Source organism: Streptococcus sp. FSL R7-0212, from assembly GCF_038007985.1.
Lineage (GTDB): Bacteria > Bacillota > Bacilli > Lactobacillales > Streptococcaceae > Streptococcus > Streptococcus parauberis.
Window position 1 is genome coordinate 263,015 of record NZ_JBBOYF010000001.1, and the last position, 57,671, is coordinate 320,685.

51 protein-coding genes, 3 tRNA genes, 3 rRNA genes and 2 pseudogenes (2 of these 59 running past the window's edge) are annotated in these 57,671 nt (G+C 37.4%); 45 read left to right on the top strand and 14 right to left on the bottom strand.

Features of this window, described 5'->3' with window-relative positions; genetic code table 11:
• Positions 1 to 1,902, bottom strand: the 5' portion of a protein-coding gene (ppk1, locus tag MKY69_RS01475; protein ID WP_340790842.1) for a polyphosphate kinase 1. 225 nt of this gene lie to the left of the window's left edge; the window shows 1,902 of its 2,127 coding nt (coding positions 1-1,902); it begins with the start codon at positions 1,900 to 1,902; the stop codon falls past the left edge of the window.
• A gap of 3 nt (positions 1,903 to 1,905) precedes the next feature.
• On the bottom strand, positions 1,906 to 2,826 hold the full coding sequence (locus MKY69_RS01480; protein ID WP_003104223.1) for a Ppx/GppA phosphatase family protein: 921 nt from the start codon (positions 2,824 to 2,826) through the stop codon (positions 1,906 to 1,908).
• Positions 2,827 to 3,107: 281 nt separating this feature from the next.
• Between MKY69_RS01480 and MKY69_RS01485 the strand changes: the two genes are divergently transcribed.
• From MKY69_RS01485 to MKY69_RS01560, 16 genes and pseudogenes are all read left to right on the top strand, one after another.
• Positions 3,108 to 4,271, top strand: coding sequence for an MFS transporter (locus MKY69_RS01485; protein ID WP_004235256.1), 1,164 nt, complete (start codon positions 3,108 to 3,110; stop codon positions 4,269 to 4,271).
• A gap of 141 nt (positions 4,272 to 4,412) precedes the next feature.
• Positions 4,413 to 4,682 (top strand): 30S ribosomal protein S15, encoded by a 270-nt coding sequence (gene rpsO, locus MKY69_RS01490; protein WP_003105611.1) that lies wholly within the window; start codon positions 4,413 to 4,415, stop codon positions 4,680 to 4,682.
• 781 nt (positions 4,683 to 5,463) lie between these two features.
• The gene (gene pnp / locus MKY69_RS01495; protein WP_445684229.1) at positions 5,464 to 7,710 is read left to right on the top strand and encodes a polyribonucleotide nucleotidyltransferase; all 2,247 of its coding nucleotides are present in this window, start codon (positions 5,464 to 5,466) and stop codon (positions 7,708 to 7,710) included.
• The gene (locus tag MKY69_RS01500) at positions 7,703 to 8,458 is read left to right on the top strand and encodes an SseB family protein (protein ID WP_004346978.1); all 756 of its coding nucleotides are present in this window, start codon (positions 7,703 to 7,705) and stop codon (positions 8,456 to 8,458) included. Before pnp ends, MKY69_RS01500 begins: the two co-directional genes overlap by 8 nt.
• A 12-nt stretch (positions 8,459 to 8,470) precedes the next feature.
• Positions 8,471 to 9,055 carry a serine O-acetyltransferase gene (gene cysE / locus MKY69_RS01505; protein ID WP_003104753.1) on the top strand — a complete coding sequence of 195 codons (585 nt, stop codon included), beginning with the start codon at positions 8,471 to 8,473 and terminating at the stop codon, positions 9,053 to 9,055.
• 21 nt (positions 9,056 to 9,076) lie between these two features.
• Entirely contained in the window at positions 9,077 to 10,420 is a 1,344-nt protein-coding gene (gene cysS / locus MKY69_RS01510; RefSeq protein ID WP_004346976.1) for a cysteine--tRNA ligase, read from the top strand.
• Positions 10,413 to 10,808: a Mini-ribonuclease 3 gene (locus tag MKY69_RS01515; protein ID WP_003103081.1), complete on the top strand. Its 396-nt coding sequence runs from the start codon at positions 10,413 to 10,415 to the stop codon at positions 10,806 to 10,808. The genes cysS and MKY69_RS01515 overlap by 8 nt, the downstream gene beginning before the upstream one ends.
• Positions 10,809 to 10,928: 120 nt before the next feature.
• On the top strand, positions 10,929 to 11,360 hold the full coding sequence (locus tag MKY69_RS01520) for a hypothetical protein (protein ID WP_004346971.1): 432 nt from the start codon (positions 10,929 to 10,931) through the stop codon (positions 11,358 to 11,360).
• Positions 11,361 to 11,463: 103 nt separating this feature from the next.
• Positions 11,464 to 12,213, top strand: a complete 750-nt coding sequence (gene rlmB / locus MKY69_RS01525) for a 23S rRNA (guanosine(2251)-2'-O)-methyltransferase RlmB (RefSeq protein ID WP_003104840.1) — start codon at positions 11,464 to 11,466, stop codon at positions 12,211 to 12,213.
• A gap of 9 nt (positions 12,214 to 12,222) precedes the next feature.
• Positions 12,223 to 12,735, top strand: a complete 513-nt coding sequence (locus MKY69_RS01530) for an NYN domain-containing protein (RefSeq protein WP_004235237.1) — start codon at positions 12,223 to 12,225, stop codon at positions 12,733 to 12,735.
• 361 nt (positions 12,736 to 13,096) lie between these two features.
• Entirely contained in the window at positions 13,097 to 13,393 is a 297-nt protein-coding gene (locus tag MKY69_RS01535) for a hypothetical protein (protein ID WP_311981432.1), read from the top strand.
• 141 nt (positions 13,394 to 13,534) lie between these two features.
• Positions 13,535 to 14,395, top strand: coding sequence for a DegV family protein (locus MKY69_RS01540; RefSeq protein WP_004235216.1), 861 nt, complete (start codon positions 13,535 to 13,537; stop codon positions 14,393 to 14,395).
• Between the two features lie 203 nt (positions 14,396 to 14,598).
• A complete protein-coding gene (rplM, locus tag MKY69_RS01545; RefSeq protein WP_003104162.1) occupies positions 14,599 to 15,045 on the top strand; it encodes a 50S ribosomal protein L13 in 447 nt (148 codons plus the stop codon).
• 20 nt (positions 15,046 to 15,065) lie between these two features.
• The gene (gene rpsI / locus MKY69_RS01550) at positions 15,066 to 15,458 is read left to right on the top strand and encodes a 30S ribosomal protein S9 (RefSeq protein WP_003104965.1); all 393 of its coding nucleotides are present in this window, start codon (positions 15,066 to 15,068) and stop codon (positions 15,456 to 15,458) included.
• Between the two features lie 610 nt (positions 15,459 to 16,068).
• Positions 16,069 to 19,237, top strand: a pseudogene (locus MKY69_RS01555) (Eco57I restriction-modification methylase domain-containing protein); the annotation flags it as partial.
• 547 nt (positions 19,238 to 19,784) lie between these two features.
• Positions 19,785 to 20,123, top strand: coding sequence for a hypothetical protein (locus MKY69_RS01560; protein ID WP_340790844.1), 339 nt, complete (start codon positions 19,785 to 19,787; stop codon positions 20,121 to 20,123).
• A gap of 109 nt (positions 20,124 to 20,232) precedes the next feature.
• On the opposite strand, the gene MKY69_RS01565 is transcribed toward MKY69_RS01560, so the two are convergent.
• Entirely contained in the window at positions 20,233 to 21,231 is a 999-nt protein-coding gene (locus MKY69_RS01565) for an IS5 family transposase (RefSeq protein ID WP_340790845.1), read from the bottom strand.
• Positions 21,232 to 21,291: 60 nt separating this feature from the next.
• On the opposite strand from MKY69_RS01565, the gene MKY69_RS01570 reads away from it, so the two are divergent.
• From MKY69_RS01570 to MKY69_RS01580, 3 genes are all read left to right on the top strand, one after another.
• Positions 21,292 to 21,537, top strand: coding sequence for a hypothetical protein (locus MKY69_RS01570; protein WP_340790846.1), 246 nt, complete (start codon positions 21,292 to 21,294; stop codon positions 21,535 to 21,537).
• A gap of 44 nt (positions 21,538 to 21,581) precedes the next feature.
• Positions 21,582 to 22,301, top strand: a complete 720-nt coding sequence (locus MKY69_RS01575; protein ID WP_062806729.1) for a hypothetical protein — start codon at positions 21,582 to 21,584, stop codon at positions 22,299 to 22,301.
• A gap of 189 nt (positions 22,302 to 22,490) precedes the next feature.
• Positions 22,491 to 22,739 (top strand): hypothetical protein, encoded by a 249-nt coding sequence (locus tag MKY69_RS01580; protein ID WP_231070391.1) that lies wholly within the window; start codon positions 22,491 to 22,493, stop codon positions 22,737 to 22,739.
• Positions 22,740 to 22,927: 188 nt separating this feature from the next.
• Here the strand turns inward: MKY69_RS01580 and MKY69_RS01585 are convergent, their stop codons facing one another.
• Positions 22,928 to 23,887 carry an IS30-like element IS1062 family transposase gene (locus tag MKY69_RS01585; protein WP_002360751.1) on the bottom strand — a complete coding sequence of 320 codons (960 nt, stop codon included), beginning with the start codon at positions 23,885 to 23,887 and terminating at the stop codon, positions 22,928 to 22,930.
• Between the two features lie 463 nt (positions 23,888 to 24,350).
• Here MKY69_RS01585 and MKY69_RS01590 point away from each other — a divergent pair, with 463 nt between their 5' ends.
• The 8 genes and pseudogenes from MKY69_RS01590 to MKY69_RS01625 all read left to right on the top strand — a co-directional run bounded on the left by MKY69_RS01590 (position 24,351) and on the right by MKY69_RS01625 (position 30,161).
• Positions 24,351 to 26,198: a heavy metal translocating P-type ATPase gene (locus MKY69_RS01590; protein WP_062806727.1), complete on the top strand. Its 1,848-nt coding sequence runs from the start codon at positions 24,351 to 24,353 to the stop codon at positions 26,196 to 26,198.
• Between the two features lie 79 nt (positions 26,199 to 26,277).
• Positions 26,278 to 26,505: a heavy-metal-associated domain-containing protein gene (locus MKY69_RS01595; RefSeq protein WP_004235191.1), complete on the top strand. Its 228-nt coding sequence runs from the start codon at positions 26,278 to 26,280 to the stop codon at positions 26,503 to 26,505.
• A 14-nt stretch (positions 26,506 to 26,519) separates the two neighbouring features.
• Positions 26,520 to 26,798, top strand: coding sequence for a hypothetical protein (locus MKY69_RS01600; RefSeq protein ID WP_004235189.1), 279 nt, complete (start codon positions 26,520 to 26,522; stop codon positions 26,796 to 26,798).
• A 27-nt stretch (positions 26,799 to 26,825) separates the two neighbouring features.
• Complete coding sequence (locus tag MKY69_RS01605) at positions 26,826 to 27,479, top strand: Crp/Fnr family transcriptional regulator (protein ID WP_004235187.1); 654 nt, start codon at positions 26,826 to 26,828, stop codon at positions 27,477 to 27,479.
• A gap of 200 nt (positions 27,480 to 27,679) precedes the next feature.
• On the top strand, positions 27,680 to 27,925 hold the full coding sequence (locus MKY69_RS01610) for a VOC family protein (protein ID WP_004235185.1): 246 nt from the start codon (positions 27,680 to 27,682) through the stop codon (positions 27,923 to 27,925).
• A 290-nt stretch (positions 27,926 to 28,215) separates the two neighbouring features.
• Positions 28,216 to 28,728: a heme-binding protein gene (locus MKY69_RS01615; RefSeq protein WP_062806725.1), complete on the top strand. Its 513-nt coding sequence runs from the start codon at positions 28,216 to 28,218 to the stop codon at positions 28,726 to 28,728.
• Between the two features lie 37 nt (positions 28,729 to 28,765).
• Positions 28,766 to 28,861, top strand: a pseudogene (locus MKY69_RS01620) (2-oxo acid dehydrogenase subunit E2); the annotation flags it as partial.
• A gap of 745 nt (positions 28,862 to 29,606) precedes the next feature.
• Complete coding sequence (locus tag MKY69_RS01625; protein ID WP_004235180.1) at positions 29,607 to 30,161, top strand: GNAT family N-acetyltransferase; 555 nt, start codon at positions 29,607 to 29,609, stop codon at positions 30,159 to 30,161.
• Positions 30,162 to 30,323: 162 nt separating this feature from the next.
• On the opposite strand, the gene MKY69_RS01630 is transcribed toward MKY69_RS01625, so the two are convergent.
• Positions 30,324 to 30,959 carry an elongation factor G-binding protein gene (locus MKY69_RS01630; protein ID WP_076751776.1) on the bottom strand — a complete coding sequence of 212 codons (636 nt, stop codon included), beginning with the start codon at positions 30,957 to 30,959 and terminating at the stop codon, positions 30,324 to 30,326.
• Positions 30,960 to 31,107: 148 nt separating this feature from the next.
• On the opposite strand from MKY69_RS01630, the gene MKY69_RS01635 reads away from it, so the two are divergent.
• The 3 genes from MKY69_RS01635 to MKY69_RS01645 all read left to right on the top strand — a co-directional run bounded on the left by MKY69_RS01635 (position 31,108) and on the right by MKY69_RS01645 (position 35,154).
• Positions 31,108 to 31,458 (top strand): hypothetical protein, encoded by a 351-nt coding sequence (locus MKY69_RS01635; protein ID WP_003105326.1) that lies wholly within the window; start codon positions 31,108 to 31,110, stop codon positions 31,456 to 31,458.
• A gap of 128 nt (positions 31,459 to 31,586) precedes the next feature.
• Positions 31,587 to 34,310 (top strand): GBS Bsp-like repeat-containing protein, encoded by a 2,724-nt coding sequence (locus MKY69_RS01640; protein WP_340790848.1) that lies wholly within the window; start codon positions 31,587 to 31,589, stop codon positions 34,308 to 34,310.
• Positions 34,311 to 34,449: 139 nt separating this feature from the next.
• A complete protein-coding gene (locus MKY69_RS01645) occupies positions 34,450 to 35,154 on the top strand; it encodes a gamma-glutamyl-gamma-aminobutyrate hydrolase family protein (RefSeq protein ID WP_003103023.1) in 705 nt (234 codons plus the stop codon).
• Between the two features lie 60 nt (positions 35,155 to 35,214).
• On the opposite strand, the gene MKY69_RS01650 is transcribed toward MKY69_RS01645, so the two are convergent.
• Positions 35,215 to 36,341, bottom strand: a protein-coding gene (locus MKY69_RS01650) for an IS3 family transposase (protein WP_233847614.1) whose coding sequence is annotated in 2 segments (ribosomal slippage) — positions 35,215 to 36,071 and positions 36,071 to 36,341 — 1,128 coding nt in all. Because the reading frame shifts where the segments join, the coding sequence is not laid out codon by codon here.
• Positions 36,342 to 36,570: 229 nt separating this feature from the next.
• On the opposite strand from MKY69_RS01650, the gene MKY69_RS01655 reads away from it, so the two are divergent.
• Positions 36,571 to 37,518, top strand: coding sequence for a hypothetical protein (locus tag MKY69_RS01655; protein ID WP_004234206.1), 948 nt, complete (start codon positions 36,571 to 36,573; stop codon positions 37,516 to 37,518).
• A 323-nt stretch (positions 37,519 to 37,841) separates the two neighbouring features.
• On the top strand, positions 37,842 to 38,705 hold the full coding sequence (locus tag MKY69_RS01660; protein WP_004235170.1) for an LPXTG cell wall anchor domain-containing protein: 864 nt from the start codon (positions 37,842 to 37,844) through the stop codon (positions 38,703 to 38,705).
• A gap of 36 nt (positions 38,706 to 38,741) precedes the next feature.
• On the opposite strand, the gene MKY69_RS01665 is transcribed toward MKY69_RS01660, so the two are convergent.
• Positions 38,742 to 41,243 carry a YhgE/Pip domain-containing protein gene (locus MKY69_RS01665; protein ID WP_004235167.1) on the bottom strand — a complete coding sequence of 834 codons (2,502 nt, stop codon included), beginning with the start codon at positions 41,241 to 41,243 and terminating at the stop codon, positions 38,742 to 38,744.
• A 142-nt stretch (positions 41,244 to 41,385) separates the two neighbouring features.
• Positions 41,386 to 41,790 carry a MurR/RpiR family transcriptional regulator gene (locus MKY69_RS01670; RefSeq protein WP_080619619.1) on the bottom strand — a complete coding sequence of 135 codons (405 nt, stop codon included), beginning with the start codon at positions 41,788 to 41,790 and terminating at the stop codon, positions 41,386 to 41,388.
• Between the two features lie 64 nt (positions 41,791 to 41,854).
• Here MKY69_RS01670 and MKY69_RS01675 point away from each other — a divergent pair, with 64 nt between their 5' ends.
• Together MKY69_RS01675 and MKY69_RS01680 are read left to right on the top strand one after the other, a co-directional pair.
• Positions 41,855 to 42,199 (top strand): Lin0368 family putative glycerol transporter subunit, encoded by a 345-nt coding sequence (locus MKY69_RS01675; protein WP_003107447.1) that lies wholly within the window; start codon positions 41,855 to 41,857, stop codon positions 42,197 to 42,199.
• A gap of 71 nt (positions 42,200 to 42,270) precedes the next feature.
• Positions 42,271 to 42,444, top strand: a complete 174-nt coding sequence (locus tag MKY69_RS01680) for a Lin0368 family putative glycerol transporter subunit (protein WP_003107445.1) — start codon at positions 42,271 to 42,273, stop codon at positions 42,442 to 42,444.
• Between the two features lie 118 nt (positions 42,445 to 42,562).
• On the opposite strand, the gene MKY69_RS01685 is transcribed toward MKY69_RS01680, so the two are convergent.
• The 4 genes from MKY69_RS01685 to MKY69_RS01700 are packed head-to-tail and all read right to left on the bottom strand — an operon-like array spanning position 42,563 to position 46,491.
• Complete coding sequence (locus MKY69_RS01685) at positions 42,563 to 43,402, bottom strand: energy-coupling factor transporter transmembrane component T family protein (protein ID WP_340790853.1); 840 nt, start codon at positions 43,400 to 43,402, stop codon at positions 42,563 to 42,565.
• Positions 43,365 to 45,071: an ABC transporter ATP-binding protein gene (locus MKY69_RS01690; protein ID WP_062806721.1), complete on the bottom strand. Its 1,707-nt coding sequence runs from the start codon at positions 45,069 to 45,071 to the stop codon at positions 43,365 to 43,367. The genes MKY69_RS01685 and MKY69_RS01690 overlap by 38 nt, the downstream gene beginning before the upstream one ends.
• Positions 45,072 to 45,086: 15 nt before the next feature.
• Positions 45,087 to 45,632 carry an ECF-type riboflavin transporter substrate-binding protein gene (locus MKY69_RS01695; protein WP_340790854.1) on the bottom strand — a complete coding sequence of 182 codons (546 nt, stop codon included), beginning with the start codon at positions 45,630 to 45,632 and terminating at the stop codon, positions 45,087 to 45,089.
• Positions 45,633 to 45,648: 16 nt separating this feature from the next.
• Positions 45,649 to 46,491 carry an SAM hydrolase/SAM-dependent halogenase family protein gene (locus MKY69_RS01700; protein WP_003103226.1) on the bottom strand — a complete coding sequence of 281 codons (843 nt, stop codon included), beginning with the start codon at positions 46,489 to 46,491 and terminating at the stop codon, positions 45,649 to 45,651.
• A 487-nt stretch (positions 46,492 to 46,978) separates the two neighbouring features.
• Here MKY69_RS01700 and MKY69_RS01705 point away from each other — a divergent pair.
• The 6 genes from MKY69_RS01705 (at position 46,979) to MKY69_RS01730 (ending at position 52,290) form a co-directional block, all read left to right on the top strand.
• A 16S ribosomal RNA gene (locus MKY69_RS01705) occupies positions 46,979 to 48,527 on the top strand.
• 108 nt (positions 48,528 to 48,635) lie between these two features.
• Positions 48,636 to 48,708, top strand: a tRNA-Ala gene (locus MKY69_RS01710).
• A 237-nt stretch (positions 48,709 to 48,945) separates the two neighbouring features.
• A 23S ribosomal RNA gene (locus tag MKY69_RS01715) occupies positions 48,946 to 51,849 on the top strand.
• Between the two features lie 83 nt (positions 51,850 to 51,932).
• Positions 51,933 to 52,048 (top strand): 5S ribosomal RNA (rrf, locus tag MKY69_RS01720).
• The 16S, 23S and 5S rRNA genes sit together here with 3 tRNA genes alongside, the layout of an rRNA operon.
• Positions 52,049 to 52,053: 5 nt before the next feature.
• A tRNA-Asn gene (locus MKY69_RS01725) sits at positions 52,054 to 52,127 on the top strand.
• A gap of 89 nt (positions 52,128 to 52,216) precedes the next feature.
• Positions 52,217 to 52,290, top strand: a tRNA-Arg gene (locus tag MKY69_RS01730).
• Between the two features lie 96 nt (positions 52,291 to 52,386).
• On the opposite strand, the gene MKY69_RS01735 is transcribed toward MKY69_RS01730, so the two are convergent.
• Positions 52,387 to 53,736 carry an aspartate kinase gene (locus MKY69_RS01735; protein WP_003108603.1) on the bottom strand — a complete coding sequence of 450 codons (1,350 nt, stop codon included), beginning with the start codon at positions 53,734 to 53,736 and terminating at the stop codon, positions 52,387 to 52,389.
• Positions 53,737 to 53,889: 153 nt separating this feature from the next.
• Here MKY69_RS01735 and truA point away from each other — a divergent pair, with 153 nt between their 5' ends.
• The 4 genes from truA to MKY69_RS01755 are packed head-to-tail and all read left to right on the top strand — an operon-like array spanning position 53,890 to position 56,428.
• Positions 53,890 to 54,639 (top strand): tRNA pseudouridine(38-40) synthase TruA, encoded by a 750-nt coding sequence (truA, locus tag MKY69_RS01740; protein WP_003108601.1) that lies wholly within the window; start codon positions 53,890 to 53,892, stop codon positions 54,637 to 54,639.
• Entirely contained in the window at positions 54,629 to 55,381 is a 753-nt protein-coding gene (locus MKY69_RS01745) for a bifunctional hydroxymethylpyrimidine kinase/phosphomethylpyrimidine kinase (protein WP_340790856.1), read from the top strand. Before truA ends, MKY69_RS01745 begins: the two co-directional genes overlap by 11 nt.
• Complete coding sequence (locus tag MKY69_RS01750; RefSeq protein ID WP_340790857.1) at positions 55,378 to 55,845, top strand: ECF transporter S component; 468 nt, start codon at positions 55,378 to 55,380, stop codon at positions 55,843 to 55,845. The genes MKY69_RS01745 and MKY69_RS01750 overlap by 4 nt, the downstream gene beginning before the upstream one ends.
• A gap of 19 nt (positions 55,846 to 55,864) precedes the next feature.
• On the top strand, positions 55,865 to 56,428 hold the full coding sequence (locus tag MKY69_RS01755) for a TIGR01440 family protein (RefSeq protein ID WP_004234202.1): 564 nt from the start codon (positions 55,865 to 55,867) through the stop codon (positions 56,426 to 56,428).
• 31 nt (positions 56,429 to 56,459) lie between these two features.
• Here the strand turns inward: MKY69_RS01755 and MKY69_RS01760 are convergent, their stop codons facing one another.
• A complete protein-coding gene (locus tag MKY69_RS01760; RefSeq protein WP_003105726.1) occupies positions 56,460 to 57,302 on the bottom strand; it encodes a mechanosensitive ion channel family protein in 843 nt (280 codons plus the stop codon).
• Positions 57,303 to 57,478: 176 nt separating this feature from the next.
• Between MKY69_RS01760 and tig the strand changes: the two genes are divergently transcribed.
• Positions 57,479 to 57,671: the beginning of a trigger factor gene (gene tig, locus MKY69_RS01765; protein ID WP_003104766.1), read on the top strand. Its footprint extends 1,091 nt past the window's final position; 193 of the gene's 1,284 nt are visible here — the first part of the coding sequence; it begins with the start codon at positions 57,479 to 57,481; the stop codon falls past the right edge of the window.

Here is a 57,671-nt window from a genome sequence, read left to right on the forward strand (position 1 = left end):
TAAATACTTCATGATTTGATCTTTCAAAGATTCATCGAGGATGGGAGCAGCAATTTCCACCCGCTCTTCCATATTTCGAGTCATCAAGTCAGCTGAAGAAATATAAATAGCTCTGCTTTCATCTTTACCAAAAACATAAATTCGTGGATGCTCTAAGTAACGTCCCACAATACTGTGAATTTCGATTCGTTCAGTTAGTTCCTCAACACCAGGTAGTAGACATGTAATCCCTCTAATAATTAACTTAACAGTTACGCCAGCTTGAGAGGCTTGAACTAATTTGTCAATAAAATCTTTGTCAGTCAGAGAGTTAAATTTAAAGAAGAGATACCCAGCTTTACCTTTAAGAATTTCTTCGTCAATCAATTCCAAAAAACGTTGTTTTAGACTTGAAGGTGCTTGCAGAAAATGTTTGTATTTACCATTGAGATTGCCCAGTGATAAATGATAGAAGAAGTCATTAGCATCCCAACCAAAATTTTTATTAGCTGTTAAGAGTGACAAGTCTGTATAAATCCGAGAAGTTTTCTCGTTGTAATTACCTGTTCCTATCTGCGTAATAAAGTTCAAAGTCTCATCGGGATTCTTAAAGATTGCAAGAAATACTTTTGAATGCGTTTTGTAATCCTCATAGCCATAGATAACATGACACCCCGCAGATTCAAGAATACTTGAATAGGAAATATTGCTTTCCTCATCAAATCGGGCTTTCAGTTCCATTAAGACAGTCACTTCAATGACATTTTCAGCTGCTTTAATCAATTGCTCCACTATTTGCGAATTGGAAGCTAGTCGGTAAATAGTTATCTTAATCGCCTGACAAGTTGGATCTTCGGCAATCTCTTTTAAAAGAGCAATGAAGGCATCAATGTCATCATAGGGGTAAGATAATAAATAATCTTTTTCTCTGACAGCGTTGATAATTGACGGAGTATATTTAAATGGATTATAAGCGTGAATTGGTGGGTAGAGCAAGTCATTTTTGATGGCCGTTGGTACATTATCAATCATTGGAAAAACAAACTGCATAGTCAAAGGTGTTTGGCTTACCATATAGTGATCTTGATCAAAGCCTAGTTTCTTAAAGAGGTATTCTTTTCCGAGTTCTGGTAAATTGCCTTGCGATTCTAACCGGACAGTACTCAAGCGTTTCCGTTTCTTGACAATAGATTTCATGAATTCAGCGTAGTTACTAAACATATCCTGATTTTCATAATCTGTACTCAAGTCAGTGTTCCTTGTCACACAAATGATGTTTTTATGTTTAACGGTATAACCAGCAAACAAATCATCGATATGACTCATAATGATTTCTTCAAGTAAGATAAAATCAACTTGGTGACCTGGCAAAGATACAATCGGAGAAAAGTCATCGCGGATTGGCAATAATCCAAAAGTAGGCACACCATCTTGTTCTAATTCGGTAAAAACGTAATTTCGATTATTTTCTAAAAAAGGAAGCGGATGACTTAAATCAATAATTTGTGGTGATAATAAATGATGAAGTCTCTTTTTGAAATAACGATCCGTATATTTCCTTTGTTCCTCATTTAATTCAGTATATTGTAATTGTCTAATATTATAGTTTTTTAAATCTTTCAAGATGGACTGATAAATACGATCCCGTTTTTGATATAAATCAGGCATCATTTTTAGAATCGCATCAATTTGTTGGGCTGGTGTCATGTCTGACTTGGTGTCAATTTTGTTTTTCTTCATTAACATCAAGTCATGAAGTGTACCTACACGAACCATAAAGAATTCATCTAAATTACTGGTAAAAATGGCAATGAATTTTAATTTTTCTAGTAAAGGTACTTCTTTAGCCTCAGCTTCCAATAAGACACGTTCATTAAAATGTAACCATGCAATTTCTCTGTTTTGCATGTATTTTAGTCCCATAACTTACTCCTTTGTTGAAAGTTGAAGATCTGATTTTTGCAGATAATCAACTAGGTAACCTTCTCTAAGGCCTTTATTTGAAATTAGAATTTTTTTAACTTTAAACCATTTGCAAACTTCTAAAAGGACAATGACCCCAGGGGTAATTGTATGAATCCGATCTGGGGAAACTTTAAAGATTGCAATCAGAGTGTTTTTGTCATGATTGAGCAATTTCTTACTAACACTCTTTAATTGGTCGACGGTAAACTCAGTAGCACTATCAGTGTTTTCAACTTTCTGAATAACTTTCCCAACTGCCCGGATACTACCACCTATACCAATCAAAGTATCGAGCTTATCAACCTTTTCATCTTCTTTTTTCTTTAACAGTTTTTTGACTTTTTCAGTTATCCGATTATACTCATCTAAAGTGGGTAAAATTTCATCAACATAACGTTTATATAAAGATAAACTACCTTCAGAAAAGTTGAAGTTAGCAATAACCTTTTCATCTTCAAAAATAGAGATTTCAGTTGACCCCCCACCGATGTCGATTGACAAACCATCAGTTTTACCGTATACTTCCTCAATCCCTATATGGCCAAGACGAGCCTCTTCTTCTTGGGGTAATAGGTTAATGGCAATGCCCATTTCCTTTTTCACTTGAGCAATAATCTCATCTTGATTGCTGATATTTCGTAATGAAGCTGTCGCAAAATAATGAATTGACTCTAAAGTTACAAAAGAAGTAGCGTTTTGAATTGATTTCAAAGTCTTTTTCAAGGTTTTGATCCCCTCTTCACTTAATTGCCCATCCTCAAAATAAGAGGCAAGACTAGCCGTATATTTTTTGGTAAACAGAATAGAATATTCGTTTTTTTCTACATGGTAAATATTAAGACGGATGGTGTTGGATCCGATATCGACAATTGCTATGTTCATAAGAGTCTCCTTTATATCTATTATAAATCAAACTAAAAGCGAATAAAACTCTTTGACAAAAATTTACAAAACTTTTACATTAGAGAAAGGAAAATGGCAATTGTTTCAGAAAAACTTAACATTATTTTGAAAACAAAGGAAAAATTAAGAAAAATGTTAATTGATAAAAACAGAGAAGCAGGATTATGACAAGTAAATTAAGAAATAATCTTGAATGCTATATTATTAACCAATAATCTATTATAATAATAGAGCACAGATAGAAGAAATGAGGATTTTAAATGAAACAATTGACAGAGAAAATCAGTTTGTTAGGTTTATCCCTAATGATGATCACGCCATTTTCTGTTTCCCCAGCAATCTCGATGATGTTGGATTACTACCAAGAACAAGGCTATGCCAGTAATGATGTCAATATCCTCTTTTCACTACCCTCTTTTGCGATTTTGGCAATCTTGTTAATCAATCCCTTTGTTAGCAAATTATTATCGGCAAAAAAAATAGTTATTTTAGCTCTCTTATTAATTGCATTTGGTGGAGCAACACCTGTCTTTACACAACTTTATAGACTGGTTTTTTTATCACGACTATTACTAGGGGCAGGAATTGGTTTGATTAATGCCAAGGCAATTAACATAATCAGTGAACGCTTCACTGGTAAAGAACGGATTCAAATGCTAGGACTCAGATCATCATCTGAAGTTGTCGGGGCAGCTGTCATGACTACCTTAGCGGGATTACTGATTAGCTTTGGCTGGCAGTATGCTTTCTTGATTTACCTATTCGCCATCATTATCTTAGCCATGTACCTCTTATTTGTTCCAGAAATTAAGATTGAACAGGTTGAAGAAAATCAAGAAATTCCCTTAACATCAAAACAAATGATTAGCCTGATCGCCATGGCCATTTATGCAGGATTTGTAATTTTAGTGAACACCTCAAATACACTACGTATTCCTCTTGCTATTGATCAACTCCATTTGGGAAGCCCAGCCCAAGCCAGCCTCATCCTAAGTTTAATGATGTTAATGGGCATCTTATCTGGGATCTGCTTTAGTAGTTTATTATCCTGGTTTCACTCCTATTTGATGGCAGTTGTAGCTACCTCACTAGGACTAGGCATGTTTGTTCTTTACTATGCCGATAACCTCTTCATGATCGGACTTGGTGCCCTCCTAACAGGTTTTATTTATAGTGTTGGTGTCACAGTTATTTTCCATACAGTCTCAGAAACAATCCCTGCAAATCAACTGACAGCAGCAACCACCCTTGTCCTTCTTGGTTGTAACATAGGGGGTGGTGGTGCAGCTCTGGTTCTCCAGTGGTTAACTAGCCTTACCAATTCAGTCATAGCACCTTATTTTATTTATGCCGTTCTCAGTTTAATTTTAGGTCTTGGTTTATTGATAGCAGAGCTAATCAGAAGGAAAACTGTCAGAAACTAAGTTGCTTCCAATTGCTAAATAAGTTGACCTTGCTCAGCGATTCTGCTAAAATAGAATGGTCGTAAAGACACACCAACTTTTTCTTGGTTTTAGGAGTGCCAATCCTAAGACTCGGATTAAGCAATAAAAGGAGAAAATACTATGGCAATCTCAAAAGAGAAAAAAAATGAAATCATCGCTCAATATGCACGTCATGAAGGCGATACTGGATCAGTTGAAGTTCAAGTAGCAGTACTTACTTGGGAAATCAACCACTTGAATGGTCATATCAAAGAACATAAAAAAGACCACGCAACTTACCGTGGTTTGATGAAAAAAATTGGTCACCGTCGTAACCTATTAGCTTACCTACGTCGTACTGATGTACCTCGTTACCGTGAACTTATCCAATCTCTTGGATTACGTCGTTAATTTTTTTGATAAAACTTCTTCAGGCTTCGTTAGCTTGCTTCGGCTAACTCTAGTTATGCCTTCAGCGCGCTGCCTTGCCTGAGAAAAATTCTATCTAAAAAAATAAAAAAAGTCTCCAGAAATGGAGGCTTTTTTTATTGCTTTCAATAGATTTGAGTGTTATCGTCGCTCCTCTTCTTTGCTATCAAGAAATTTTACTTAGAAAAATAATATAATTCTTCTAAAAAGAAGAATTCAATATAATGACAAAATTATTTAACTTCATTTTTGATACTTTTCTTGGTGGTCCGGCAACAAGCGATTTCCTCCGGAATTCCATTGTTAAAAAGACTGTTTATAATAAAATCACACCATGGTTCTAAATGTTTATTATCGAAATACATATTAATAAATTCGAACATCGCTATATTGAATATTTGAAATAAAAGAGATTAATAGATTGTTACATTTTTCAGACTTTGACTAAAAAATTAGGTATGGAATTTCTTGGGAAGTCGCTGCCGTCCCACACCAAAGTAAAAAGTTTCTAAATACTATTTTATTCCACAATTTTAATATAGGTCGTTCTGTCAAAAAATCTTATTCTAGTGGCGCCAAAGGCCATGAAATTTTTCACAAATTGTGGTAAAATGAACCAGATACGTCGTTTGATACAAAGAGGAGTAGATAAGCTATTATCTGTTGCTTTTTGTAGCAGAACAACGTAGACAAAAACAAGATATTTTTGAAAGGAATGGAACAGGATTATGTTGTCATAAATCTGTTTCAGGTAACGTATTTTATGTCAAAACAAACATTTACAACAACATTTGCTGGTAAACCACTTGTTGTTGAAGTTGGTCAAGTGGCAAAACAAGCTAATGGCGCAACTGTTGTCCGTTATGGTGAATCAACTGTTTTAACAGCTGCCGTTATGTCTAAGAAAATGGCGACAGGTGATTTCTTCCCACTCCAAGTCAATTATGAAGAAAAAATGTATGCGGCAGGAAAATTCCCAGGTGGATTTATGAAACGTGAAGGCCGTCCTTCAACGGATGCTACCTTAACGGCTCGCCTCATTGACCGCCCGATCCGTCCAATGTTTGCGGATGGCTTCAGAAATGAAATCCAAGTTATTAACACTGTCCTTTCTTTTGATGAAAATGCTAGCGCCCCTATGGCAGCTATGTTTGGTTCGTCATTAGCTCTTTCAATTTCAGATATCCCATTCAATGGCCCAATTGCTGGAGTACAAGTTGGTTACATCGATGGAGAGTATATCATCAACCCAAATAAAGCACAGCTTGAAGCTTCGCTATTAGAATTAACGGTTGCTGGTAGTAAAGAAGCCATCAACATGGTTGAGTCTGGTGCTAAAGAATTATCAGAAGATATCATGCTTGAAGCCTTACTTCGTGGTCACAAAGCAATTCAAGAATTGATTGCCTTCCAAGAAGAAATTGTAGCAGCTGTTGGTAAAGAAAAAGCAAAAGTTGAATTATTACAAGTCAATGCTGATTTACAAGCTGAAATTGTTGAAAAATACAATGCAGATCTTAAAAAAGCTGTTCAAGTTGAAGAGAAAAAAGCCCGTGAAGCAGCAACTGAAGCTGTTAAAGAAACAGTGAAAGCAGATTATGAAGCTAAATTTGCTGATGACGAATCTCTTTCAACAGTCATGCGTGACGTGGCTGAAATCCTTGAACAAATGGAACATGCTGAAGTTCGTCGTTTAATCACTGAAGATAAAGTTCGTCCTGATGGTCGTAAGATTGACGAAATCCGTCCTTTAGACGCCCAAATTGACTTCTTACCAAAAGTACATGGTTCAGGTTTATTTACGCGAGGACAAACTCAAGCATTGTCAGTTTTGACTCTTGCTCCAATGGGTGAAACTCAAATAATCGATGGTTTAGATGATGAATACAAAAAACGTTTCTTACACCATTATAATTTCCCACAATACTCAGTTGGTGAAACAGGGCGTTATGGAGCAGCTGGACGTCGTGAAATTGGTCATGGTGCTTTAGGTGAACGTGCCCTTGAACAAGTTCTTCCAAGTTTAGAAGACTTCCCATATGCTATCCGTTTGGTTGCTGAAGTATTAGAATCAAATGGTTCATCTTCACAAGCATCAATCTGTGCTGGAACACTTGCCCTGATGGCTGGTGGTGTGCCAATTAAAGCACCGGTTGCTGGTATTGCCATGGGTCTAATCTCTGATGGTACAAACTATACTGTCTTAACAGACATCCAAGGTTTAGAAGATCACTTTGGCGATATGGACTTTAAGGTTGCTGGTACACGTGAAGGGATTACTGCTTTACAAATGGATATCAAGATTGAAGGTATTACACCACAAATTCTTGAAGAAGCATTAGCTCAAGCTAAAAAAGCACGTTTTGAAATCTTAGACTTGATCCAAGCAACAATTGCTGAACCACGTCCAGAATTAGCACCAACAGCACCAAAAATTGACACTATTAAAATTGATGTTGATAAAATCAAGATTGTCATTGGTAAAGGTGGTGAAACAATTGATAAGATTATTGCTGAAACAGGCGTTAAGATTGATATTGATGATGAAGGTACAGTTCAAATTTTCTCAAGTGACCAAGTAGCCATTAACCGTACTAAAGAAATTATTGCTGGTTTAGTCCGCGAAGCTAAAGTTGGTGAAGTCTACCATGCTAAAGTAGTCCGTATTGAAAAATTTGGTGCCTTTGTTAACTTATTTGATAAAACAGATGCACTTGTTCATATTTCAGAAATTGCATGGACACGTACAGCTAATGTTTCAGATGTTTTAGAGTTAGGCGAAGAAGTTGACGTTAAAGTTATTAAAGTTGATGAAAAAGGCCGTGTAGATGCTTCAATGAAAGCATTATTACCAAGACCTCCAAAACCTGAAATATCTGAAAATGCTCAAGAAGGTTCGGCAGATATACCTAAAGAAAGACACCACGGTTTTAAACAACATGGTAGTAAACCACACCATGTTGATAAAGCTGAAAATGTCGAAACAAATAAAGAAGAAAAACATGACTAATAATACAAGTAATGAATTAGATAATCGTCTAAGAGCTTTTATCAATGCACCAGACAATTTTTTAGATGGTGTTGGACTGGTCAATGCTTTGCACCATTTCCCAGTTTGGGCAACAAAAGAACCTTATGCTATTGAAGTAGATGACCAGATTGTAACGCCAGTCTTTACAGATGAAGAAGATATGGCACTCTTTAAAGCAGATCAAGAAAGTGCTCAAAGTCATTATTGGCTTGAACGCTCTGCTATTGCTGTTCTTGAGGAGGTGATTAAATCAGGCGTTTCTGGTTTAGTCTTCAACCTTAAGAAAAGTGGTGATTCTAGCAATTCAACTATTTTTAAAAGTAGTGATTTAATCCGTTTTATGAATGATTACACTGCTATCTTAAATGCTATTATGGGGGACCAAAATCAAGCAGCTGATACAATGGATAAATTCTATTTAGTCCCAGCTTTTGTCTTACCACGTGAAGATAATCTTTATGATCGTCTATTCCCAACAATGGCTACTCCTGACGGGAAATCATATATTCCAGCTTTTTCAAATTTAGAGAGTTTTGCTAAATGGTATAATCACGAAAAATTTGGCGGAGCCTTTCGTGAGAGTCATGGTGTTATATTAACTTGGAAAATTGAGGATATCTATCAACCGCGTAATGGGGAAAATGAAATTGACCAAACTGTAGGTGTCGCTATCAATCCATTTGATGACCAACAGATTTTGCTCAATTGGACAGATATTGAAAAGTAAGAAGGAGTTTGCATGGGTTGGTGGAAAAAAAGTATTGATATTATTAAAGAAAAAGACCCTGCAGCACGTAGTTCACTTGAAATTATATTAACCTATCCTGGGCTCAAAGCATTGGCAGCCCACCAATTATCACATTGGATGTGGCAGAAAAATTTAAAACTATTGGCAAGAATGCACAGTCAAAGCTGGCGTTTTTGGACTGGAATTGAAATCCATCCAGGTGCTTGCATTGCGCCCGGTGTCTTTATTGACCATGGGGCAGGTTTAGTAATTGGAGAGACAGCTATTGTAGAAGAAGGCGTTATGCTCTACCATGGAGTTACCCTTGGCGGAACTGGTAAGGATAAAGGTAAACGCCATCCAACTATCCGTCGTGGCGCCCTTATTTCTGCACATTCCCAAGTTATTGGCCCAATTGAGGTCGGTGAGAATGCTAAGGTTGGAGCTGCAGCTGTTGTCTTATCAGATGTACCGGGTGATGTGACCGTTGTAGGAGTACCTGCTAAAGTGGTCCGTGTACACGGGGAAAAAGACGAAATAAAAATAAAAACAATAGAACACAAACGTGAAGAATCTTATTATTCTTCTAAACTATAAGTGAGACAAAGGAAAAAAGCGATGATAAAAATATATGATAGTATGACACGCAGTTTACGTGACTTTTACCCTATAAAAGAAAATCAGGTAAATATGTATGTCTGTGGACCAACCGTCTACAATTATATTCATATTGGTAATGCACGGTCGGCTGTAGCATTTGATACCATTCGTCGCTATTTTGAGTACAGGGGCTATCAAGTTAACTATATCTCCAATTTTACGGATGTTGATGATAAAATCATTAATGCCGCAGCGCAAGCTAAGATGACACCAAAAGAACTGGCAGATAAGTTCATTGCAGCCTTTATGGAAGATACTGCACAGCTTGGTATTAAACCAGCAAGCCAAAACCCACGGGTAATGGACTACATGGATCAAATTATTGATTTTGTAGCTGCCTTAATTGAAAAAGGCTTTGCTTATCAATCAGAAGGAGATGTCTACTTCCGTGTTGACAAGTCTAGTAATTATGGCAAATTAGCTAATAAAACACTTGAAGATTTAGAAATTGGGGCTTCTGGTCGAACGGATACAGAAACTGATTTGAAGGAAAATCCGTTGGACTTTGCCCTTTGGAAGTCAGCTAAAGCTGGTGAAATTTCATGGGAAAGCCCTTGGGGAGCCGGTCGCCCAGGTTGGCACATTGAATGTTCTGTCATGGCGACGGAAATTCTCGGTGATACCATTGATATTCATGGTGGCGGTGCGGACCTTGAGTTCCCTCACCATACTAATGAAATTGCCCAGTCGGAAGCTAAAACGGGTCAAACCTTTGCCAATTACTGGATGCACAATGGTTTTGTTAATGTCGACAATGAAAAGATGTCTAAATCATTGGGCAACTTTGTGACAGTTCACGACATGCTTCAGACTGTTGATGGCCAAGTCTTGCGTTTCTTCCTAGCGACGCAACAGTACCGTAAGCCGATTAATTTCACAGAAAAGGCCATTCATGATGCCGAAGTTAACCTCAAGTATTTAAAAAACACCCAAAGTCAACCATTGACAGGGGATGCTTCTGCAGAAGAATTGCAAAGCTACGTCACAGCCTTTACAGATGCCATGGATGATGACTTCAATGCAGCCAATGGGATTACTGTAGTCTTCGACTTTGCCAAATGGATAAACTCAGGTCACTACACAGAAGCTGTTAAGGCAGCCTTTGAAAGTATGTTAGATGTCTTTGGAATTATTTTCCAAGAGGACGTGCTGAATGCTGATATTGAAGCTTTGATTGCCGATAGACAAGCTGCGCGTGCTAGCCGTGATTTTGCTAAAGCCGATGCCATTCGTGACCAATTAGCGGCTCAGGGTATTAAATTGCTGGATACAAAAGATGGTGTGAGGTGGACACGTGACTAAAGTCGATGTCAACTTGATCAACGGGATTGCACTGGCCTTTGAAGGGGATGCTGTATATTCTTATTATATCCGTCGTCACTTGATTTTTTCAGGTCAAACTAAACCTAGTCAGTTGCACCATAAATCAACTCGCTATGTCTCTGCTAATGCTCAAGCTATGCTGATTACAGCTCTCTTAGAGGCGCAGCTATTGACCGAAAAAGAAGAAGATATTTTTAGACGGGGTCGCAATACTAATAGTCATACCAAGGCTAAAAATGCCGACATCATCACCTATCGGATGTCGACCGGCTTTGAGGCTTTGATGGGCTACTTGGATATGACTGAGCAAAAGGAACGCCTTGAGGAGTTGATTGCTTGGTGTATCAATTATGTTGAAAATCACTAACAAGAGTAAGGAAACTTTCTCTTGTTTTTTTGTTATCTATAGGGAAGACAGTAAAATATTGAATAATTAAAAATAACCTTTATAATAAAAGATAATCATTAAGAAAATGGAGGATTTCCTATGATCAAAATGAGAAAATTACTAATTTCTGGAGCAGCATTAACAACTAGTCTTGGTTTGATGCTAATTTCCGACACACAAACGGTTGTCGCGGAAGGGCAAACGCCAGCTGTCGCTGCACCTGGACCAGTCACAGGGCGCCAAGTTATTGTGACTAGCAACTACAGAAAAGATACAACGATTATGGATATTGGTATCCAGCTTGGGGCAGACTTACAAGGTGGTAGTCAAGCTAAAATCAATTTGCTAGATGCTAACAAACAGGTGATTAACACCATTGATTATACCCTTGCCTCTGGCCAGGGGAAAATGACTGCTTGGTTTGATATGAAAGGTTATCCAGCCGGTCAATATAGTATACAGGTCACGATTTCCGACAAGAAAGGGAATGAAACAGTTGAAGCAGATCCCTTCACATACCCACTCAACTAATAAAGCCTTAAGTAATCAAGACTAGTCAAATGACTGGTCTTTTTATTGCAGAAAACGAGAAGTCTAGAAGCCAAGTGACAGCTTTCATGCTATAATAAGAATTATGAAAGATAACCAATTAATAGAAGAAAACAACGATATGGTCTATGGCGTCCATGCCGTAGTTGAAAGTTTAACAGCTAACACAGGGAACAAACTCTACATCCAAGATGATTTGCGCGGCAAAAATGTTGATAAGATTAAGGCCTTAGCAACTGAGAAAAAAGTGTCAATCTCTTGGACACCAAAGAAAAGCTTGTCTGAAATGACCGACGGCGCTGTTCATCAGGGCTTTGTTTTGCGTGTTGCGGAATATGCTTACGCAGAATTAGACGAAATTATCAGCAAAGCTGACGCAGAGGATAATCCACTGATTCTGATTTTGGATGGGATTACAGACCCTCACAATTTTGGTTCGATTTTGCGGACTGCTGATGCTACAAAAGTTGCTGGTGTAATCATTCCTAAGCATCGTGCTGTTGGTGTAACACCAGTTGTTGCCAAGACTTCAACAGGTGCTATTCAGCACATGCCAATTGCTCGAGTAACCAATTTGAGCCAAACCTTGGATAAGCTGAAAGAAAAAGGCTATTGGATTTTTGGAACAGACATGGACGGCACACCATCACCTAAATGGAATACTTCAGGCAAATTAGCCTTGATTATTGGTAGTGAAGGTAAAGGCGTTTCGCACAACATCAAGAAACAAGTCGATGAAATGATTACTATCCCAATGGATGGTCATGTTCAGAGTCTGAACGCTGGTGTCGCTGCTGCCGTCCTCATGTATGAAGTCTACAGAAATAAGTTGTAGGATTTGCCTATGAAACGGAAAATCATGTTGGTCGACGGCTATAATATGATTGCTTTTTGGCAGGAGACAAAACAACTCTTCAAAACCAATCAGTTGGACCAAGCACGGACTATTTTATTAAATAAATTGAACAACTATGCCCATTTTGAGAAAATTGAGATTGTCTGTGTTTTTGATGCCCAATTTGTGCCGGGTGTGCGACAACGTTATGACCAATACATGATCTCGGTTGTTTTCACTGAGGAAGATGAGACAGCTGATAGCTATATTGAACGGACAGCAGCTGAACTGAACACGGTTAGAAACTTAGTTGAAGTGGCCACCAGTGACCTCAATGAACAATGGACCATCTTTTCCCAAGGTGCCCTCAGAGTACCTGCCAGAGAACTAGAACGCCGTGTCAATACGGTCAAATCAGACCTAGACAAAATGTCCCAAACCATAGATCTCAAAAAACCAAAACTTGGCCCATGGGACCCTAAGCAAATGGACAAGTTGCAACAATTGTTAGAGGATTTATAAAGAAAAGAAGACAGAGATATCTGAGAATAGAGTAAAGGCAACTATTTGTTTTTACTTTTTTTCTAGATTCTTGGTGGTCCGGCTATAGTATGCTCTTTTTTTAGTTTCAAGGAGAGCAGATCAAAAGGTCCACTGGACCTTTTGATTCTATGAGATTTCATTTTTAATATTTTTGCCTCTGGTCAAAAATATGCCGGGAGTGGCTGATTTTTTAAAGTTTTTCAGCCGCTTTTACCAAATAGAAAAGTAGCATAGAATCTAATCCTATCTCAACAAAAATTAGATAATCTTATGTAATATCTTGAGTATATTTACTCATAGAAATAGACTATTCTTATTAAAATAGAAAGTAGAAATATTTTTGAATACTCTTTATGGCATTTTTGGTTTTCTTGTTTTAGCTCTATTTGTAACGTTTATTTTTATTATTACAGCTAAGGAAATTGTCAAGAAAGAAGGATTTGATGAGGCCAGAAGCTTGCTGACGATACGCTTTTACAAGTTGGACCAAGAGATTTATTTGCTGGAAAATCCTCGAGTCACGGATATTATCTCAATTGTTTTACTAAGACCGGATAAGTCAATCTACACTGTCAATTCTATGCTTAACGATGTAAACTTACGTCAGTTTTTTTATGAAAGAGTATCGCCTAAATAAAGGGCAAGTTGTCGTAACTCGAAAAAAGATAGGAATTTCCTAACTTTTTTGTCAAAAATTCTGACCTTGCTATTCAATTTCATTTTTGGTAAAATATTTCAATAATACTTTGACTATCAAATTAATTTTTAAGGGGAAAACATGACCTTCACTATATTAACAGACTCAACCTGTGACTTAAGCCAGGAATGGTCGCAGGCTAATAACATTGATATCCTAGGACTTACAGTTGAGCTCAATGATCAATCCTATCAAACCGTCGGCGACCAAGCCCTAGACTCTAACCTACTGCTTGAACAAATGAAAAAAGGGGCTAAACCCAAAACCAGTCAAATCAATGTCGGTACTTTTGAGGTTTACTTTAAGGAAAGAGCAGAGCTTAAGGAACCAGTCCTCTATCTAGCTTTTTCATCTGTCTTATCAGGAACCTACCAAAGTGCTGTGATGGCGCGTGAGATAGTTTTGGAAGAGCATCCAGAGGCGGTGATTGAAATCATTGACACCCTGGCTGCCGCTGGCGGTGAAGCTCTCTTGGTCCTCAAGGCAGACCAAGCCCGTAAGAGTGGTAAGAATCTGCAAGAAACCAAAACGTTAATTGAAGGCTTAGCCCCACGCATCACCTCCTATTTCTTAGTCGATGATCTTTATCACCTCATGCGAGGCGGACGCCTCTCTAAAAGCTCTGCCATTCTCGGAAGCATCGCCTCAATTAAACCGATTCTAACCATTGCAAGTGAAGGTACCTTGGTACCAATTTCCAAGGTTCGCGGTCGCAAAAAGGCTATTCGGGAATTGCTGGCCTTGGCCTTGGCAGATGTAGCTGAGGAGCCATTGGTTATCTCCTACACGGGTGGCAGTGAGCAAGCTGAGAAGTTGAAGGCTACTATTGAAGCTGAATCACAAGTGTCAGAAATTATTTTGATCCCAATTGGCCCAGTTATTGGGGCACACGTTGGTCCAGACACACTTGCAATTTTTAGCATTGGACAGTATGAACGCTAATGAAAAAGCTTACAGATAAATTGAAAAAATATTCCTTAAATCAAGTAGAAAGCACTTGACTTGAGGGGTGTTTTTTTGGTATGATATAAGACGGTATTGTTTACCCCATTTGAGAGGCCCCGGAACCTTCCAAATACCTTTGCGTGGGACGGAACACCCACCACAACTGTAAACAAATATTACGAATTCGTATAGGAGAAATCATGAACAAAACAACTTTTATGGCTAAAACTGGCCAAGTTGAACGCAAATGGTACGTTGTTGACGCAACTGATGTGCCACTTGGACGTCTTTCTGCAGTAGTTGCTAGCGTACTTCGCGGAAAAAACAAACCAACATTCACACCTCACACTGATACAGGTGATTTTGTAATTGTTATCAATGCTGAAAAAATCAAATTAACTGGTAAAAAAGCAACTGATAAAATCTACTACACTCACTCAATGTACCCAGGTGGTTTGAAACAAATCTCAGCAGGTGAACTACGTTCTAAAAATGCTGTACGTTTGATTGAAAAATCTGTTAAAGGCATGCTTCCACATAACACTCTTGGACGCGCGCAAGGCATGAAATTGAAAGTATTCGTTGGAGCTGAGCATACACATGCTGCACAACAACCAGAAGTACTTGACATTTCAGGACTTATCTAAGAGGAAAGGAGCATTAAATAATGGCACAAGCACAATATTTAGGTACTGGCCGTCGTAAAAACGCTGTTGCACGCGTACGTTTGGTTCCAGGTACTGGTAAAATCACTGTTAACAAAAAAGATGTTGAAGAATACATCCCACACGCAGACTTACGTCTTGTTATCAACCAACCTTTCGCAGTAACTTCTACAGAAGGTTCATACGACGTTATGGTTAACGTTGTAGGTGGTGGATACGGTGGACAATCAGGAGCTATCCGTCATGGTATCGCTCGCGCATTGCTACAAGTAGACCCAGACTTCCGCGATTCATTGAAACGCGCTGGACTTCTTACACGTGACGCACGTATGGTTGAACGTAAAAAACCAGGTCTTAAAAAAGCCCGTAAAGCATCACAATTCTCAAAACGTTAATATACACTGGTATATCAATATTTCAAAGCACTCAAAGGTTTGCCCTATGGGTGCTTTTTTTGATACAATTTTTGAGAATTTGCCCTAAAAATTGCCTAAAATGATGCTTGTGATGTTGTGTTTCCAAAAGAAAGATTCTAAACTAAAGTAAAAAACACCCAAAAATGAAAAAAATCATTTTTGGGTGTTAGAGTTTTGCAATAGCTAATTATACTTAATGATAAATAAGAAAATAAGACAGTAGTTGCAATCTGGAAAGGGAAGTGATGCCTATGAGCATAATCTAAAAAATCCTAATAGAAAGTAACAACAAAGATTTGTCTAGATTTGAAATATTGATGATAATACTTGTGATGGGAAATATCATCCTCTCACTCGGGAAAATAATGCTTGATTTTTATAATACTCAAAATTATATAATTATATTTGGCAAGGTCTACGGTTATTTTTTTAATAGATTGCAACCACGGTCTTAATTATTTCTGATATAAGCACTTTATAACTTATTTATAATTAAATTTCAACATATTATAATTATTATTGCAATCGTTAAGACGTGTGTTGTAAAAAATATTTAAAGTAATAATAAATACTATAAAAAAATTGAAAATACTTTGCCTCGATACAACTGCTACGATACAATAATGGACAAACAAATCTTAAGGAATTTTCTGATATTGATTGGGATTTAATAATTATTGATGAAGCTCATGAAGGAACTCAAACTGAACTCAGTGATACTGTGATGAAAGAGCTTGTAAAAACCAAGACTAAGATATTAGAATTATCAGGGACACCATTCAATCTTTTAGATCAATTTGACGATGAACAAGTTTACACTTGGGATTACGTTATGGAACAAACTTCGAAGAAAAAATGGGAACTTGAACGTCCTAATGAACCTAACCCTTATGAAACGTTACCAAAAGTATCCATGTATACTTTTGAAATGAAAAACAAAAATCGTTTTACAGATGAAAGTAAATCGTTCAACTTTAGGGAATTCTTCCGTGTAGGTGAAGATGGAAAACTTGTTCATAAACATGACGTTCGACAATTTTTAGATAATATTACTAATCCTAATAGTAGTACTAACTATCCCTTTTCAACGAAATCTTATAGAGATGAATTACGTCATACGCTCTGGCTCATGCCGGGTATCAAGGAAGCAAATGCATTTGAAGATTTACTTAAAGAACACCCAGTTTTTGGTATGGATTATAAGATTGTTAATGTTGTAAAAGGTTCAAGTTCAGATGACGGTATCACTAATGAGGCTGATATTGAAAAAGTAAGAACAGCCATAACAAAAGACCCATCACAAACAAAAACAATTACTTTGACAGTTCGTAAATTAACGACAGGTGTCAATATTCCCGAGTGGACTGCAGTTTTATTTCTTTCCAATACAAATAGTGCAATGAATTATCTCCAAGCTGCTTTTCGTGCTCAAACTCCATTTTCACACGAAAAATTAGGAATGAAAACAAACTGCTATGTTTTTGACTTTGCTCCAGATAGAGCATTGACTGTTATGGCCGAAAGTGCCCAAATCAATTCAGGAGTAGGTAAGAAGAATACTCAAGAGCAAAAACAAGCTATGGCACGGCTTCTCAATTTTATGCCAATATTAGGCTCTACAGATAATGGTATGAAAACTTTTGATGTAGACAGAATGCTTACACAACTCAAAAAAGTATATGCAGAAAAAGCTGTTCGCTCTGGATTTGAAGATGACAGTCTATAATGATAATCTTCTTACATTGACCGCTGAAGATGCGACTATGTTTAGCAAACTTAATACTATTGTTGAAAAGTCACAAAACCAAAAAGCACCTAAAAAAGTTGTCGTTAATGATAATGGCTTTACCGATGAAGAGTATGAACAAGCCGAAAAAGCAAAGAAAAAACCTAAGGACAAACGGACACCAGAAGAGCTTGAAGCTATAGAAAAACAAAAAGAAGCCAAAAAACAACGTAAAAGCATGATTTCTATATTACGTGGAGTTTCTATCCGTATTCCAATGATGATTTACGGGATGGCAGTTGATTTATCAAAAGATATCACAATTCAAGAATTTATCCAACAAGTGGATGATGAGTCTTGGAAAGAGTTTATGCCAAAAGGGTTTACCAAGGGGATGTTTAGTGACATCACAAAATATTATGATTCAGAAGTATTTATTGAAGCAGGACGTATCATTCGTCAAAGAGCAAAATCTTTTGATGATATGGATTTTATTGAACGGGCAGAAAACATTGCTGCGCTGTTTAGTATCTTTAAAAATCCTGACAAAGAAACAGTACTGACACCGTGGCGTGTTGTGAATCTTCAGGTCACGAAATCTGTCGGTGGATTGAACTTTTATGATGATAACTTTGAGTCTGTGACAGACGGTGCTACGTCAAATCTTCATTGGGTGGAAAATGAGGTAACACCTTCAATCTATCAAAAAGAGACGAAAATCTTAGAAATCAATTCGAAGACTGGACTTTATCCACTTCATAGTGCCATCAGTCTGTATTATCAAAGAGTTGCACAAAATGATGATAATCATTTTGAAGCTGACCAAGTTTATAAAGAGATTTTGGCAAATAATATTTACGCCATTGCAAAAACCCCTATGGCTAAAACAATTACCGAACGCACATTGATAGGCTATCGGAAATACAAAACTAATGTGATTTATATCGAAAATCTGACCGATATACTAAAAACAGACCTAGAAAAAGGAAAAACTCAAGTGGAGGAGGCATTTAGTAACGTGAAATTTGATGTAGTGATTGGAAATCCCCCGTATCAGGAGGAAACAATTGGTGAAAATTCAACCTTTGCTCCACCGATTTATCATAGGTTTATGGATTTGTCATATGAACTTGCTGATAAAACAGTTTTAATTACCCCTGCTCGCTTTTTGTTTAATGCTGGTAGTACACCAAAAGCTTGGAATAAAAAAATGTTAGAAGATGAGCACTTAAAGGTTATTTACTTTGAGCAAAATTCTGCAAAAATTTTTCCAAATACTGATATAAAAGGTGGTGTTGTGGTAACTTATAGAGACGCTAATGAAAAATTTGGAGCAATTGAGACATTCACAGCGTTTGAAAGTCTTAATAGTATTCTTCATAAGGTGATTCCTATGACGAAAGCTACTTTGGATTGTATTATCAGCGGGCGTGGAGTTTATAAGTTATCTGATAAAGCACTTGCTGATTATCCAGAAATAGAAAATATTCAGTCTAAAGGGCATAAGTTTGATGTGGGTTCAGGTGCTTTTAAAATATTGTCAGAGATCCTCTATTTTGATGAACAACAATCTGAAAATGATGTGCAAATTCTTGGATTGGAAAATCTAAACCGTACTTATAAATGGATTAATAAGGATTATCTCAATCCGCCAGAAAGTTTTTATAGATATAAGGTATTCTTTCCACAGGCTAACGGAAGCGGAGCGATTGGAGAAGTAATTTCCACCCCTCTAATCGGGGCCACAGAAACTTTTTTATCGATAGGTGGATTTGATTCTAAAGAAGAAGCAGAAGCATGTCTCAAGTACATGAAAACAAAATTTGCTCGAACTATGTTGGGGGTTTTAAAGATTACTCAGGCTACTACTAAAGACAAATGGGCAAAAGTTCCTATTCAAGATTTTACGTCTAACTCGGATATTGATTGGACACAATCAATTGCTGAGTTAGACGCGCAATTTTACCGGAAATATAGACTTTCGGATGATGAGATTGAATTTATTGAGAGTAAAGTGAAGGTTATGGAGTAAAATATCAGAATTTAAGGATTAATTTCTACAAATAGTATAATAAAACAAAAGAAAAAAAGAGTTAAGTTAAATAAATTTACACAGTATTATGAGTAGAAAAAATTACAAATAACCATTTTGAAACTGTCTAGAAATATGCACTAAATAATAAAGAAAGTAAATATGTGGCTATATGGAGATTAGTGGCGAGTAAGAGTAGTAGTGAAGGGAATACACCGCTTCGAGCGAACTACCTTCGAGAAATAAAAGTTACTAATTTCTTTTGATAAGTTAGTTATGAAGAAATACTAACCATCGTAAGAGGCTAAAGAATCTATTAGCTATTATCTCTTTTATTAGATTTTCAACCAAGCATTATTAAATAAAAATGACTCAGTAAATTGGAAAAAACTGAGTCTTTTTTTTCTTCGTATAGTCAAAAAAATATAAGTTTAAAAGGTTAGAAAACAATTTGGAAGCGCTTAATAAATGGTATAATTGAAACAATAGTGTTAATCTATTCGATACTATATGAATAGATAGAATTAATAAATGATTGAGGTAAAATATGGAAGCTATTCAAGGGGTTTTAAAAATTACTGAAGAAGCAAGTAAACTTATTGATGATGGACTTGCAAGAATTGAAGGGGGAAATGTAGTTTGGAATAAGGGATCTGGTCATACCGGTGTAGTTGAGTGGGGAAAATTTGTTCCAATTGATAGTAATAATTCATCAGAAGTTACAAATCTAGTTTTGGGGGCTTCTATGGCTATAGCAACAATTTCAAGTTTTGGATTAATAATTGTAAATAATAGAAATAGACGTCAAACAGAATATGAGAAAAAGACAAATAATTTAGTAACTTGTTTAACTCTATTAAGGGCACCTCTAATAACTACCAATTAATTCACCTCTAAATGAAATTAGAAAAAAACACAGAAAACTAAGCATAGTCTACTGTGTTTTTCTTTATGTTACAGACGCCACTTGACTGTTTATTCTTATTTTAGACAGATTACCGCCATGTTTTGAGATTTAAACGTTTAACTTGTTCGTACCTCAATAAGTTATAAGTCAGATTTGTAAGGTCAGTATTTAAAACAGCTCGATCGAATCCAATAGAACGTAAACTAGAACCATGCATTGAATTTTCAACAAAGCCAAATACATGTTCAATACGGACACGTATTTTCGAAATGATTTTATTAAACATTTTATCGTCTACCTTAAGAGATTTAGAACGTGTGTTTTTAAGACAGGTAAAAAGTTCAGCACCTTTAGGTGTTGCTTGATTTTGATAAGCTGAGTCTGCTAAGGTGATCTCATCGGGATCAACAAGAACGCCTATTACTTGAGAATCATGCACATTTGCAGGCGTTGTTTGATAATTCTTTACGAATTTTGATTTGGTATCTATAGCAATATGATTTTTGTAGCCATAGTGTCTCTCATTACCTTTAATTGTCCAGCGAGCAGCTGTATCCTTCTGTGCTCTTTTGTTCTTCGTCCAATTCACTGGTACCCTATTTGCTTTAATCAATTCATTTTCGTCTTTTGGATTACGTTGTTTAGGCGCCTCTATGAATGTTGCATCAACAATCTGTCCTTTATGAGCGATCATCCCTTGTGATTCAAGTTTTTCTTGAAAGGCAGAAAAAAGCCAGTTTCCTCTATTAGATTTTGATAGCTGATTTCTAAAGTTCCAGATAGTCTTTGCGTCTGGTATCTTGTCATCAATCTTAAGGAATCTTCTAAACGAAATCCGGTCAATCATTTGATATTCCATTGCATCATCAGATAGATTGTATAAGCGTTGTAAAATTAAAATTTTCAACATTAAAACAAGGTCATAGGGCGGTCTACCACCATGAGATTTGTTTTTTAAATCATACTTAAAAATCCGGTTAAGAGTTGGGCGAAAACACTCGAAATCAACCACTTTTTCTAGCCGCTCAAGAGGGTCTCCTTTTAAACTTAATTTTTCAAGATAGTCGCTATCTCCAAATAAATTCATCTTCAATACCTCGTTAGCTTATTTTTAATCTATTATACCTCTTTTCATACGTTTTTAGAGGTGCCCTTAATATTAGAATCTGAATCAAATAATGTTCATCCTTCTACTTTACTAGATTTAAAAATAGCAATTAGAGAGTATATTGAGAATAAAAAAATTATTAAACATGGGATTGACTCTGACTTACTGAATAATTTAGAAAGAGTCATTAAGAAAATTGATAACGATGAATTTATTGATATTAAAGATAATATTATACAGTTAGATGAATATATAAAAGTGGCTAAGCTAAAAAAAGCAAAATAATCAGATGATAATGTAGAAAATTTCGAATGATAAAGGATATACAAATGAGTGACGAGAAAATAGTAGATGAATTAGCATCACTGTTAAGGGTAGTAAAAGAATACGAAGATGATGTTCTGAAGATAAAAAATATCAACTCTAAAATTGAGGAGATAAACAGTGAAAAATTAAATGAATTGAAAAAATTTGATGAAGAGTATTTAAATAAATACATCCGTGAGAATCTTGGGGAAGCGCCAAAACCATTAAAAAAAATAAATCCCAAAAAGCTAATAAAAAAGTATTCAGAAAAAAATGAAAAAGATATTATTGATTATAACCAGAACAAAGAACAAGTTATTAAGCAATATTATAATGTTTTTAATAGCCAACGCATGGAAATTGAGGAACAGGCAAGGCAAGAAAGATTAGCAATATTAGACCAATTGAATACGGAAATTAAAATATTAGATCAAAAAATTGAAGAAATTGAATTAGAATTAAGTAAGATTGATTATATACCTGAGCAGTTATTAAAAAGTGATGTCATTTCTCAATTAATTACTTATTTTGAATTAAAAAGAGTAGACAGTATAAAAGAAGCAATAAACATATTCTTCTACGAATTTGAGATGAAAAAAATATCTGAGGATTTTGAAGAAAGAATCAATAGTTTAGAAGAAAAAATTGATGACTATTACGATCTGATAAGTGAACAAACTGATGATAATTTTAATCAAATTGTTGAAGTAGTAGAAGATTTGAGAAATGAAAGTAACACATAAAATCTCAAATAAGTTTAGAATTGAAATAATTTTGAAATGAATTAAATTTCCAAATATTGTTATTTAATAACTTTATAGAAAGCAGTAAAGAAATGGATGAAATTATTAAGAAATTAGCAGCATTAGGAGTGCCAGGTATTGTATTACTTACAGCAATGAAGTGCGACTGGTTTAGCTGGTGGAGCAGCAATGACTAGTGCCTTAGCGGCTCTGGGTCCGTTTGGAATGGCTGGTGGAATTGTGATGCTAGGAACTATTGCACTATTATCAGATAAAATTACTGAGATTGGATTTGAGAAAGTTACAATTATGGTGATAAAAGAACAGCTGAAAACTATTTCAAAAAGCGAGATGAAAAATAAAGTGAAAAAGATGCCAATTACAAAAGGGATGAAATTAAAAGTTATTGATTTCATTGAAAAATCTGACGATTTATAATTAATATTAAAAAGGTATTCAACAAATGAATACCTTTTTAGTATTTAAATGTAATTTTTTAACCATTCAGGTATATTTGGATCATCTATGTTCCAACTTTGGACCTTTTTTTCACTCTCTTCCCAATTATTTTCTCTACCATCAAAAAATTTTTGCTTGTTACATTTAAATTTAATAATTATTAATTGTCAAATTAAGTTAGACAATTCCTCTTTGCATATGTGACTCAAGAATACTTCTATTGGTGTTTTATAGTTTAATGATTTTCGAGGGATATTATTTCTTTTCGATGCAATAGATTGGATAAAAGATTCATCAACTTCGTTGAAATCCATTTGCTTTGGTAAACCATCTTTACGTAATAAACCATTAGAGTTTTCATTTAACCCTCTTTGTGATGGTGTACCAGGATCTGCAAAATAGATATCAATATCATTTATATTACTGATTGATTTCCAATTTGAAAATTCCTTTCCACAATCAAAAGTCATTGATTTGAATAGATGCTTAGGTACAGATTGCATCCATTGGTTCAAACGATTTTCAATATCTATAGCTCGTCTGCCTTCTGGCTGAAGAGTGATGATTACTTTAGATAATCGCTCAACGAGGGTAATAACAGCACTTTTGTGCTTTTTACCCACAATAGTATCCCCTTCAAGGTGGCCAAATTCTTGATTGAATTTAGAATAATCATTTCCTCTGTCACGAAGTGATCGACGAAAAGATTGTTTTCCCCGAGTTTCTTTGTGTCCGTTGGCTTTACGTTTTCCTTTCATAGGTAGGTGAGTCACTTCAAATACGCCTTGTTTAAACATACGATAAAGTGTACGCATAGAACAAGAAATAGAAAACTCTGCACGGCCAACAATCACATCAGGTGTCCAACCTTGAACAACCCTCTTTTGAATATATTCTGTTTGTTCATCTGATAAGACAATAGGACGTCTGCCACAGCGAGTTTTATTCTTCTTGTATTGATTGAAATAATCTAGAGCATTGTGCCCTGTTTTGAAAAATTGGTAAACTTTATGAATCGTTTGTCTAGATCTATTCAGTAGTACTGCGGTTTTGGCTACAGATTGATGATTATTATAATACGCCTCTATCATTGCAAGTTCATTTGATGTAAGATGGGTATAGGTCATTTGTCTTCACTCCTTATAATTCTTTTGCGGGAACTATCTTGAGTGTAGCACAAATGACTTTTTTATTTGTCTAGCTTAATTTTACAATCGGCGAATTTCATTTCTGTCTTGTCTGTACTCATTCCAATAATAATTGTGTTTTCCATAACCATCATATTGTTGTGTTCTGTAAATTAATTTCATCAGAATTCTCCTTTTTTGATTTAAGCATATTAAATGGAATATGAATTGTCAATTTGATTTTTCTTCCGCATGATATAAAAATAAGAAATGAAAATTTTTGTTTTAAAATTGTCAACAACTTAATTATCATTTCTTTTCAACCGTCATTACATTCCTTGATGAGAAAATCCTCCCAAGAGCTAATTTTAGCTCTTTTTTTTTGATTTTTCTTTTCTTGATGGAAATCAATTTTTTGGGGGCTGGGCTTGGATATACTGGAGTCAGTTAGGAGGTAGTTGTGATGCAAAAATGGTTATCGTCGTATCGGAATTGGTTGACTGCTGTGACTGGAGTTCTTATTGTGGGGGCTTTTGCTCAGGAGTGGTTGTTTGGGAATGAGGGGTTGTCGGCTTTCTTGCTTTTATTGGCGTCCTTGGTTGGAGGTTTTCCGATTCTTGTTCAGGCTTTTCAGGCTCTGAGGGTTGGGGTGGTTAGTATTGATTTGCTGGTGACACTTGCGATTCTTGGGGCTTTTGTTATTCAGGAGTTTGAGGAGTCGGCGATTGTAGCTTTTCTCTTCTTGTTCGGGGCTTTTTTGGAGCAGCGGACCTTGGCCAAGACGCGTTCGGCCATTAAGAATTTGGTCAACTTGGTGCCTGAGACTAGCTTTCGGCAGACCGAAAATGGTGATTTCCAGGAAGTTGGTGTGGATGAGATTGTTGAGGGTGATCTTCTTTTGGTCAAAACCGGAGGTAAAATACCGGTTGATGGTGTGATTACGTTTGGTTCTGGTAATGTGAATGAGGCTAGTATTACGGGAGAATCCATTCTGGTTGCTAAAACAATTGGGTCCAGTGTTTTTGCTGGGACTATTCTCGAAAATGGGACTTTGCAGCTTCGGACGGAGAAAATTGGTGATGAGACGACTTTTGGGAAAATTATCGAGTTGGTTGAAGAGGCCCAAGATTCCAAGTCCAAAGCGGAACGGTTTATTGATCGCTTTTCGAAATACTATACGCCTGCTGTTCTTGTCCTTGCCATTTTTGTTTGGCTTTGGACCCAGAATATGCAATTGGCAGTCACTATTCTTGTCCTAGGCTGTCCCGGTGCCCTTGTTATCGGAGTACCTGTTTCCAATGTTTCAGGTATTGGTAATGGTGCTAAAAATGGCATTTTGTTCAAAGGAAGTGATGTCATTAATCACTTTAGTAAAGTTGATACTATTCTCTTTGATAAGACAGGAACTCTAACTTATGGGAACCCTCAGGTGTCCCAAGTCATTCACTATAGTCATAACAGGAACTATGTGGAACGCTTGTTGGTGAGTGTTGAGAAAGAATCTGATCATCCTTTGGCTAAGGCCATTACCAATTATTATGAAACTCCCTTTGTTGACGTCGTTGATTCAACAGAGGTGGTAACTGGTGGTGGTATTGCTGCCCAGATTGGACAAAATCAGGTCCTTGTTGGCAATCGCTATTTGATGGAGCAATACAAAATTCAGCTCAATCAGCAGATGAAAAGCGATATCGAAAAATTGGAAGTCCAAGGTAATTCCTTGGTTTTAACGGCGGTCAATGGGCAATTAGTACTTGTGCTTGGTATTAGGGATCAGGTTCGTAAAGGGGTTAAAGAAGATTTAAAAATACTGAAAAAAATGGGAGTTAAGAACCTAATCCTCTTATCTGGTGATAATCAAGGGACAGTTGATTTAGTTGCCAAAGAATTAGCTTTAACGGAAGCTTACGGACAATTGCTTCCGGAAGAAAAGGCGGAATTTGTGAAGCAACGTCAAGCAAAGGGTGAAATGGTTGCCTTTGTTGGTGACGGTATTAATGATAGTCCCTCTTTAGCCCTAGCTGATATTGGTATCGCAATGGGTGGTGGAACCGATGTCGCTATTGAAACCTCTAATGTGGTCTTGATGCATTCTGATTTCCATAAGATTCCGCATGCCATTGCTCTTGCCCGAGCTACGCGATACAACATGATTGAAAATATTGCCATCGCTTTATTCGTAGTAGTGACACTTTTGGTCAGTGTTCTCACCAGTTCTTGGATGAATATGGCGATTGGTATGTTTGTTCATGAGGGTAGCATTCTGGTAGTTATTTTAAATGCAATGAGGCTATTAACCTATAAAAAATAAAAAAACTTGACCCTTATCAATTTTATTTAAATGGCATAGTTCTATACTAGAGCTATCATTAAGAGAGGAATTTAGAAAAATGAAAAAGACAATTTTACAACTTGAAACTTTGGCCTGCCCAAGCTGTATGCAAAAAATTGAAGCAGCCATTAAATCGGTTGCTGGTGTTGATAAGAAGACTGTCAAAGTCCTCTTTAATGCTAGTAAAGCCAAGCTAAGTTTTGATGACAATTTGACAAGTAGTGCTGAGATTGCAAAAGCAGTGGAGGCTATTGGTTACACTGTCTTAAATGTTTCAGAAAGATAGTATGGAGGATGCTTATGTTAAAAGAATTTTTTGAAAAAAATGATGAGATGCTTGATTTATACACCAATGCCATTACCAAGGCCCATGGGAATAATCATCCCGAGGTTTTTGAGGTCCGTCGTAGTTATAAAGCTATTCAAGCAAAGATGCAGCAAAACCAACTTGATTTAGCACCTGAATTTGGGGAAATCCGTCTGCTAACAAATAACTATACCATTCCAAATGATGCCTGCCCAACGCTTACTAAAACCTATCAAGTCTTAGAAAAATTTGATATACTATCACAAAAGTAGCTTATAGAATTAGAAAAGAGGATTGCCATGGATCAACATATGTGTGTGACACTTGTTCCCTTATTCAACCATTTATCGGTGGAAGAGCAAGCCGAAATTAACAAACTAGCTAGCCATAAACACTATCAAAAAAATGAGACCATTTTCCAACCAGGTGATGAACAATTGGATATAGTCGCGCGTGGTTCCATCAAGGTCTATCAGTTATCAGCTAATGGGAAAGAGCAACTCTTACGTGTCGTTGAACCTGGTGGTTATGAAGGTGAGAATCAGCTTTTCGGCATTGAAAATGAAACACTGTTTGCGGAAGCTTTAGAGGGAACGGAAATCTGCACCATTAGCAAGCAGGCTTTTAATCAAGTCATGCTCAAAAATCCCCAAATTGCCATTAAACTCTTTGAATTGAGTGCCCAAAAAATGGTTCAACTGGAAAAGCAATCACAACTTTTATCAATGGAACGGGTTGAAGAACGTCTAGCAAGCTACTTGCTCGATTTAGCCAAAGTAACAGAAACAAATCAAGTGACTCTGCCTATGAAAATGAAAGATATTTCCCAATTTTTGGGCACCACTCCGGAGACACTTTCGCGAAAATTTTCTTTATTTGAGAGTCAAGGCTATATCAGCAGGTCAGGGAAAAGCGTAACCGTTCTTGATCCAGATGGATTGCAAGATATGTGAGTGAAATAGAATCGGACTCAATTTGTAAATGAGCCGATTGCTGTAATATTTTTTCTGTTCCCCCGAACTTTTTGTCCATCTTTCCCCCACATTTTTCCATCAATTTGTGACCTTTTGACCGCTTTGGGGTTGAGGGGTCTTTTTGGTCTTGGGCTGTGGTAAAATTGAGCTAGTTAAATAAGAAGAAGTGAGGTTTTAGCATGGAATTTAAGTCTTTGATGCATATTGCTTTCTACACGGATCAGCTGGATCAGATGTTGGATTTTTACGTTAACAAACTGGGTATGACAAAGAAGTCTGAGGTTAACTATTCGATTTATTTGGATCGGGATGATCGGCCGGCTTTACAGAAGATTGCGCGTGAGGAGCCTGACAGAATTTTTAATATTTACCTTGAGGCTGATCCGGGGCAGTTTATTGAGCTTTTTACGACCCATGCGACTTAGAAAGAGCACACTCAGTGGGACCAGCATAAGGTCTATTCTCATTTTGCCCTTTCGGTGGATGATATTTTCAAGACGCGCGATCAGCTTTTGGCGGGCCGGTTCACGATATTTCTAAGGGTCCGTCTGAGACCTACCAGATGTGTCTTCATGATCCGGATGGTAACTATTTTGAAGTGATGCAGTATACGGAAAAATCCATTCAGCTTGTTGGCAACTGCTAGTTGGTTTTGACGTCTAAAATAGATTCTGCCTGATGAAGGCTCTGGCAGAATTCAAGGGGGTAAATAAGAATGTCTCAAGATTTAATGGTATTGGCGCAGCAATTCTCCGAGGAAGATAAGGCAATTTTGGCGGCGATTGAGCAGCGTTTGGTTTTTCAGGTTTTTGATAGTCAGGCGGCTCTGGCTTTGGGGGCACTTTTGGTGGAAGAAGCGGTGGCCTTTGGTGAGGAACCGGCTATTCGGATGGAACGTTTGTCTGATGGGGCGGCGATTTTCCAATACATTGGCAACTCTGGTGGGGAGCGCAACATTGGTTTTGCTCAGCGTAAGATGGCAGCTGTACGCGCGACAGGTTTTTCTAGTCTCTATTCGCTAGCTTTGTTGGCTGACAATCCGCAACTTCTAGATTTAGAGTCTACTTTGCCTGTGGCTGGGGCCTTTCCTATTAGAGTGGCTGGGGAAATGGTGGCTATTTTAGGGATTTCCGGTTTGCATCATGGCAATGACCACCGGCTCTTAATGGTGGCTCTGTCCAAATATTTGGGAGTGGATTTACCGGAATATGAGGGATTGATTATTTAAGATAAAGCATCCAAGGATGCTTTTTTTTGTGCAAAAAACCTTTGATCATCAAGTGGTTGACGGTGCTCCAGCAGCGGAATTCTTGGCAACCATTATTGACTACTTAGAAGATCCTTTCCAACTGTTATTTTAATCAATATGAATGGCTGCTTGTAATAATGACAATGAGATTTAGTTTAGAATATTGGGCAAATAAATAAAAGTAGTTATTAAAGTTAAACAATGAATCGAGGAAATTTTTTATGAATGAAGTTTCTATTGTTACAGGTGCTGGTCAAACATTGGTAGTTAACGGGGAGTTGTTTTCCATTAAGTCTAGAGAACATAAAAATTAATAATCTTTTCTATAAAAATCACTGCATTAACTAGCAGTGATTTTTGGTTATGATATATTTAAAATTTATTATGATTAATTTACTTCTCAAGTGCATTTATTAATTTCATTATTTTTTATCTGGAAAATAGTATTTAAGTTTTGGAATTAGCAATTTGGGTACAAAGAACTAAAAATAACTACTTTGAAAATATATTTCTCCATTTTATAAGCTCCGAAAACCGCATTTTTGATAACCCCTCCGCGAACATATTGTAATACATAGTGCACTTTTGGGATGTAAATTGTTGATTTTTAGCTAGTTTATACTATATAACACCATATATATTTCAGTTGTCAGAGAAAGCCAGGTCTTAAAAAAGCCTGTAAAGCATCACAATTCCCAACACGTTAATCTGTTTCGAATATACAAAAATCATTCTCCGTTGGAGGATGTTTTTTTGTGTTGCAAATTTAGTGATAACTTATGTCTAATATTTGTTATAATTGGGTTTACATATATTTTCCAAAATATTTTAGTTGATATAGAAAAGGAAGTAATTTCATGTTTATATTTAATGATAAAGAAAATACTATTGAAACAGACCGTTTGTTATTGAGGAGATTTACTCTTGATGATAGTCAAGCTGTTGCACACATTTGTAATTCAGCAGCTATTCAAAAGAACACGCTGACTTTGCCTGATCCTTATACAGAGGAGTCTGCTATTGAGTGGATATCTAATCAAGAACAAAACAACAAACAAGATAAGTGCTATGATTATGCTATCACTGATAAAGTTACTGATCGTATTCTTGGATGTATCAGTTTAGCTGTTTTTAAAAATGGCTATATTGCTGAGCTAGGTTATTGGATTAGTCCTGATGTGTGGAATAAAGGGATAGCTACAGAGGCTGCGAGAGCACTTATTAAATATGGCTTTGAAATTAAAGAATTTCATAAAATAGTGGCCAAGCATTTCAAGTATAACGGTGCATCTGGCAGAGTGATGGAAAAAACGGGCATGAAAAAAGAAGGTACTCAGGAAAAGCATGTTTTGAAGAATGATCTGTACGAGGACATTGTTTTATATGGCATTATCAATCCTCAGGAATCCTAATTTTATATGTCAATCAATCTTAAGTGTTTTCTCTCTTTGGCTTATTGCTTTAATATCATCGAAGCTAATGAAAAAGAAAGAATCAAAATAAAAAATAAGGCGTCCATTTAAAGGGATGCCTTATTTTTTTATTAACTTAAATCTGGTTAGTAAACATATACTTTACGCCTTCATATGATTGACAAAATCATAAAAGTCGTCTATGTTTTTCAAGTTCTGGTTACAGATGGCACTATCTCGGCAGATGTAGTCGCCTTTTTTGGTGTAGGTACCGTCGCCTGAGGTTTTTGATTTTAAAAGGAATAAAGAGGTTTCAGTTTCTTCTTTACAGATTTTACAGAAGCCTTTGACTTTGTCTGTTGAGAGGTCTCCATAGAAAGCAGCGCTTTTGTTGTTATCTTCATAAATGACATATTTTCGGTTAGAGGATTGCTCATTCCAAGCTAGATAAATAATTTCTTTTTTATCATAAGTTTCAAAATCGGGAACTTTTAATTTCTTTACCTTTCGGAGTAGTTTAGTGATTTCTTTATTTGATGGAATGGTAAAGGGTTCCACCCGCACTTTTAAATCTTCTAATAAGTTATCTACTTGGCGGTGAGATATTCTTTTATCTGCTAAGTTTGTCATAAACATTTGAGAATCAATCTCATGTTCAATCAGGATTGCACCAATTTCGAGTAATGTTTCTTTAATTAATAAAGCATAGTTTAAATAATCGTTTGTTTTATAATAGTTTATTAGCTCTTTAATCAACCCCTTGATTTGATTAAATTCATAGACTTTTAAATGTGACAGCTTTCTTTCCCCCCATTAGCAATTTGTATGGCATATTATAACAGTTAAAAAGGAGTTTATCTAGCAAGAAGACAGATAAATTCTGTTTTTCTTTCAACTATTTAGCGTAAAGTGTTATGATAGAAAAAATAGGCAAGGAGCTTGGTTAATGAAAGAAAAACTGATAACATGTTTATTTGTGGGTGAGGTATTACTAATTTTTGTAGGGATGGGTTTTGACTTATATAGTTTAAAGCTTGGTATCAAAGATATCTTTTACAACACTTGGATATCTGATCCAATTACCAATGAGACCAATACGGTTGGGACTTTCTCAGCAATGGCCCTAATGGTTGGGACAATCTTCTTTATCTTCATTCCATTTATGATAAAAGATGATATTGAACATAAAAAGTTTCATCCCTTTACCTACTTGATGTCATTAGCCAGTCTAAGCTATTGCCTATATATTTTAAGCAAAGGTATTCCTTATATATTCAAATATTTTGTAAATAGTTAGTAGAAACATGTTGTGTTAGCACCACATGTTTTTTATATGTCAAATCATTTTTCAATGTTAATTTTCTCTAAATATTTAACTATAATTGTAGTATACTAGTCTTAAAAGGAGAAAATGAAAGGGGTTTTATGGGATATTCACGTGTGGCAAAAAAGTTAAATGAGGCAAAAAAACCCAAGAAACAACAATTCAGTTTAAGAAAATCATCAGTGGTTGGTGTTGCCTCGGTAATTGTCGGTACAGTTGGCTTTTTATCAGGAACAGTGCAGGCGGATGACTTAACTGATTCAACTACAACCAGGTCAATGGAGGTTGTTACGAATGATTCGAGCAATAGTGAAACGACAAATATTGCTGAACAGGTTACTTCTTCAAGTCAACCAGTTTTATCAACTGAAGTCATTGACCAACCAGTAGTCGCTGAAGTTGGAACGAACCCTCAAACTGAGGCTAGTAATGAATCTACAAGACCCTCGAAGGAATCTGACGCTACTTTGGTAACATCGAGTGAAGCAATTGCTATTGATGCATCTACTCAAAAGTCAGAACTAAATAGTAATACAGAAAGTTCAACTCCCGAAATAGAATCAGTTCCAAGTGCTCCAACTGAAGTCACAAATCAGGTTCAAACTCAAACTGCTATCCAGTCAAAAAGTGTCGCACCAGTCGAAACAGTCGAAACAGTCTCAGCTGATGTGAGTGGTCATGTTTTAAAAATTGTCTATAATGGGCAACTAGAACCAACTAAGAAGATAAAGTATGCAGTTTGGACAGATAATGCTGGCCAAGATGATTTAGTTTGGTATACTGCTGATCAAGTTGGTGCGGCATATATTGATTTATCTAAAAAACATAGAGCATATGGGCTATATAATATTCATACCTATTCACAAGATGTAACAGGTAAAATGTCTGGCTTAAATGCGAGACAATTTACTATTCTTAAACCAACAGTAAGTACATCGTTTAACGTACAAACTAATGGTATTGTTGATATTGTCGTTTCAAATGTGAGAGGTGATATTAGCTCAATTAAAGTTCCTGTTTGGTCAGATTTAGGTGGCCAAAATGATATTAAATGGTATCAAGCTACTCAATCAACTGATGGAACATACAAAGTTTCAGTAAAGATTTCAGATCACTCAAATGATACTGGCCATTTTGCTGTTCATGTTTATGGGAATAGTACAATCACGAATAGTCAAATCGGATTAGGGACAACAGAAGGTTTTACAATTGCTACCCCAGACCCAAAAAATGTAGTGTCAGCCGTAATAGCTAATGATGGCTTCCGCCTAGCATTAAATTCGAATGTTGTTAAAGAATTTACCAAAGTGAAATTTGCTGTTTGGTCGGATCAAGCTGGTCAAGATGACCTTCATTGGTACACAGCCAATGCTCAGGGTCAAGTCATTGTTCCTTATGTTAATCATAGTAATTATGGTCTATACAACATCCATACCTATAGTTTTGAGTCGGGAAGTGCTAAAGGTCTAAATACAAGAACAATTACAGTACCAAATCCAACTGCTAGCGCAGCCATTACACAGAAATCAGATCTTGAATTTTTAGTATCAGTTACGAATGTCCCAGCTTATATCACAAAAGTTATGTTACCAAGTTGGAGTGAAATTAATGGCCAAGATGATATCAAGTGGGTGACGGCAAGTAAGCTAGCTGATAATAGTTACCAAGCCATTATTAATATTGGAGATCATAAGTATAATTTAGGTCATTATTTAGTTCATATATATGGCTATAGTCAAATTGGTTCTAAAACAGTTGGATTAGCCGGGACATCGGGATTTGATGTCAAATCACTACCAGCTCAAACTGGTCAACTTACTATTTCACCTTTAAACAATTCTAACTTTACCTTCACTGCCACAGTATCAAATGTCTATAGTGCAAAAGGGGTAAAATATGTTAAATTTGCTATATGGTCTGATAAAAATGGACAAGATGAGTTGCAGTGGCTGTCAGCTCAAAAAAATTCAGCTAGTACATACAGTGCCGTCATTGATCTTGAAAAGCATAAATTTGATAGCGGACTTTATCATGTTCATGTTTATTATGATTTAATGTCTGGTGAATTTGTAGGACAAACAAGTGGGACAACTACTTTTTCATTGCCGGCTGTTAGTGGTGTTGCTGCTAAAATTGATGGGACTAATGGTTTTGTTCCAAGTGTTTCAATTCGTAACTTATTAGCTAGTGCTATAAAAGTTATCACTGATCAAGGTTATCAGGTCGGATTTACAATGTTTGACGCAATATCTAAACAAGGTCTATCCTACAATAGTAATCAGAAATTTTATGTAGCAAGTTCAATTAAGGGAATTTATGTAGCAAGCCTAGTAGCTCAAAATCCATTAGCATTCAATACTAACTACACTGCAATTAAAAATATCCTTTATTATTCTGACAATGATGCTTACGCCAACTTACGAGCTACTTACGGAGCAGGTTATATTGCGAACTGGATGGCCAAAGCTGGCGTAGATACAAGTTTATCTGTACCAGGTTATCCTTATGTTACGTCAAATGAATTGGCCAAAATGTGGGGACAAAATTACTCATTTTTTAATACAACAACCAAAGGGAAAGAATTATCAAAACTCTATGAAAACCCTAATTTATCACCAATTCATGCTGTTTTAGGATCATCATATAGGACAATGAGTAAAGCTGGTTGGATTGGCATGACAGGTTATCATGCTGCAAACGATGCTGGTATTGTTTCGACTGGAAATGGAGACTACATTATCTCAATCACAACAAATGCGGATGGCAAATTAGGGTTACTGAACAACCTTGTTTCTGCATTGAACACTGCTTATAAAGAAATTTGAGTAAAGTGAAAAAAGACTAGTTCCTGCTAGTCTTTTTTTGCCATAGCTCCATCCTATTATCTTGATAAAAAATATATAATACCTTCTAACCTTGTCTTATGCTAAACTATAACTTATAGAAAAGACAGGAGGACAGCCGGTGAAACGACCAATAATTGGAATAACAGGAAATGAGAGTCAAAGTAGACAGCTGGAATCTTGGGATAATGGTATTCAACGGACTTTTGCCTCAAAGATATTTTCAGATATTATTATGGAATCGGGAGGCCTGCCTCTAGTCTTGCCCATCGCCCACGGGGAAATGGTCAAAGATTATGTGGCGACCATTGATAAGCTTTTAATTACGGGTGGTCAACATGTCCTTCCTCATTTTTATGGAGAAAAGAAGATCATCACAAGTGACGATTACCATGAAGCAAGAGATCGCTTTGAATTACAACTTGTCAGAGAGGCTTTTCATCAAGGTAAGCCTGTATTTGCAATTTGCCGGGGGACACAATTAGTTAATGTCCTTCTTGGTGGTACTTTAAATCAAACAGTCTCCAATCATTGGCAAGACTTGGCACCAACTCAAGTTACTCAGGAGGTTGATTTTAAGAAGAATAGTATTCTCTATGATATTTATGGCGAAAAGAACCGGGTCAATAGTCTGCACATGCAAGCCATTAAAGAAGTAGCCCCTGATTTGAGAGTACTTGCTCGTGATACTGATGACCAAACGATAGAAGCTGTCGAAGGCAAATCGTTCTCATTTCTCGGCTTACAATGGCACCCAGAGTTCTTAGTAAAAAGCCATCCAGAAAGTAAACAAGTCTTTCAATACTTTGTCAATGAAATGAGTTAATTAAATAAAAATACCCTAGACGGCACTGCACCCCAATAGTGGGACAGAAGAAAAACACTCTTATGAAACCAATTTTCTGAATTGAACAGGAGATTGGTTTTTTAAATGACGTTGAATTCTAGTTTCATTATAAAATGTTATGTAATTTTTAACAATATTTGTTATACTAACTTTGTTGTGTTTTCTCCTATCTTGGAGATAAAAGGTTTCAGTCTTTAAAGCGGAGTGAAACCATTCAATACAGGCGTTATCTGCAGGTGTCCCTTTTCGAGACATTGAGCGGGTAATGCCTTTTTCAATACAAGCGAGATAGTAAGCATGTGATGTATAGACAGATCCTTGATCACTGTGTAATAGGACTCCTGATTCTAAATCAAGTTGATTAAGGGTATCAAGTACAAGATCATTGTCCTGTGTATCTGAAATAGTATAGGCCACAATTTCACGATTATAAAGGTCCATAATAGATGACAAGTATAAGGTAGTTTTTCCAAAGTTGAGATAAGTAATATCTGTAACTAGTTTTTGTAATGGTCTGGTTGCCTTAAAGTCACGGTCTAGCTTATTGTCTGTGACGTAGTATGGCCTACCTAATTTAGGGGACTTCTTTATTCTAGTGCGACATAGCCACCCTCTGCTCTTCATGATACGATAGACTTTCTTTACATTGGCATTAATCCCAAACTCTTTCTTTAGAAGACTTGTAATGGTTCTATAACCATATATAAACTTATATTTTAAGCAGAGCTCTTCAACTTTTTCGATAAGACTATCATGAATAGGAGGCTTGATATTAGATTTCCACCGATAATAGGTTGAGCGTGAGACCTTAAAACAGTCCAGAATAAAACCTAATGGATACTGATATCTGTAGTAATCAACAAGCTTGATGAGTGTTACTTTATCGATTTTCTCATCAAGCTTTGATACTTTTTTAAAAGTTCAACTTGTAGTTTTAATTGCTCAACTTCTGATAACTGTTCCATTCCTTGACCGTAAGTATATTGCTTACCTACAGGTTGATGAAAACGATACGTTTCTCCTTTTTGATACCAGCGCCACCATGTATATATCTGGCTTTTATTTTTAATACCAAGTCTATCCATAATAACTTTTTCGGGCTTACCTGATTTCTTCATTTCAATACAGGCTAATTTGGTTTCTAACGAGTAAGCTTTTTTGACCATAATAAAACACTCCTGATTCTATTTTACTAGAATTCTACAGGAGTGTTTTTCTTGTGTCTCATTTATTGGGTGCAGTGCCGACCCTAGGGTATTTTTTTGAGGTTGTTTCGCGTTAAAAATACGCAATTTATCACCTTTGATGATACAATATGATTAAGTGGCTAAGGAATGAAGGAGGACAAAATTTTACTTCATAAAATCAAGTTAGCTTGACCAAGGAGGAAAGATTGTGTCTGTTCCATTATATAAAAAAGCAGTATTAAATTATGATTTTGTGGGAGCAAATAACCGGTCAAACTACTTTGAAGGCTGGTATCTTAAGTGTGCCCTTAAAGACAAAACAATTGCTTTAATTCCCTCCTTGCATGTTGAAAAAGGCCTAATGACTGGGCATCTACAGTGGATTGTCTCACAAGGTGACCGACTCTTTTCTGGTAGTCAATCTTATAGCAATGAAGAAACAATTCTTTCTAGTAATCCTTTCTACCTCAGATTAGGTGAAAATAGTTTCTCTGAAACGGGCTTTAATGTCAATGAAGAAAACCTAATTATTTCAGCACAATTCCAAGAAATCACCCCCTATCCAAAAAATATCATGGGACCATTTAGTATCTTTAAGAATTTACCTTGTATCCATGGGTTACAGGCTATTGATGGTCGGGTTGATTTTACCACAGAGAATCCATTTTTCAACGGAAGCTTCAGTAGCTCTTTTTATTGTGAAAAAGACCGAGGGACGACCTTCCCAGAACGCTATATCTGGTTGCACAGCGATTTTTCAAAAGAAAAAGCTTCGATTTTCTTCACTATTGCCTTAATTCCATTAGGACCAATCAAATTTGATGGTTATATCGCCAATCTAAATATCGATGGGGTCAACGAAACCTTTACCACTTATGACTTTAGTCAGGTATTGATTTCGCAGAATTCCAAAGGGCAAGAGCTCATTTCCATTTCAAATAGAAAAAAAGCGATTGAAATCACACTCACCCAAGGTAAGGTGGAGTCCCTTATTAGTCCGCGAGAGGGATCAATGGTGGATACAGTGGAAGAATCCATGGACTCTAAGATTGAAATGATGGTCACGGACAAACGGACAGGAGAGGTTAAAAACTTCAAATCTAATCGTTGTAGCTATGAAATCAGTGGTTGGTTTAAACCAAATCCAAAAAGTTAAAGGCTTTCTTTGTGAGAAAGCCTTTTTTTGATGACCGGATTCATAGTAAGCTGATTATTCATTATTGAGATGTGAATTGTTAGAAAATATATCTATAAATTTTATGATAAAACGTTAGTAAAATATGCGTTTTTTTTATTATTCATCAACTTTATTAGATATTTTAAGCTAAATTACGAATTTTATCGCATATTCAACATTTTATTTTAGACTGATTTTTATCAAAATTTTAAATTTTATTAAAAAGTAAATTTTTGATTGGAAATTTTTTTCTGACAAAATTGTGGTATAGTAATACTAGATTATGAAAAGAGGAAAGCTTTATGTATCATACTAAAGATAGGCAACAACGCTTCTCACTACGCAAATTTAAGTTAGGTTTAGGAGCTGCTATTATTGGACTTGCTTTTGCTAGCCAAATAAGTATTTTTGCAGATACACCTTCGACTACTACTGATCCAATTTCTTCAGCAGCTGTAACACCAGTAGAGCAACCTACAGCACCAGTTGAAACAACTAGCACATCTACAAATGATGTCTACTTGACTGACCAATCTGCTACTGATCTGGCTGATGCAGAGATTTCAGCAAAAGAAAACTTATCAGTTGAAGCAGCTGATCAAGCGCAAATCGGTGATGTGATTGATGTATCTGTTGATGAAGGTGAAACCACTGAAACAGAATACGACGATGGAGTTGTAACTGAAGTAGGAACTGTTACTGTTAAAACAACAAGTGTTGCGGATCCTAGTCAGGTACAGATGGCGCCTCAAACAGAAACAAAAACATATATTTCAGATGGGCAATATCTTGATGGGCAAGATTGGATTAATTCTTATGAAGAAATTGCTAAAACAACAACTATTGAGTATGTATTAGCTTCTAATACTACAGAGTGGACTGCACTTGGCGACAAATGGTTAAAAATCGTCACTGAATCTTATGATTATTATGTAGAATTATCAGCTGATGGCGATATTAAAGATGTTAAGAAAATTAATCCATCTGCTTACAAACCAAAACAAATCAGCCCAACATCTTCTACTAGAACACAAGCATCGGATGAAAAATTCACCAAATCAGAATTACCAGAAACTGGAGACCACTCACAAGCTAGCTTAGCCTTTATGGGCATAATGATGTCAGCTATAGCTTTAGTCTTGGCAAAAAAGTATAAACATGAATAAGACAGAAAAAAGCCGAGCAATTGTTGCTTGGCTTTTTTAGTCTTTTTTATTTTGGCGATAAATCAGTAAACCTACCATTATTGCTCCAACTGTGAAGAGGGCAAGCATACTTGCTTGATGACCGATTTCACCGTTCAATGAGAGGGCTTGGCGTAGTCCTGATACAGAGTAGGACATTGGTAAAAATGGATGAATCTTGGTGAAGAATCTTGGAATAATTTGTAATGGGTATGTTCCTTCACTTGAGCCTAATTGGAGTAAAAGAAGGATTAATGCACCAAAAGCACCAAATCGTTTATCCCAACCAAGAAGGGCTGTGACAATGGCCATTGACGCCCATGATGATAAGAGGATCATCACAAAAGTTGCCACCGGATAACTTGGATCCATTCCTAAAATTCGTACCAGAGCATAGAGCATGATTGCTGCCAATGTTGAAATTAAACCATTGATAAAGAGTTTTGATTTGGCCCATTCCATACGTGTTTCATGTTTTTTACCAGCTAGTGAATCAGCAAAGATAACGTTGGCTGATAAAGCAGCGACAAGTAGAGATACGGAAATCATGTAAGGAGCCATGCCTACACCATTGGTTTTGACATTGTCTTTATCAACATGTTTAGTGGCGATAGGGTTCGCTAATTCTTTGGAGTTACTTTTCTTGAATGACAATGTCGCAAGTTTTTGATCAGTCAGTGCCAACTTATCGGATAAAGTGCCTGCCCCGTCCGAAAGGGCTGAAATACCAGTTGATAATTGGTTACCGCCTTGGGCGATTTTTCCAGAACCTTGTGCAAGTTGACTAGCGCCATCACTAAGTTTTCCGGCACCAGCAGTCAAGTCTCCTGATTTACTATCGAGTGTTGAAGCACCGCTACTTAAGCCAGCAACGCCTGAAGTTAACTGAGCATTGTTCCCAGATAATTGATTAGCACCAGACGCCAATTGGCCAACGCCATCGGTGTACTGAGTTATGCCATTTGCTAGTTTACTACCGTTTGTGGCAAGCGTTGTTTGTAAACCTTGGACACCACCTAGAATTCGAGAACTAGCAGCGACCATTTTACTTGAGTTGGAATTTACTTCAGCGAGGCCACCTGATAAGGTGTTGAGAGCTGTAACTGCACCGGGAAGGACAACATTTGCGTTGTTGTTCAGAGTTGCAACACTTGTTTGTAATTGACCAAGGCTAGCAGATGGGTTTGTAGTAGTGGTTGATGATTGACCAGTTACTTGATCTAAGGTCGTTTGTAATTCACCGGCAGCAGATTTGATTGCTTGGGCAGCTGTTGCGTTGCTTGATTGTGGTGTTGCCGAAATAGCATTAGAAATTTCAGCTTGTTGAGCCGGTGTTAGTGATTGATAGGCAGAAGTACCTTGCACAGAAGCAGTAATTGTTGCTTTATCTGATGTAGTAGCAGAGATGATTGTATCTGCTTGGCTAATAATTGAAGTTAAATCTACTTTAGCTTGGCTCAGACTTGGAGATGTTGTGGTAGTTGTCGTAGCTGATTGGTTACCCAGTTCTGCAACGGTTTTATTCAATTGATTAATACCTTGTTGAATAGCTGGTAGGCCTGTTTGTAGGGCTTGGATACTAGCTGTTTGTTCCGGAGATAGGCTAGTTTCTGTTTGTAATTGAACCAGTCCTGCATTTAATTTGCTTGCACCGTCAACTAATTCTTGCATCTGGCTTGCACCACCAGCAATCTGATTAGCGCCATCTTTTAAGTTTTGTGAATTGGCGTTGAGTTGATTAGCTCCTTGGGATAATTGACTAACGCCATTGGTATAAGTTGTTAAGCCAGTTGATAATTTGCCAATACCAGTATTTAATTGACCAACACCACTTGTGTATTGACCAATCCCGTCATTAAGTTGGCTTGCACCAGAAGAAAGTTGATTTCCAGCATTGGCAAGTAATAATAAGTTATTGGTAATTTGTTGGCTACCATCCAAAGCCTCATTAGCTCCATTTGCTAGATCTTTACTACCTTTTGCTGCTTTTCCAAGACCTTTTTGAAGTTGAACAAGGTTGGTAAAGAGGTTTTTATTATATGCTTTTGTTACTTCTTCAGAAACTTTTGCTTCTAATTTAAGCATGGCTGATTGGCCCATCTTAGACGAAACAAAGTTATGCCCTTTTGAGGTTTGATATGTGATAATTGGTTTTTCAGGATTGTCAGTTAAGATGCTGCTTGACTTTTCTGATAAATCTTTGGGAAAAGTCACAACCATATAGTACTTACCATCTTTCAAGCCTTTGTTAGCTGTTTTGGCTGTTACAAAATGATAATCTAAATCTTTACTTTTGGACATCTTGTCCACAATCTTATCTCCAGCATTGATTTTCTTGTGGTTGAAATCAGCTGACTTGTCTTGATTCACAATGGCAACGGGCAACTGATTAAGATTACCATAAGGATTCCAAAGTGACGTTAGAAAAACTAAGTTATATAATGTTGGGACTAGAGCAACCCCCAATATGGTTACCCATAAGTGAGGATTCCGCCATAAATTTTTTACTTCTTTTGTCATTGTCTTACCTCCATACGATCTGTAGATTGTTAGTATAATAGACTATTATACAAACTTGAATTCTGTTTTCAAGACTTATGTTTGGTTTTTGGACAAAGTGTACAATAGTGTACAAAAAAAGATACAATGTAAACCATTGCATCTAAATATCCTCTTTTAGGACGGATGAACTAGCTAAGCGACTCGCTTCAATTTTCTGAGAGGCTGTTTTTCGAAGTTTTACATTTTTATCATAGCTTTGGGCAAAAACGCAAGAATAGAGAACGTCTAGGAGATATGTGATTGCTGCATCAGTTGAAAAAGTGGAAATCTTTGAATAGAGTTTTTCTTTGGTGGACAAGTGTAATTCAACGTCAGCAAGCTGACTAATTGGATTAACCCCTAAACTAGTAATTGAGATGATTGGTACTCTTTTTTCTTTCAGTAATTGACAGATATCAATTAAATTGGCTGTACCCCCTGAGTAGCTAATGATAATAGCACAAGCATCCTTCTCAACTAAATAGGCATTAAAAATCGTTTCCCCTTGGAGTTGATGAATCCGCAGATCCTATCAAAATACTATGATAGAATGACAATTTTGAGAATAAATCAGTTGAGAGGTGAATGAGATGAAAAGAATCAGAGGGATTCTTGCTTATAGTTTTGCGGCCATTTGGGTCACACAGATTTGGCGTCTTTTTGCTGCTCCCGTTGCTCCATATGCTGGATTCGTAGTAGCTATTATTGCTATCACTCCAGCTTGGTATATCTGTCACTATCGAGGTTTTATACCACAAAGTCAGGAAGAAATTGCCATTGATATGGGGGGCATTGGCTCTGCTGTTTTTGTAAGTAATAGTCTTAAGTATGGCTTGGGAGTGAGTTTAAAATCTTTTCCAACTTTACTCTGTTTAGTGATTGGAGCTTGTTTAGCCGGTTGCCTCTACGAAAAAATTGAAATAAAGGGATATTAATATGCAATACCTAATGATTACCTTAGGGGGGCTTTATTCTACCTTTTTCCATTCTCTGTATCTGGGGAAAATTGGACAATCGTTTTGGTGCAATTGGTGGTTGGGTTGCAGCCTTTATTATTATTGAACCAGTTTGGTTTATTAACCACGGCATGCCAGTACCTTTCATTCATCAAAGTAGTAGAGTTTTTATTGATATGGGATTTTCTACAGCTATTGGTGTTTGTGTAGATGGCATAAGGTGAGGAATTTCCCTTGCTCACCACCGCTCAAATATCTTAGCTGCAATCTTCGGTGGATAGTTGTAGGAGTAGTTATTGCAACGGTAATCTTATAAAAGAACTCAAAAAGGTTGACCCGAGGTCAACCTTTTTGAGTAAATGGATTGTAAAATCTTCCTTTATTAATGACGAATAAGATAAATGATGTCAGCAGGATTGCAATTGCTAGGAAAATCGTCATGATATCATTTTTATCTAATTGTTTTGAGGTATACCAAGTCCGTCCCTTATTCTTACCGAACCTTCTCAGTTCCATTGCTGTAGCGACTAGATCGATGCGATCTAAGGAACTGAAAATTAATGGGATAATGATTTGCAAGTTACCTTTGATGCGATCAAATAGCTTTGCTTTCTTAGACAACTCCAAACCTCTTGCTTCTTGCGAGGTTTTTATCATGTAAAATTCTTCTTGGACATCGGGAATATAGCGAAGGGTTAAGCTGACCGCATATGCCACTTTATAAGGTAAGCCGATTTGGTTGAGACTTGACGCGAATTGACTCGGGTTGGTCGTTAATAAGAAGAGAAGGGCTAAAGGAACAGTTGAAAAGTACTTCAAACTAAGATTAAAGAGGTAAAACAATTCTTCTTTTGTTAGATAAAAGGGACCCCAGGCATTTGCAATGACTGTTTTGGAATGATAAATTTGCTCGCCATATGCGGGTGCAAAAAGATAGACCATTAAGACGTTTAAAATAGCAAAGAAAGTCACAAACTTAATGACAAATGAAACACTTTTCCAAGGTACTCTAGCACTTGCAAACAGAGTAAGTGATAAGCAACCAATGAAAATGATCAAACGCGTATCATAAGTTGTCATACAGGCAACTGAAACCAGAATGAAAAAAATTAGTTTGCTTGCCCCAGTTAAGTGATGGAGGAAATTATCTTCCTTCTGATAGCCGATTAATTTCTGAGGCATGTCTATCCCTTTCTTTAGTAATATAGTAGTGTGTTAATGCTAGTGGTGAACACCCAAGATAAGGTGCCAGATGGAAAAGACTGGTTTTTTTCAAACAAGCCTGTTCCAAAATAGGAGCATTGGATAGAATTTCTTCAGGACTAGCGTCAGCAATGATCTTCCCTTTGCTCATTACAATTGTCCGATCAGAGTACTCCATCATCAACTGCATATCATGCGTAATCATAATAATTGTATGCCCTTCACGATTTAGTTTATCCAAAAAGTTCATGATTTCAGAATAATTTTTCTTATCCTGACCAGCAGTTGGTTCATCTAGAACGATGATTTCTGGATCAAGAATCAAAATTGAGGCAATCGTCACCCGTTTCTTTTGACCAAAGGATAAAGCTGAAATTGGCCAATTTCTAAACGGATATAGCCCACATATTTTCAGGGTTTCTTCAACTTTAACTCTGATTTCATCCTCATTCACACCTCGCAAACGCAAACCCTGAGCAACTTCATCAAAAATCTGAGCCTGACTAATCATCTGATTAGGGTTTTGTAAAACATAACCGATGCGGTCAGCTCTTTCTTTGATAGAGTCGGTAGAAATGTCTTGCCCCTTGTAGAATAGCGGCGCATCAGACTCTTGGAAAGCACACAGTAGTTTTGCAAGAGTTGATTTACCAGCTCCGTTCTGACCCACTAAAGAAATCTTTTCCCCTTGGAAAATAGTCAAATTAACATCTTTGAGAATTGGTTTATTGGCTTGGTAAGCAAAGTTAAGATTTTTCCATTCTAATAGAACAGGTCTATCAGTTCGTGCAATCGGCTCGTCTTGTAAGTGACAAGATAGATTCGAAAAATCAAGATGATCTAGTTGAGTTAATTTCAAGTTATCAGCAAAAGAAAATCCTAAATCTCGTAAACATGTGATGTAGAGTGGCTCACGAATTCCATTTTGATTTAATAAATCGGTTAAGAGTAACTGATCAGGTGTTCCATCAAAGAGAATCCGACCGTCATTGATTAAGATTACTTTATCAACTGGTCGATATAGGACATCCTCAAGGCGATGTTCAATGATAATAGTAGTAGCTTTTGTTGATTGATGAATGCGATCTATCAAGTCAATTGTATCAAGCCCAGACTTAGGGTCAAGATTTGCTAAGGGTTCATCAAAGAGAAGGATAGGGCTTTCATCAACTAAGACACCGGCTAAACTGACCCGTTGCTTTTGACCGCCGGATAGATCTTGTGGACGGTTATCTAAGAGGTCTTCTAGTTCTAACTGTTTGGCCCAATAATTAATAGCACTAATCATTTCAGGCTTATCAAAACAATCATTTTCTAAGGCAAAGGCAATGTCTTCAGCGACAGAGAGCCCAATAAATTGGCCATCTGGATCTTGAAGAACGGTTGAAATTAGTTTTGACTTGTCATAAATTGACAAATCAAAAGCATCTTTATCTTCTATAGTAAGGAAACCTTGGTGTTGTCCATGGAAATGATTGGGAATAATTCCGTTTAAACAATTGCCTAAAGTAGACTTACCACTTCCGGAAGGACCAACAATAAGTACTTTTTGTCCTTTTTCAATACTAAGGTTTATATTATTTAAAGTTGGGCTTGACTGGGCATCATATTGAAATGTAAAGTCTTTAAATGTAATTAGGTTACTCATGTATCTTCCTGAATCCTAGTCTTTTGAAAGACTACCAGATTTTGTTCTTGTCTTAGTGTAAGCAATTAACAAAATAGTTCCACCCACACCGACTGTAACAATATTTGCGATTCCGGCAAATAATCCTTGGGTAAACACTTTATTAGCAGGCTCTTGATAAATTAAGATATCACCAATTGGTGCAACAATTGCCCAAGCAATAATATTAACGATAACTTGAGTAACGTTGAATACAATAATGTCTTTTTTAGAAAAAATTCCTTTAGTGACTTGTAATTTATTTTTCAATAGACCAATTCCAAGACCAACTAGTCCACTAGGAAGAACCCAAGACCACCAAACACCGTAGCCAGCTAACATATCTTTTAACATGTGCCCCAGAAAACCAATTAAGAAACCAGCTAGAGGGCCAAATATAACCGCGAACAATGCTTGTAAAGCATATTGTAGTGAAATAGTTGTATTGGTAAAGATAGTAATAGGTACAAACATCCCAATGATAACAAATAATGCAGCTCCGATACCTGTTGCAACAACAGTTTTAATAGATGTGTTTTTCATGATTTCTCCAGTTCACTTAGATTCTTTTTAGTTCGATGTGCCAGTTTTGACCGACACCTACGTTATAAGCTTTAGCAAAAGATCCTTGATTAATCGCCAAGCCAACACGGTATAAGGAATTAATATAGATAATAGGTTGGCCAATTCTTACGTCCGCAAAAGACTTACCATAAGTTACCTGATTTTGGTATACTAACATGTCATTGTTGAAGATTGTAATTTCAAATCTGTCGCTAAATTGTGGATTAAAATGGTAAAATTCTTCGCGCGTTATTGACGTCCAAAGAGATCCGAAGCGAACGTCAAGGACATCGATGACCCCTCTGATAGTATCTTCAGTAATTTGAGTTTCGACAACAGGAACTTCAACAATCGCATTAACAGAAAGTTCAGGTCCAACATCTTCGAAATCAATGTGCCCACTGGCAAGTTTAGCACCAGTATAAGCATAGACATCACGGCCATGGAAAGTGTAAGAAAGTTCAGTGTTTTGACGACGGTTTGATGCTTCCAGAATTTCACGAATAGCTTTAATTCCGATATGTTTCTTAATATAGGAAAGTGTTCCATTATCTGGTGTAACAATATATTGATTGTTTTCTGTTAAAGCAACAACGCTTTTACGTTTTGAACCAACACCTGGGTCAACAACAGAAACAAAAGTGGTACCTTCTGGCCAATAGTTGACTGTCTGAAACAATCTGTAAGATGCTTCGAAAATATTATAGGGTGTAATATCATGGGTTAAATGATGGATACCTAAGGTAGCATCTTCTTGTAAAGCAACTCCGATCATCGCCGATACAGCACCATCGACAAGACCAAAATCCGATTGAAGCACCAATAATTTGTTTTGCATGGTCATTTTTCCTTATCTATTAGTGATTAATCTTATTTTATCATAAAAAATGCTTAAAAAAGCAGATATTTTTAGAAGAAATAAAGTCAATCATGTATGCTTTCTACTATAAAATAGGTAACATCATCACAAATTTTGAATAAGATAATTCTACATCGATATATTAAGCAAATAAAAATGATAAAACCAAGTAAAAGCTATTGACAATCCCTTCAAAAGCATATATACTAATAAAGTTGTCAGAAAGCGAGCTAGTAGTCGAAAACAAAAAACGAAAAATTTTAAAAAAGTTATTGACAAAGGGGTTGTGACCTGATAGAATATAATAGTTGTCTCGTAAGAGATAAGAAGACCTTTGAGAACTGAATAAGACAAAAACCAAACGTGCAGGGTGATATGTTTATGCATATTACCTGTCAATTAAGTAACAAAAAAACAATAAATCTGTCAGCGACAGATAAGAATGAGTTAAACATCAAATTAACATATAAATGAGAGTTTGATCCTGGCTCAGGACGAACGCTGGCGGCGTGCCTAATACATGCAAGTAGAACGCTGAAGACTGGTGCTTGCACTAGTCAGATGAGTTGCGAACGGGTGAGTAACGCGTAGGTAACCTACCTCATAGCGGGGGATAACTATTGGAAACGATAGCTAATACCGCATGACAATTAAGTACTCATGTACTAAATTTAAAAGGAGCAATTGCTTCACTATGAGATGGACCTGCGTTGTATTAGCTAGTTGGTGAGGTAACGGCTCACCAAGGCCACGATACATAGCCGACCTGAGAGGGTGATCGGCCACACTGGGACTGAGACACGGCCCAGACTCCTACGGGAGGCAGCAGTAGGGAATCTTCGGCAATGGGGGCAACCCTGACCGAGCAACGCCGCGTGAGTGAAGAAGGTTTTCGGATCGTAAAGCTCTGTTGTTAGAGAAGAACGGTAATGGGAGTGGAAAATCCATTACGTGACGGTAACTAACCAGAAAGGGACGGCTAACTACGTGCCAGCAGCCGCGGTAATACGTAGGTCTCGAGCGTTGTCCGGATTTATTGGGCGTAAAGCGAGCGCAGGCGGTTATTTAAGTCTGAAGTTAAAGGCCGTGGCTCAACCATGGTTCGCTTTGGAAACTGGATAACTTGAGTGCAGAAGGGGAGAGTGGAATTCCATGTGTAGCGGTGAAATGCGTAGATATATGGAGGAACACCGGTGGCGAAAGCGGCTCTCTGGTCTGTAACTGACGCTGAGGCTCGAAAGCGTGGGGAGCAAACAGGATTAGATACCCTGGTAGTCCACGCCGTAAACGATGAGTGCTAGGTGTTAGGCCCTTTCCGGGGCTTAGTGCCGCAGCTAACGCATTAAGCACTCCGCCTGGGGAGTACGACCGCAAGGTTGAAACTCAAAGGAATTGACGGGGGCCCGCACAAGCGGTGGAGCATGTGGTTTAATTCGAAGCAACGCGAAGAACCTTACCAGGTCTTGACATCCCTCTGACCGTCCTAGAGATAGGACTTTCCTTCGGGACAGAGGTGACAGGTGGTGCATGGTTGTCGTCAGCTCGTGTCGTGAGATGTTGGGTTAAGTCCCGCAACGAGCGCAACCCCTATTGTTAGTTGCCATCATTAAGTTGGGCACTCTAGCGAGACTGCCGGTAATAAACCGGAGGAAGGTGGGGATGACGTCAAATCATCATGCCCCTTATGACCTGGGCTACACACGTGCTACAATGGTTGGTACAACGAGTCGCAAGCCGGTGACGGCAAGCTAATCTCTTAAAGCCAATCTCAGTTCGGATTGTAGGCTGCAACTCGCCTACATGAAGTCGGAATCGCTAGTAATCGCGGATCAGCACGCCGCGGTGAATACGTTCCCGGGCCTTGTACACACCGCCCGTCACACCACGAGAGTTTGTAACACCCGAAGTCGGTGAGGTAACCTAATAGGAGCCAGCCGCCTAAGGTGGGATAGATGATTGGGGTGAAGTCGTAACAAGGTAGCCGTATCGGAAGGTGCGGCTGGATCACCTCCTTTCTAAGGAAATGGAAGCACGTTAGGAAAAGTCTTATTTAGTTTTGAGAGGTCTTATTAAAGTAATGAGATAGAAACACCACTAATAATGTAACAACCAGTTTATTAGTCGGGGCCTTAGCTCAGCTGGGAGAGCGCCTGCTTTGCACGCAGGAGGTCAGCGGTTCGATCCCGCTAGGCTCCATTATCTAGGATACAAAGAGATGTTCGGCTTGCCGAAATTTCTTAAGAAATTAATCTCGTGTTCAACTAGATAAGTAGGATAAAAATCCTAACATAGTCCATTGAAAATTGAATATCTATATCAAATTCCACAATTAAGAAATTAATTGTAGAAAAAAGTAACAAGAAATAAACCGAAAAAAAGATAAACGCGAACATATTAAAAAAAATTAAAAGAAGGTCGAAAGACTGGAAATAAGGTTAAGTTAATAAGGGCGCACGGTGGATGCCTTGGCACTAGAAGCCGATGAAGGACGTGACTAACGACGAAATGCTTTGGGGAGCTGTAAGTAAGCTTTGATCCAGAGATGTCCGAATGGGGGAACCCGGCATGTAATGCATGTCATCCATGACTGTTAAGGTCATGAGAAGGAAGACGCAGTGAACTGAAACATCTAAGTAGCTGCAGGAAGAGAAAGCAAACGCGATTGCCTTAGTAGCGGCGAGCGAAACGGCAGAAGGGCAAACCGAGGAGTTTACTCCTCGGGGTTGTAGGACTGCGACGTGGGATCAAATACTATAGAAGAATTACCTGGGAAGGTAAGCCAAAGAGAGTAATAGCCTCGTATTTAAAATAGTAAATGACTCTAGCAGTATCCTGAGTACGGCGAGACACGCGAAATCTCGTCGGAATCTGGGAGGACCATCTCCCAACCCTAAATACTCTCTAGTGACCGATAGTGAACCAGTACCGTGAGGGAAAGGTGAAAAGCACCCCGGAAGGGGAGTGAAATAGAACCTGAAACCGTGTGCCTACAACAAGTTCGAGCCCGTTAATGGGTGAGAGCGTGCCTTTTGTAGAATGAACCGGCGAGTTACGATATGATGCGAGGTTAAGTTGAAGAGACGGAGCCGTAGGGAAACCGAGTCTTAATAGGGCGACTTAGTATCATGTTGTAGACCCGAAACCATGTGACCTACCCATGAGCAGGTTGAAGGTGAGGTAAAACTCACTGGAGGACCGAACCAGGGCACGTTGAAAAGTGCTTGGATGACTTGTGGGTAGCGGAGAAATTCCAAACGAACTTGGAGATAGCTGGTTCTCTCCGAAATAGCTTTAGGGCTAGCGTCGATGTTAAGTCTCTTGGAGGTAGAGCACTGTTTGGGTGAGGGGTCCATCCCGGATTACCAATCTCAGATAAACTCCGAATGCCAACGAGATATAATCGGCAGTCAGACTGCGAGTGCTAAGATCCGTAGTCGAAAGGGAAACAGCCCAGACCACCAGCTAAGGTCCCAAAATAATTGTTAAGTGGAAAAGGATGTGGGGTTGCACAGACAACTAGGATGTTAGCTTAGAAGCAGCTATTCATTCAAAGAGTGCGTAATAGCTCACTAGTCGAGTGACCCTGCGCCGAAAATGTACCGGGGCTAAAACAATTTACCGAAGCTGTGGATTACCTTTAGAGGTAATGGTAGGAGAGCGTTCTATGTGTGAAGAAGGTATACCGTGAGGAGTGCTGGAACGCATAGAAGTGAGAATGCCGGTATGAGTAGCGAAAGACAGGTGAGAATCCTGTCCACCGTAAGACTAAGGTTTCCAGGGGAAGGCTCGTCCGCCCTGGGTTAGTCGGGACCTAAGGAGAGACCGAAAGGTGTATTCGATGGCCAACAGGTTGATATTCCTGTACTAGTATGTAAAGTGATGGAGGGACGCAGTAGGCTAACTAAAGCGTGCGAATGGAAGAGCACGTTCAAGCAGTGAGGTGTGGTATGAGTCAAATGCTTATACCTAATACATTGAGCTGTGATGAGGAGCGAAATTAAGTAGCGAAGTTAGTGATGTCACACTGCCAAGAAAAGCTTCTAGCGTTTAATTACATACTACCCGTACCGCAAACCGACACAGGTAGTCGAGGCGAGTAGCCTCAGGTGATCGAGAGAACTCTCGTTAAGGAACTCGGCAAAATGACCCCGTAACTTCGGGAGAAGGGGTGCTGGCGTTAGCGTCAGCCGCAGTGAATAGGCCCAAGCAACTGTTTATCAAAAACACAGCTCTCTGCTAAATCGTAAGATGATGTATAGGGGGTGACGCCTGCCCGGTGCTGGAAGGTTAAGAGGAGTGCTTAGCGTAAGCGAAGGTATGAATTGAAGCCCCAGTAAACGGCGGCCGTAACTATAACGGTCCTAAGGTAGCGAAATTCCTTGTCGGGTAAGTTCCGACCCGCACGAAAGGCGTAATGATTTGGGCACTGTCTCAACGAGAGACTCGGTGAAATTTTAGTACCTGTGAAGATGCAGGTTACCCGCGACAGGACGGAAAGACCCCATGGAGCTTTACTGCAGTTTGATATTGAGTATCTGTACCACATGTACAGGATAGGTAGGAGCCATTGAAGACGGGACGCCAGTTTCGTCTGAGGCAATGTTGGGATACTACCCTTGTGTTATGGCTACTCTAACCCAGATAGGTTAACCCTATCGGAGACAGTGTCTGACGGGCAGTTTGACTGGGGCGGTCGCCTCCTAAAAGGTAACGGAGGCGCCCAAAGGTTCCCTCAGATTGGTTGGAAATCAATCGTAGAGTGTAAAGGTATAAGGGAGCTTGACTGCGAGAGTTACAACTCGAGCAGGGACGAAAGTCGGGCTTAGTGATCCGGTGGTTCCGCATGGAAGGGCCATCGCTCAACGGATAAAAGCTACCCTGGGGATAACAGGCTTATCTCCCCCAAGAGTTCACATCGACGGGGAGGTTTGGCACCTCGATGTCGGCTCGTCGCATCCTGGGGCTGTAGTCGGTCCCAAGGGTTGGGCTGTTCGCCCATTAAAGCGGCACGCGAGCTGGGTTCAGAACGTCGTGAGACAGTTCGGTCCCTATCCGTCGCGGGCGTAGGAAATTTGAGAGGATCTGCTCCTAGTACGAGAGGACCAGAGTGGACTTACCGCTGGTGTACCAGTTGTCTTGCCAAAGGCATCGCTGGGTAGCTATGTAGGGAAGGGATAAGCGCTGAAAGCATCTAAGTGCGAAGCCCCCCTCAAGATGAGATTTCCCATGATTTTATATCAGTAAGAGCCCTGAGAGATGATCAGGTAGATAGGTTAGAAGTGGAAGTATAGCGATATATGAAGCGGACTAATACTAATAGCTCGAGGACTTATCCTAAGATAAGTATGAACAAATAGTTTATTGACAGTTTTGGTCAAACTTGTTAGAATATAGATATTCAATTTTGAGTGGACTCAAAGTTAAGTGACGATAGCCTAGGAGATACACCTGTACCCATGCCGAACACAGTAGTTAAGCCCTAGAACGCCTGAAGTAGTTGGGGGTTGCCCCCTGTTAGATACGGAAGTCGCTTAGCATTGATCCGCCATAGCTCAGTTGGTAGTAGCGCATGACTGTTAATCATGATGTCGTAGGTTCGAGTCCTACTGGCGGAGTAAATTGAGATAGGCTAGCCTATTTTTTTTTATTGATTGGCTTGCATTTTTAGCGATAAAGGTGTAAGATATTTCTAGATAATTAAGTAGCACCCTTAGCTCAACTGGATAGAGTACCTGACTACGAATCAGGCGGTTAGAGGTTCGACTCCTCTAGGGTGCATCATAATTTAAACAACATGACATGGATGTCATGTTGTTTTTGTTTATTCTAATAGGTAAAGTAAAAAAACATACCTAATAAGATATGTCTGTTGAATTATTCAAAGAAGGCATGATACAATGCTTTAATGGCTTTCTTTTCATCTTTAGTGTTGACTACAAACATAACCGAAAATTCACTTGAACCTTGAGAAATCATTGCTAGGTTTATTTTATTTTCAGAAAGTGCTTTTGTTGCTGTTGCTGTTACCCCAACATGGCTTTTCATTTGTTCACCAACAATCATAATGATGGATAAGTCTTTAGTTATAGTTACTTCATCAACTTCTAGTTTTTGGATAAGGTATTTAAGGATTTCTTGTTCTTTTATGGGAGTTAATTCTCTTTCACGGACAACAATTGATAAATCATCAATTCCGGTTGGCATATGTTCCCATCTTATATTTAAATCTTCTAGAATTTGAAGTACTTTTCTACCAAAACCGACTTCTCTATTCATTAAATACTTGGACATATTAATTGAGACAAATTTATCATCTCCTGAAATACCAACGACTGGCGCATGTTCTCCTTTATGTTCTAATACAATCTGAGTCCCGGGGTGCTCCGGATTATTTGTATTCTTGATAACTAGGGGTATTTTACCACGATAGGCTGGAATCAATGCTTCATCATGCAATACAGAGAATCCAGCATAGGCCAACTCACGCATTTCCTTATAGGTAAGAACTTCAATGGAGTGTGGGTTATTAATTATTCCTGGATGTGCTGCAAAAATACCATCTACATCAGTAAAATTTTCATAAAGTTCTGCACCGACACCGGCAGCAATCAATGAACCAGTGATATCAGATCCACCACGGGAAAAAGTACAGATATTATTTTCTTTTGTTACACCAAAGAATCCAGGGATTACAAGGACACCTTCTAACTCTGTAAGTTTTTCAATTTTATCGTAACTTGAAGGGAGGATTCTAGCATTTTGTGGCTCATCAGTGACTATTAAACCAACCTGTTTTGGATGAATATATCTAGCCTTGATTCCATTTGCTCTAAAAAAAGATGCAATTAGTTTTGCATTGTTATTTTCCCCAGCTGCTAAAAAGGTATCGTAAAGATATGGATTATTCTCACTTGGTAATGTAGCTAATTCGAGAATTGACTGTTCAATATCTTTAGCTATCTTAGGATTTAGATTGAGTTCTTCACAGACGGTGTTAAAACGGTTGATAATCCAATTTTGTTGCTGAGTAAAATTATCACCAGTTACAAAAGCATCATGATAAGCAATTAAAGCATCAGTAATTTTGGTATCACCATCATTTCTTTTTCCTGGTGCAGAAACAACCACAATTTTTCGATTCTTATCAGACTTAATTATGTTTAAAACCTTTTTTAGTTGTTGAGCAGATGCTAAAGAACTACCACCAAATTTAGTAACTTTCATATGTTTATCCCTTTTTTTATATTAGGGACAATTATAACAAAATAGAAAGCAAATGTCAGTAAGATTTTAAAATCAGTTCACGCATTTTTTTGTATGGGGACAGTTTGAAAAAAAAACTATTTCTCTTTTTATCAATCATGATAAAATATACTCATGACAAGATATAAAGCAACTATTTCTTATGATGGATCAGGTTTTTCTGGCTTTCAAAGGCAACCGCATGCAAGATCAGTTCAGGAAGAAATCGAAAAAACACTCTTAAAATTGTATAAAGGCCAAGTTATTAAAATTCATGGTGCTGGTAGAACTGATGCAGGCGTGCATGCTTATGGACAAGTGATACACTTTGATTTGCCACTGGAGCGAGACATTGAAAAAATTAGATTTGCCCTTGATACACAGACACCAGATGATATTGATTTTATTAAAGTTGAAAAAGTAGCAGATGATTATCACTGTAGGTATTTGAAACATAAAAAAACTTATGAATTCTTAGTTGATATTGGCAGACCCAAAAATCCGATGATGCGGAATTATGCGACACATTATCCTTATCCACTTGATATTAGCTTAATGGATGAAGCAATAAAAGATTTAGTTGGGACCCATGATTTTACAGGATTCACAGCATCTGGAACGAGTATAGAAAATAAGGTTAGGACTATTTCGGAAGCGAAAATTACTTATGATGCTAAACGAAATTTTATAATATTTTCTTTTACCGGAAATGGTTTTTTATACAAGCAAGTTCGCAACATGGTTGGAACACTATTGAAAATAGGTAATCAGCGTATGCCTGTTAGTCAGGTTCAACGTATTTTAGAAGAAAAAAATCGTCAATTAGCTGGGCCAACTGCGGCAGGAAATGGCCTTTATTTAAAGGAGATTATCTATGAAGACTAATCAACTAACTATTGCCGGCAGTGATATCTTAAGTGGAGGAGGACTTCAAGCAGATTTGCTTACATTCCATCAGTTAGATGGCTTCTCATTTTTAGCAACAACTTGTTTAACTAGTATTAAGGATGGACAATTTGAAATTCATCCAACTGAAATTGAGATTTTCCGCAAACAATTAGCTTCACTTATGGATGTGCCTTTTGCGGCAATCAAAATCGGATTATTACCAAATTCGGAAATTGCTGAAGCAACTAAAAATTTTATCAAAGCAAAGCAAGAGTCAAAAATTGTTCTTGATCCGGTTCTGGTTTTTAAAGAGAATAATGATGCGACTGTTGTGACAATGGCAGAGCAAATCAAAGGAATGTTTCCTTACGTTGATATTATTACACCAAATCTTAAGGAAGCTGAGTTGTTGTCAGGGGTGCCCATTATAGATGAAAAATCGATGCTTGAAGCGGCTAAAGTACTGAAAGCATTAGGGGCAAAAAGTCTCGTCATTAAAGGTGGGAACCGTCTAGTAAGTGATAAAGCCATTGACTTATATATGGATCCATCAAAGTGGTTTATGCTTGAGAAACCTGTTCTTTCTCGAAATAACAATGGTGCAGGATGTACCTTTGCTTCTGCTATAGCTTCCTATTTATCAAAAGGAAATGAAATGGAAAAAGCAGTCGAATTGGCCAAAGATTTTGTTTATCAAGCCATTGAAAAATCAAATGAATATGGAGTTGTAATCGAATGAATAAATTAACGACTAAAGAATTAACCTTATTGTCAATTTTAACAGCCTTAACTATTATTTTAGGGAAATTTATCAGTATTGGAACACCAACAGGCTTTTTAACTTTGTTGGATGCGGGTATCTATTTTACAGCTTTTTATTTAGGAGCTAAGGAGGGCATGATAGTTGGTGGTTTTTCAGGTTTCTTAATTGATTTAGTTTCTGGTTACCCTAATTGGATGTTCTTTAGTTTGCTTGCTCATGGCTCACAAGGCTTTTTTGCAGGCTTAGAAGGTAAAAAAAGACCACTTGGACTTGTTTTGGCATCAATTATGATGGTGGGTATTTATTTCCTTGTATCTATTCCGATGTATGGATTCGGTGCGGCCCTAGGGGGTGTCATGGGTAACATTGGACAGAACTTTTTGGGGATGATAGTTGGTTATATTATTTATATCTCATTTTCAAAAGTTCAGGCAAAATAATTCTTAGATTGGGGCAAAAATGGAACTTAAGCAAATTGAAGAAGAAACACGGGCAATAATAACTGATGTAATTGAAAGAAGTGCTATTAAGAAGGGACAAGTCTTTGTTTTAGGTCTATCTTCAAGTGAAGTCAGTGGTGGCAGAATTGGTAAGAATTCTAGTTTAGAAATTGGTGACTGTATTGTCAAAGTGATCTTGGATGTTCTAAAATCAAAAGGGATTCATTTGGCTGTTCAAGGCTGTGAGCATGTCAATCGTGCGTTGGTAATAGAAGAATCCGTTGCGGAAGAAAAGGGCTATGAAATTGTTAATGTTCTTCCAACACTTCACGCAGGTGGTAGTGGTCAATTGGCAGCTTTTAAGTGGATGTCTTCTCCTGTGGAAATTGAAGAAGTGATTGCTCATGCCGGTTTAGATATTGGTGATACTTTTATTGGTATGCATGTTAAACGTGTACAAGTTCCTCTAATTCCTATCCAGCGGGAATTAGGAGGTGCACATGTTACTGCTTTGGCTAGTCGACCTAAGTTGATTGGTGGGGCTCGAGCAGAATATAAGACAGATACAATCAGAAAAAATTAATATAATAAGAGGCAATTTTTAAAATTGCCTCTTATTTTCTTATCTGTGGATATGCTTGAGTAGTTGGTAGGGTAATTCCTCTAGCCAGCAATGCTTCTTGATATAACTTGTAGAAGGTTGAATAAATTTGGAACTGTTGTCCATTCTCAGTAAAAATTGCAACACGGTAAATAAATTGACCGTTGGCATTGACTTGAGGTCCTAAAATATTTGGATAATCGACAATCTGTGGGTAATCTTTGACATGGAGTTCATTGACTTGGGTGATTACTTGATTAACATCCTCAAGATTTGTTGTTGAGTATAATGGTATTTCAATTAGAGCTCGCATATTGCCACGCGATTTATTTGATACTACAATGATACTACGATTAGGGATGAAATGGAGTGTCCCATCAAAACCTCTGATTTGAGTTGTCCGGATACCGACACTTGCTATTGTTCCCTCAACGGATGCAATAGATATGGAGTCACCGACTTCAAATTGATTTTCAAAGAGGATGAAAAAGCCATTGACGACATCAGATAAGAAGCCTTGAGCACCTAAACCGATAGCAACTCCAGCAATCCCTGCACCTGCGAGCAAACTAGAAACTGGAATATCTAATAAACTAAGCACCCAGTAAATTAAGAGAAAATAAAGAGTATAGTTTAATAAGTTATGCGTAAGTTTTGATAAGGTTTTTTTACGAGCCTCACTTTGTCTAGAAAATGAAAAGGATTTATCGGCAATTTTTTCGAATAGTCGATTAGCAACCTCTTTTAAAATAAAAAAGAAAATTAATAATAAAACTAGAGAAATTATTTTTGTTAAAAGGGTAAATAGGAGTTCTTCGAGGTGAAGGTGATCCAAATATCTAAGAATAAATGTCATGCGCAATCCTTTCTGTCCTAGTTAGTTTATCAAAAAATAGGAAAAAATCAAACAATGAGAAAAAATAATTAATAATGGTTGAAAGTATCACTTGTTCCTGCACAAAACACTTTAAAATAGCGTTGAAATGTGATAGAATGAACTGTATCTAAATTATTTTAAGGAGAAATGACTTAATGTCTACATCATTTGAAAACAAAGCTACTAACCGTGGCGTTATTACATTTACAATTGGTCAAGAACAAATTAAACCAGCTCTTGATCAAGCATTTAATAAAATTAAAAAAGACCTAAATGTACCAGGATTCCGTAAAGGTCACATGCCTCGTCCAGTATTCAACCAAAAATTTGGTGAAGAAGTTCTTTATG

Coding starts and splice junctions, on each gene's coding strand:
- MKY69_RS01565 (WP_340790845.1), bottom strand. CDS start 21,231: ATGAATTTATTTGGAGATAGCGACTATCTTGAAAAATTAAGTTTAAAA.
- MKY69_RS01685 (WP_340790853.1), bottom strand. CDS start 43,402: ATGCCTCAGAAATTAATCGGCTATCAGAAGGAAGATAATTTCCTCCAT.
- MKY69_RS01520 (WP_004346971.1), top strand. CDS start 10,929: ATGATCAAAATGAGAAAATTACTAATTTCTGGAGCAGCATTAACAACT.
- MKY69_RS01610 (WP_004235185.1), top strand. CDS start 27,680: ATGGAATTTAAGTCTTTGATGCATATTGCTTTCTACACGGATCAGCTG.
- MKY69_RS01530 (WP_004235237.1), top strand. CDS start 12,223: ATGAAACGGAAAATCATGTTGGTCGACGGCTATAATATGATTGCTTTT.
- MKY69_RS01560 (WP_340790844.1), top strand. CDS start 19,785: ATGGAAGCTATTCAAGGGGTTTTAAAAATTACTGAAGAAGCAAGTAAA.
- cysS (WP_004346976.1), top strand. CDS start 9,077: ATGATAAAAATATATGATAGTATGACACGCAGTTTACGTGACTTTTAC.
- MKY69_RS01575 (WP_062806729.1), top strand. CDS start 21,582: ATGAGTGACGAGAAAATAGTAGATGAATTAGCATCACTGTTAAGGGTA.
- truA (WP_003108601.1), top strand. CDS start 53,890: ATGACAAGATATAAAGCAACTATTTCTTATGATGGATCAGGTTTTTCT.
- rpsO (WP_003105611.1), top strand. CDS start 4,413: ATGGCAATCTCAAAAGAGAAAAAAAATGAAATCATCGCTCAATATGCA.
- MKY69_RS01745 (WP_340790856.1), top strand. CDS start 54,629: ATGAAGACTAATCAACTAACTATTGCCGGCAGTGATATCTTAAGTGGA.
- rlmB (WP_003104840.1), top strand. CDS start 11,464: ATGAAAGATAACCAATTAATAGAAGAAAACAACGATATGGTCTATGGC.
- MKY69_RS01695 (WP_340790854.1), bottom strand. CDS start 45,632: ATGAAAAACACATCTATTAAAACTGTTGTTGCAACAGGTATCGGAGCT.
- cysE (WP_003104753.1), top strand. CDS start 8,471: ATGGGTTGGTGGAAAAAAAGTATTGATATTATTAAAGAAAAAGACCCT.
- MKY69_RS01605 (WP_004235187.1), top strand. CDS start 26,826: ATGGATCAACATATGTGTGTGACACTTGTTCCCTTATTCAACCATTTA.
- MKY69_RS01595 (WP_004235191.1), top strand. CDS start 26,278: ATGAAAAAGACAATTTTACAACTTGAAACTTTGGCCTGCCCAAGCTGT.
- MKY69_RS01540 (WP_004235216.1), top strand. CDS start 13,535: ATGACCTTCACTATATTAACAGACTCAACCTGTGACTTAAGCCAGGAA.
- MKY69_RS01675 (WP_003107447.1), top strand. CDS start 41,855: ATGAAAAGAATCAGAGGGATTCTTGCTTATAGTTTTGCGGCCATTTGG.
- MKY69_RS01615 (WP_062806725.1), top strand. CDS start 28,216: ATGTCTCAAGATTTAATGGTATTGGCGCAGCAATTCTCCGAGGAAGAT.
- MKY69_RS01585 (WP_002360751.1), bottom strand. CDS start 23,887: ATGACCTATACCCATCTTACATCAAATGAACTTGCAATGATAGAGGCG.
- MKY69_RS01755 (WP_004234202.1), top strand. CDS start 55,865: ATGGAACTTAAGCAAATTGAAGAAGAAACACGGGCAATAATAACTGAT.
- MKY69_RS01600 (WP_004235189.1), top strand. CDS start 26,520: ATGTTAAAAGAATTTTTTGAAAAAAATGATGAGATGCTTGATTTATAC.
- MKY69_RS01660 (WP_004235170.1), top strand. CDS start 37,842: ATGTATCATACTAAAGATAGGCAACAACGCTTCTCACTACGCAAATTT.
- MKY69_RS01480 (WP_003104223.1), bottom strand. CDS start 2,826: ATGAACATAGCAATTGTCGATATCGGATCCAACACCATCCGTCTTAAT.
- MKY69_RS01700 (WP_003103226.1), bottom strand. CDS start 46,491: ATGCAAAACAAATTATTGGTGCTTCAATCGGATTTTGGTCTTGTCGAT.
- MKY69_RS01590 (WP_062806727.1), top strand. CDS start 24,351: ATGCAAAAATGGTTATCGTCGTATCGGAATTGGTTGACTGCTGTGACT.
- rplM (WP_003104162.1), top strand. CDS start 14,599: ATGAACAAAACAACTTTTATGGCTAAAACTGGCCAAGTTGAACGCAAA.
- MKY69_RS01760 (WP_003105726.1), bottom strand. CDS start 57,302: ATGACATTTATTCTTAGATATTTGGATCACCTTCACCTCGAAGAACTC.
- MKY69_RS01640 (WP_340790848.1), top strand. CDS start 31,587: ATGGGATATTCACGTGTGGCAAAAAAGTTAAATGAGGCAAAAAAACCC.
- MKY69_RS01580 (WP_231070391.1), top strand. CDS start 22,491: ATGACTAGTGCCTTAGCGGCTCTGGGTCCGTTTGGAATGGCTGGTGGA.
- MKY69_RS01750 (WP_340790857.1), top strand. CDS start 55,378: ATGAATAAATTAACGACTAAAGAATTAACCTTATTGTCAATTTTAACA.
- MKY69_RS01635 (WP_003105326.1), top strand. CDS start 31,108: ATGAAAGAAAAACTGATAACATGTTTATTTGTGGGTGAGGTATTACTA.
- MKY69_RS01500 (WP_004346978.1), top strand. CDS start 7,703: ATGACTAATAATACAAGTAATGAATTAGATAATCGTCTAAGAGCTTTT.
- MKY69_RS01665 (WP_004235167.1), bottom strand. CDS start 41,243: ATGACAAAAGAAGTAAAAAATTTATGGCGGAATCCTCACTTATGGGTA.
- MKY69_RS01485 (WP_004235256.1), top strand. CDS start 3,108: ATGAAACAATTGACAGAGAAAATCAGTTTGTTAGGTTTATCCCTAATG.
- rpsI (WP_003104965.1), top strand. CDS start 15,066: ATGGCACAAGCACAATATTTAGGTACTGGCCGTCGTAAAAACGCTGTT.
- pnp (WP_445684229.1), top strand. CDS start 5,464: ATGTCAAAACAAACATTTACAACAACATTTGCTGGTAAACCACTTGTT.
- MKY69_RS01735 (WP_003108603.1), bottom strand. CDS start 53,736: ATGAAAGTTACTAAATTTGGTGGTAGTTCTTTAGCATCTGCTCAACAA.
- MKY69_RS01625 (WP_004235180.1), top strand. CDS start 29,607: ATGTTTATATTTAATGATAAAGAAAATACTATTGAAACAGACCGTTTG.
- MKY69_RS01690 (WP_062806721.1), bottom strand. CDS start 45,071: ATGAGTAACCTAATTACATTTAAAGACTTTACATTTCAATATGATGCC.